At 62.1% G+C, this 57671-nt stretch carries 50 protein-coding genes, 1 pseudogene and 1 riboswitch (2 of these 52 only partly in view); of the genes and pseudogenes, 24 read left to right on the top strand and 27 right to left on the bottom strand.

The genetic code is table 11. The annotated features are described in order from the left end of the window. From EP165_RS13620 to EP165_RS13610, 3 genes are all read right to left on the bottom strand, one after another. Positions 1 to 432 carry the 5' portion of a DUF1194 domain-containing protein gene (locus EP165_RS13620; protein ID WP_127523351.1) on the bottom strand. It extends 411 nt beyond the left edge of the window, so only the first 432 of its 843 coding nucleotides appear in the window; the start codon lies at positions 430 to 432; its stop codon lies beyond the left edge, outside the window. Positions 433 to 528: 96 nt separating this feature from the next. Further along, positions 529 to 3090: a GcvT family protein gene (locus EP165_RS13615; RefSeq protein WP_127523350.1), complete on the bottom strand. Its 2562-nt coding sequence runs from the start codon at positions 3088 to 3090 to the stop codon at positions 529 to 531. A 125-nt stretch (positions 3091 to 3215) separates the two neighbouring features. Continuing rightward, positions 3216 to 5786, bottom strand: a complete 2571-nt coding sequence (locus tag EP165_RS13610) for a mechanosensitive ion channel family protein (protein ID WP_245440141.1) — start codon at positions 5784 to 5786, stop codon at positions 3216 to 3218. A 170-nt stretch (positions 5787 to 5956) separates the two neighbouring features. Between EP165_RS13610 and EP165_RS13605 the strand changes: the two genes are divergently transcribed. The 4 genes from EP165_RS13605 to EP165_RS13590 are packed head-to-tail and all read left to right on the top strand — an operon-like array spanning position 5957 to position 11143. Beyond that, on the top strand, positions 5957 to 7216 hold the full coding sequence (locus EP165_RS13605) for a sarcosine oxidase subunit beta family protein (RefSeq protein WP_127523349.1): 1260 nt from the start codon (positions 5957 to 5959) through the stop codon (positions 7214 to 7216). Between the two features lie 9 nt (positions 7217 to 7225). Further along, positions 7226 to 7561 carry a sarcosine oxidase subunit delta gene (locus tag EP165_RS13600; protein WP_127523348.1) on the top strand — a complete coding sequence of 112 codons (336 nt, stop codon included), beginning with the start codon at positions 7226 to 7228 and terminating at the stop codon, positions 7559 to 7561. Then, positions 7558 to 10563 (top strand): sarcosine oxidase subunit alpha family protein, encoded by a 3006-nt coding sequence (locus EP165_RS13595; protein ID WP_127523347.1) that lies wholly within the window; start codon positions 7558 to 7560, stop codon positions 10561 to 10563. Before EP165_RS13600 ends, EP165_RS13595 begins: the two co-directional genes overlap by 4 nt. Continuing rightward, positions 10556 to 11143, top strand: a complete 588-nt coding sequence (locus EP165_RS13590) for a sarcosine oxidase subunit gamma (protein WP_127523346.1) — start codon at positions 10556 to 10558, stop codon at positions 11141 to 11143. Before EP165_RS13595 ends, EP165_RS13590 begins: the two co-directional genes overlap by 8 nt. A 32-nt stretch (positions 11144 to 11175) precedes the next feature. Here EP165_RS13590 and EP165_RS13585 read toward each other — a convergent pair whose 3' ends face one another. Further along, entirely contained in the window at positions 11176 to 11889 is a 714-nt protein-coding gene (locus tag EP165_RS13585) for a nitroreductase (protein ID WP_127523345.1), read from the bottom strand. Positions 11890 to 12036: 147 nt separating this feature from the next. Between EP165_RS13585 and EP165_RS13580 the strand changes: the two genes are divergently transcribed. Next, a complete protein-coding gene (locus EP165_RS13580; RefSeq protein ID WP_127523344.1) occupies positions 12037 to 12645 on the top strand; it encodes a helix-turn-helix domain-containing protein in 609 nt (202 codons plus the stop codon). A 21-nt stretch (positions 12646 to 12666) separates the two neighbouring features. On the opposite strand, the gene EP165_RS13575 is transcribed toward EP165_RS13580, so the two are convergent. Further along, a complete protein-coding gene (locus tag EP165_RS13575) occupies positions 12667 to 12972 on the bottom strand; it encodes a hypothetical protein (protein WP_127523343.1) in 306 nt (101 codons plus the stop codon). A gap of 319 nt (positions 12973 to 13291) precedes the next feature. On the opposite strand from EP165_RS13575, the gene EP165_RS13570 reads away from it, so the two are divergent. Continuing rightward, positions 13292 to 14719: a protein adenylyltransferase SelO gene (locus EP165_RS13570; RefSeq protein WP_127523342.1), complete on the top strand. Its 1428-nt coding sequence runs from the start codon at positions 13292 to 13294 to the stop codon at positions 14717 to 14719. On the opposite strand, the gene dnaE is transcribed toward EP165_RS13570, so the two are convergent. From dnaE to EP165_RS13555, 3 genes are all read right to left on the bottom strand, one after another. Beyond that, positions 14716 to 18249 (bottom strand): DNA polymerase III subunit alpha, encoded by a 3534-nt coding sequence (dnaE, locus tag EP165_RS13565; protein ID WP_127523341.1) that lies wholly within the window; start codon positions 18247 to 18249, stop codon positions 14716 to 14718. The genes EP165_RS13570 and dnaE overlap by 4 nt on opposite strands. Before the next feature lie 84 nt (positions 18250 to 18333). Then, complete coding sequence (locus EP165_RS13560; RefSeq protein ID WP_127523340.1) at positions 18334 to 19002, bottom strand: HAD-IA family hydrolase; 669 nt, start codon at positions 19000 to 19002, stop codon at positions 18334 to 18336. 1 nt (position 19003) lies between these two features. After that, a complete protein-coding gene (locus EP165_RS13555; RefSeq protein WP_127523339.1) occupies positions 19004 to 21016 on the bottom strand; it encodes an acetyl-CoA carboxylase biotin carboxylase subunit in 2013 nt (670 codons plus the stop codon). A 184-nt stretch (positions 21017 to 21200) separates the two neighbouring features. Between EP165_RS13555 and EP165_RS13550 the strand changes: the two genes are divergently transcribed. From EP165_RS13550 to gcvP, 10 genes are all read left to right on the top strand, one after another. Beyond that, entirely contained in the window at positions 21201 to 22328 is a 1128-nt protein-coding gene (locus tag EP165_RS13550; RefSeq protein WP_127523338.1) for an S-(hydroxymethyl)glutathione dehydrogenase/class III alcohol dehydrogenase, read from the top strand. 11 nt (positions 22329 to 22339) lie between these two features. Beyond that, entirely contained in the window at positions 22340 to 23362 is a 1023-nt protein-coding gene (locus tag EP165_RS13545; protein WP_127523337.1) for a methionine synthase, read from the top strand. A 100-nt stretch (positions 23363 to 23462) separates the two neighbouring features. Next, positions 23463 to 24017, top strand: a complete 555-nt coding sequence (locus EP165_RS13540; protein WP_127523336.1) for an AAA family ATPase — start codon at positions 23463 to 23465, stop codon at positions 24015 to 24017. After that, positions 24007 to 24477: a YaiI/YqxD family protein gene (locus EP165_RS13535; RefSeq protein ID WP_127523335.1), complete on the top strand. Its 471-nt coding sequence runs from the start codon at positions 24007 to 24009 to the stop codon at positions 24475 to 24477. Before EP165_RS13540 ends, EP165_RS13535 begins: the two co-directional genes overlap by 11 nt. A gap of 113 nt (positions 24478 to 24590) precedes the next feature. Further along, complete coding sequence (locus tag EP165_RS13530) at positions 24591 to 25442, top strand: cytochrome b/b6 domain-containing protein (protein WP_127523334.1); 852 nt, start codon at positions 24591 to 24593, stop codon at positions 25440 to 25442. A 1-nt stretch (position 25443) separates the two neighbouring features. Further along, the gene (locus EP165_RS13525) at positions 25444 to 26238 is read left to right on the top strand and encodes a molybdopterin-binding protein (RefSeq protein ID WP_127523333.1); all 795 of its coding nucleotides are present in this window, start codon (positions 25444 to 25446) and stop codon (positions 26236 to 26238) included. A 191-nt stretch (positions 26239 to 26429) separates the two neighbouring features. After that, positions 26430 to 26813 carry a helix-turn-helix domain-containing protein gene (locus EP165_RS13520; RefSeq protein ID WP_164743034.1) on the top strand — a complete coding sequence of 128 codons (384 nt, stop codon included), beginning with the start codon at positions 26430 to 26432 and terminating at the stop codon, positions 26811 to 26813. 100 nt (positions 26814 to 26913) lie between these two features. Beyond that, a riboswitch (glycine riboswitch) is annotated at positions 26914 to 27000 on the top strand. 149 nt (positions 27001 to 27149) lie between these two features. Further along, positions 27150 to 28253, top strand: a complete 1104-nt coding sequence (gene gcvT, locus EP165_RS13515) for a glycine cleavage system aminomethyltransferase GcvT (protein WP_127523332.1) — start codon at positions 27150 to 27152, stop codon at positions 28251 to 28253. Between the two features lie 5 nt (positions 28254 to 28258). After that, positions 28259 to 28627, top strand: coding sequence for a glycine cleavage system protein GcvH (gene gcvH, locus EP165_RS13510; protein ID WP_127523331.1), 369 nt, complete (start codon positions 28259 to 28261; stop codon positions 28625 to 28627). Positions 28628 to 28637: 10 nt separating this feature from the next. Beyond that, positions 28638 to 31442, top strand: a complete 2805-nt coding sequence (gene gcvP / locus EP165_RS13505) for an aminomethyl-transferring glycine dehydrogenase (RefSeq protein WP_127523330.1) — start codon at positions 28638 to 28640, stop codon at positions 31440 to 31442. Between the two features lie 31 nt (positions 31443 to 31473). Here gcvP and EP165_RS13500 read toward each other — a convergent pair whose 3' ends face one another. The 8 genes from EP165_RS13500 to cpaB form a co-directional block, all read right to left on the bottom strand. Further along, positions 31474 to 31935 (bottom strand): tetratricopeptide repeat protein, encoded by a 462-nt coding sequence (locus EP165_RS13500; RefSeq protein ID WP_127523329.1) that lies wholly within the window; start codon positions 31933 to 31935, stop codon positions 31474 to 31476. Positions 31936 to 32084: 149 nt separating this feature from the next. After that, positions 32085 to 33044 carry a type II secretion system F family protein gene (locus EP165_RS13495; RefSeq protein ID WP_245440140.1) on the bottom strand — a complete coding sequence of 320 codons (960 nt, stop codon included), beginning with the start codon at positions 33042 to 33044 and terminating at the stop codon, positions 32085 to 32087. Between the two features lies 1 nt (position 33045). Continuing rightward, positions 33046 to 34011: a type II secretion system F family protein gene (locus EP165_RS13490; RefSeq protein ID WP_127523328.1), complete on the bottom strand. Its 966-nt coding sequence runs from the start codon at positions 34009 to 34011 to the stop codon at positions 33046 to 33048. A gap of 5 nt (positions 34012 to 34016) precedes the next feature. Further along, positions 34017 to 35444 (bottom strand): TadA family conjugal transfer-associated ATPase, encoded by a 1428-nt coding sequence (locus tag EP165_RS13485; RefSeq protein ID WP_127523327.1) that lies wholly within the window; start codon positions 35442 to 35444, stop codon positions 34017 to 34019. Further along, positions 35441 to 36643 (bottom strand): CpaE/TadZ family protein, encoded by a 1203-nt coding sequence (locus tag EP165_RS13480; RefSeq protein WP_127523326.1) that lies wholly within the window; start codon positions 36641 to 36643, stop codon positions 35441 to 35443. Before EP165_RS13480 ends, EP165_RS13485 begins: the two co-directional genes overlap by 4 nt. A gap of 9 nt (positions 36644 to 36652) precedes the next feature. Further along, the gene (locus tag EP165_RS13475; RefSeq protein ID WP_127523325.1) at positions 36653 to 36916 is read right to left on the bottom strand and encodes a hypothetical protein; all 264 of its coding nucleotides are present in this window, start codon (positions 36914 to 36916) and stop codon (positions 36653 to 36655) included. A gap of 10 nt (positions 36917 to 36926) precedes the next feature. Continuing rightward, positions 36927 to 38354, bottom strand: a complete 1428-nt coding sequence (locus EP165_RS13470; protein ID WP_501981682.1) for a type II and III secretion system protein family protein — start codon at positions 38352 to 38354, stop codon at positions 36927 to 36929. After that, complete coding sequence (gene cpaB / locus EP165_RS13465; RefSeq protein ID WP_245440139.1) at positions 38354 to 39268, bottom strand: Flp pilus assembly protein CpaB; 915 nt, start codon at positions 39266 to 39268, stop codon at positions 38354 to 38356. Before cpaB ends, EP165_RS13470 begins: the two co-directional genes overlap by 1 nt. A gap of 273 nt (positions 39269 to 39541) precedes the next feature. Between cpaB and parE the strand changes: the two genes are divergently transcribed. Both parE and EP165_RS13455 read left to right on the top strand, forming a co-directional pair. Then, positions 39542 to 41590, top strand: a complete 2049-nt coding sequence (parE, locus tag EP165_RS13460; protein WP_127523324.1) for a DNA topoisomerase IV subunit B — start codon at positions 39542 to 39544, stop codon at positions 41588 to 41590. A gap of 21 nt (positions 41591 to 41611) precedes the next feature. After that, positions 41612 to 42412, top strand: a complete 801-nt coding sequence (locus EP165_RS13455) for an alpha/beta hydrolase (protein ID WP_245440138.1) — start codon at positions 41612 to 41614, stop codon at positions 42410 to 42412. A 3-nt stretch (positions 42413 to 42415) separates the two neighbouring features. Here EP165_RS13455 and EP165_RS13450 read toward each other — a convergent pair whose 3' ends face one another. Next, positions 42416 to 43558, bottom strand: coding sequence for a DUF2336 domain-containing protein (locus tag EP165_RS13450; protein ID WP_127523323.1), 1143 nt, complete (start codon positions 43556 to 43558; stop codon positions 42416 to 42418). A gap of 140 nt (positions 43559 to 43698) precedes the next feature. On the opposite strand from EP165_RS13450, the gene EP165_RS13445 reads away from it, so the two are divergent. Both EP165_RS13445 and EP165_RS13440 read left to right on the top strand, forming a co-directional pair. Beyond that, a complete protein-coding gene (locus EP165_RS13445; RefSeq protein ID WP_127523322.1) occupies positions 43699 to 44151 on the top strand; it encodes a MaoC family dehydratase in 453 nt (150 codons plus the stop codon). A 3-nt stretch (positions 44152 to 44154) separates the two neighbouring features. Then, positions 44155 to 45033, top strand: a complete 879-nt coding sequence (locus EP165_RS13440) for an HpcH/HpaI aldolase/citrate lyase family protein (protein ID WP_127523321.1) — start codon at positions 44155 to 44157, stop codon at positions 45031 to 45033. On the opposite strand, the pseudogene EP165_RS13435 reads toward EP165_RS13440, so the two are convergent. Together EP165_RS13435 and EP165_RS13430 are read right to left on the bottom strand one after the other, a co-directional pair. Then, positions 45030 to 45637, bottom strand: a pseudogene (locus EP165_RS13435) (flavin reductase family protein). The gene EP165_RS13440 and the pseudogene EP165_RS13435 overlap by 4 nt on opposite strands. A gap of 1 nt (position 45638) precedes the next feature. Next, entirely contained in the window at positions 45639 to 46223 is a 585-nt protein-coding gene (locus tag EP165_RS13430; RefSeq protein ID WP_127523320.1) for a nitroreductase family protein, read from the bottom strand. Between the two features lie 128 nt (positions 46224 to 46351). Between EP165_RS13430 and EP165_RS13425 the strand changes: the two genes are divergently transcribed. Beyond that, positions 46352 to 47338 carry an RgsD C-terminal domain-containing protein gene (locus EP165_RS13425; protein ID WP_127523319.1) on the top strand — a complete coding sequence of 329 codons (987 nt, stop codon included), beginning with the start codon at positions 46352 to 46354 and terminating at the stop codon, positions 47336 to 47338. 66 nt (positions 47339 to 47404) lie between these two features. Here EP165_RS13425 and thrS read toward each other — a convergent pair whose 3' ends face one another. The 5 genes from thrS to EP165_RS13400 all read right to left on the bottom strand — a co-directional run bounded on the left by thrS (position 47405) and on the right by EP165_RS13400 (position 51080). Beyond that, positions 47405 to 49384 carry a threonine--tRNA ligase gene (gene thrS, locus EP165_RS13420; RefSeq protein WP_127523318.1) on the bottom strand — a complete coding sequence of 660 codons (1980 nt, stop codon included), beginning with the start codon at positions 49382 to 49384 and terminating at the stop codon, positions 47405 to 47407. A 174-nt stretch (positions 49385 to 49558) separates the two neighbouring features. Continuing rightward, positions 49559 to 49735 (bottom strand): YegP family protein, encoded by a 177-nt coding sequence (locus EP165_RS13415; protein ID WP_127523317.1) that lies wholly within the window; start codon positions 49733 to 49735, stop codon positions 49559 to 49561. A 111-nt stretch (positions 49736 to 49846) separates the two neighbouring features. Next, the gene (locus tag EP165_RS13410; RefSeq protein ID WP_127523316.1) at positions 49847 to 50272 is read right to left on the bottom strand and encodes a DUF2267 domain-containing protein; all 426 of its coding nucleotides are present in this window, start codon (positions 50270 to 50272) and stop codon (positions 49847 to 49849) included. Further along, positions 50269 to 50628: a membrane protein insertion efficiency factor YidD gene (yidD, locus tag EP165_RS13405; RefSeq protein WP_127523315.1), complete on the bottom strand. Its 360-nt coding sequence runs from the start codon at positions 50626 to 50628 to the stop codon at positions 50269 to 50271. The genes EP165_RS13410 and yidD overlap by 4 nt, the downstream gene beginning before the upstream one ends. Positions 50629 to 50633: 5 nt before the next feature. Next, a complete protein-coding gene (locus EP165_RS13400; RefSeq protein WP_127523314.1) occupies positions 50634 to 51080 on the bottom strand; it encodes an iron-sulfur cluster assembly scaffold protein in 447 nt (148 codons plus the stop codon). A gap of 226 nt (positions 51081 to 51306) precedes the next feature. Between EP165_RS13400 and folE the strand changes: the two genes are divergently transcribed. The 3 genes from folE (at position 51307) to EP165_RS13385 (ending at position 53478) form a co-directional block, all read left to right on the top strand. After that, a complete protein-coding gene (gene folE / locus EP165_RS13395; RefSeq protein WP_127523313.1) occupies positions 51307 to 51945 on the top strand; it encodes a GTP cyclohydrolase I FolE in 639 nt (212 codons plus the stop codon). 33 nt (positions 51946 to 51978) lie between these two features. Next, positions 51979 to 52398 carry a phosphoribosyl-AMP cyclohydrolase gene (gene hisI, locus EP165_RS13390; protein ID WP_501981679.1) on the top strand — a complete coding sequence of 140 codons (420 nt, stop codon included), beginning with the start codon at positions 51979 to 51981 and terminating at the stop codon, positions 52396 to 52398. A 96-nt stretch (positions 52399 to 52494) separates the two neighbouring features. Beyond that, positions 52495 to 53478, top strand: coding sequence for a patatin-like phospholipase family protein (locus tag EP165_RS13385; RefSeq protein WP_127523312.1), 984 nt, complete (start codon positions 52495 to 52497; stop codon positions 53476 to 53478). A 6-nt stretch (positions 53479 to 53484) separates the two neighbouring features. Here EP165_RS13385 and recJ read toward each other — a convergent pair whose 3' ends face one another. The 3 genes from recJ to EP165_RS13370 all read right to left on the bottom strand — a co-directional run. Then, a complete protein-coding gene (gene recJ, locus EP165_RS13380; protein WP_127523311.1) occupies positions 53485 to 55266 on the bottom strand; it encodes a single-stranded-DNA-specific exonuclease RecJ in 1782 nt (593 codons plus the stop codon). A 64-nt stretch (positions 55267 to 55330) separates the two neighbouring features. After that, complete coding sequence (glpX, locus tag EP165_RS13375) at positions 55331 to 56308, bottom strand: class II fructose-bisphosphatase (protein ID WP_127523310.1); 978 nt, start codon at positions 56306 to 56308, stop codon at positions 55331 to 55333. A gap of 135 nt (positions 56309 to 56443) precedes the next feature. Next, positions 56444 to 57671, bottom strand: partial view of a homoserine dehydrogenase gene (locus EP165_RS13370; protein WP_127523309.1) — the 3' portion only. Its footprint extends 86 nt past the window's final position; the window shows 1228 of its 1314 coding nt (coding positions 87-1314); the start codon falls outside the window, past its right edge — the gene reads right to left on this strand; the stop codon is at positions 56444 to 56446.

The following is a 57671-nucleotide window of genomic DNA, read 5'->3' as shown; positions in this document are numbered from 1 at the left end:
GAAGGAGCTTTCCGCGAAAAGGTCCGAGGCAAAGCGCAATCCCCCGGAAATTGAGGTGCGGCGCGCCCTGTTGTGCTCGCCGGTGCGAATCATCTCCGCAACCCTCTCGGCATCCTCATGGCTGGCAATAACGGTCCAGGGAACGATGACATATTGCGACTGGTCGCCGGCCCACTCCATGTAGGACAGCGCAATCTTGCCATGAATGCCATCGCGGATTGCGTCGATGACCGGCGCGCTGGTTATAGCCGCAATGTAGCCATCGCGCTGTATTTCCAGCTCTTTCTGGGACATTGAAAGCGAGATATCGACCGCGAGAACGAGCTCCACATCCACCACCTCCTGGGCGGACGCAGGCGCAGCCAGAACGCCCGTCAGGGCAATTACGGCACCGGTGCCAAAGGATCTGAGCAACCCGTTCAGCGCAACCATGCGAAAAGGATATGCGCAAAGCGTGCCCGCGCGCAGCAGAAATTGCGTAGTACGGTCCGTGCTCCATACACAATTGCGCGAGCGCCCGGGCTGGACTCAGGTCCTTGGCTTGAGGTTTTCCGGGTCGTAGAGCGGCTTGTAGCCGATCGCGGTGACCTCCACCGGGTAGGTCTCGCCGAAATACTCGACCGTCAGCTTCCGGCCTTCCTGGCAGTAGTCCCGGGGCAGATAGGCAAGCGCGATATTCTTGCCGATGGTCGGACCGTAAGCGACCGATGTGGTGAACGAGCGGCGGCCAAGCTCATCGACCAGCGTTTCGCCGGTGTCGGGATCCATCACCGGCATGATGCCCACGGGATAGCGGGCGACACCCTTGGAGTCGGTATTGTCGGTCATCACCAATGTGCACAGCATCGCCGGCTGATGCTCCCGCGCCCGGTATTCCAGATGTTTGGCCTTGCCGCGGAAATCTGCTTCCTTGACCTTGGGCCGCGCCAGATCGGCTTCGTAGAGGTTGTATTCGGTCAGAAGATCGGCGTTCTGCAGCCGCAGGCTTTTCTCCATGCGGCGCGAATTGGCATAGGTCTCGACACCGAACGGCATCACGCCGGTCTCGCGCAGCGCATCCCACACAGCGAGCCCGTCCTCATAGGCCATGTGCAGCTCCCAGCCCTGTTCCCCGACATAGGAGATGCGGAAAGCGGTGACCGGTTTCCCGGCTATGGTCAGCGGCTTGATCGCTGCAAACGGAAACGCCTCCGGCGACAGCGCATCCGGGTCCGACACGACCTTCTGCAGGGTCGTGCGTGCATTCGGCCCCCATATGCCGATCGTGACGTACTTTTCAGTCACGTCCGTCACCGTGACAGCGAAGCCTTTGTCCGCGGCGACGCGCTTCATGTAGTTGAAGTCGCGCGGGCCGGCATCGGCGCCGTCGATCACTCGGCAGCGGTCCGCCATGCGGATGACCGTCAGGTCCGCGCGCACCATACCTTCTTCGTCGAGGAAGTGCGTGTAGATGCCTTTGCCGACCATATTGTCGCCACCGATCTTGGCCGCACACAGCCATTCCATCAGCGCAACATGATCCGGACCTTCGACGTCGTAGATCGCGAAATGCGACAGGTTGACGATGCCGCAATCCTCGCTCATCGCCAGATGCTCGGCATTGGAAACGCGCCAGAAATGGCGGTTGTCCCACTCGTTTTCGCGCACCGGGACACGGTTGCCGTATTTCTCGAGCAGGTGGTCGTTGGCGGCGTAGCCGTGAGCGCGCTCCCAGCCGCCAAGCTCCATGAAATGGCCGCCGAGCTCCTTTTCGCGCTCAAAGAACGGCGAGCGGCGAACATTGCGCCCCGTCGCATAAGGTTCGCGTGGGTGAACGGCGGGATTGTAGATTTTCTGCGCCGCCTCGCCGCAGCGGCCGGTGACGAAGGCGTCATCTGTCTGGTGCGGGTAAAAGCGCGCATAGTCGATCGCGTGATGGTCGATCTCCGTGCGGCCGTCGGTCATCCAGTCGGCGACCAGTTTCGCCATGCCGGGCGCGTCTTTCACCCAAATGGCGACCGCATACCAGAGCCCCCGCACCTTCTGGCTTTCGCCAATGGACGGCCCACCATCGGCGGTAACTTGCAGAAGCCCGTTGAAGGAGCGCCGCTCGTCATAGCCGAGCTCGGCCAGGATCGGCGTGAGTTCGATGGCGCGCTCCAGCGGTTCCATGATCTGTTCAAGGTCGAGGTCGCGCTGCGAGGGCGAAAGCCGCGCCTGCTCCTTTTCAAGCAGATCGCGGGGATGAACGAGCCGCGGCTCCTTCTCCTCGTAATAGCCCCACTCGATCATGCCGCCTTCCGACGTCGTGGGGTCGCCCGTGTCGCGCATATAGGCCGAATTGCCCTGGTCGCGCAGCAGCGGGTAGCCGATTTCCTTGCCAGTCCCGGCAAACTCCGCAAAGGGCCCGAAGAAAGTGAGCGGGTGGTCGACTGGCATGACCGGCAGATCCTCGCCCGCCATTTCCGCGATCAGCCTGCCCCAAAGCCCTGCGCAGACGATCACATGCTCGGCGCGGATCGCCCCGCGCTCCGTGACCACGCCGGCGATGCGGCCATCCTCGATAACCAGCGACGTCGCGGACGTGTTCGCGAACGTGCGCAGCTTGCCGGATGCCGTGCCTTCGTCGATCAATTCGCCGGCCACAGTCTGCGAGCGCGGAATGACAAGGCCGGCATCGGGATCCCATAAGCCGCCCTGCACCACCTCTTCTTCGATCAGCGGGAATTTTCCCTTGATCTCGGCCGCTGAAACCAGATGCGCGCGCGTACCGAACGCTTTGCCGGACGTAACCTTGCGCCTGATCTCGTCCATCCGCGCATCATCGCCGGCACGCGCCACTTCGAGCCCGCCGACGCGCGCATAATGGCCGCGCTTTTCGTAGAAATCGATCGAATAGAGCGTCGTCCAGCACGACAGAAAATCGTGGCTGGTCGCGTAGCAGAAATCGGAGGCATGCGCCGTGGAACCGATGTCGGTCGGGATACCCGACTTGTCGATCCCCACGATGTCATCCCAGCCGCGCTCGATCAGATGATGCGCAACAGAAGCGCCGACAATCCCACCGACACCGATGATGACGACCTTCGCCGATTCAGGAAATTTGGCCATGCCGCGGCTCCGCTTTATTCACTGCGGCGCGACTATAGAACCCGCGCTCCACCCCGTTGAAGCCTGATTGCGACATCGGCAGGAGGCCGGGCGACGCCGCGCTTCGTGCAAGCTGCGTGCACGCGCTATTCGTCGCCGAGATGGCCTCTCGGTTTGCGCCGGCGCCGCGGCTTTTGCGCCTCCGCATCTGGAAACAGTTCCTGCGGGTCGATGTCGGCTTTCTTCTGCGCCCTCGGTCTCGCCTTCTTCTGCGGCTTCGGCTCGCCGAGATCGCCACTGGTGCGGATATGCAGATCGCGCTGCGGAAACGGGATTTCGATCCCCTCTTCCTTGAGCCGGTCGTAGATCGCAAACCGAATGTCGTTCTGGATCGCCAGTTGCGACATCACGTCGGCGAGGAAAAAACGCACCTCGAAATCAAGCGAGGAATCGCCGAAGCCGGCGAAATAAACCATCGGTTCCGGATTCTTGAGGATCGTGGGGTGCGCTTTCGCGATCTCCATCAGGATTTCGTACACGCGGCGCGGATTGGCGCTGTAGCTGACACCGACCGGGATATCGACGCGGCCCAGCCTGTTCTTGTGGGTCCAGTTCCCGACTGCCGAATTGATCAGCTCCGAGTTCGGCAAAATGACCGACTGGCGCTGGAACGTCTCGATTTCGGTCGCACGCACGCTGATCTTCTTCACCGTGCCGCTGACACTGCCGGCTACGATCCAGTCGCCGCTCTTGAATGGGCGCTCGACCAGGAGGATCAGCCCCGAGACGAAGTTCGAGACGATATTCTGCAGACCGAAGCCGACGCCCAGCGACAGGCCGCCGGCAACGAGCGCCAGGCTTGAGAGGTTGATGCCGGCCGCAGACACGCCGATCAGTATGGCGATCGCTATGCCTGTGTAGCCCACCACAGTCTTGATCGAATTGCGGACACCGGCATCGACCCGCCCGCGCGTCATAACGGAGCCGTCCAGCCAGCGCTGAAACCAACGGGTGACGAAGAAACCGATGATGAAGACAAGTATGCCGGTCAGCACATCGAGGATCGAAAACGAGACCGACCCCACCTGTATCTGCCGCAGCGAACGCAGCACCCAGGTGGTGATGTCGCCCCACTGGAAACCCCATTGCAGCAGGATCAGCGGAATGCCGATTGCCACGACCAGCACGTTGATCGACACGGAAAACAGCAGACCGAGCTGATCCTCCAGCGTCTGGTTGCTTTCGAAATTCCGGTCGAGCCAACGCCCGAACAAAGTGTTGCGAATGGCGCCCAGGTCGGAAAGCGCCCTTGCGGTAAGGTGCCCGATATACATGGTGGCGAGGATCGCGCCGGTGACGACGATCTGCTGCGAGATGAAGCGCGCCAGCCCGATATAACCGAGAATACCGGCGGTAATGGTGCTCAGCCCCAGTGCCAGAAGCGGATAGAGCAGCCAGCGCGGCCATGGCCGCGGCGAGCCATCCTCGTTTTTAAACGGCTTCACGAAGGCTATCAGGATGACCAGAACGCCGACCACGAAAGTGGCGAGCAGGCTCTTGGCGACGGTGAGCGACAGCGGCGAACCCAGAACGTCGTTGACGCGTGAGAAGATGAAATCGAAACCCGTCGCAATCGAGGTGATCCAGACCAGCCAATAGAGCTTGCCGGCCGCTTCGGGCGCCACTGGAATAAGGCTCCAGTTGGGGAGCGATGGCGAAAACAGGGCGTGTGCGAGCCGGTTGACCAGGAACACGGTCGCAATCACATTGAAAGTCGTGCTCAGGAGCCGCGCGATATCGGGCCACAGAATGTCGAAATAGGCCATCATGGCGTAGCTGGTGCCGAGGAAGACGGCCAAGGCCAGCGAAGGCAGCAGGGTCGACCAGAAGGCGACGGAGAGCCGGCTGAAATATGACGGGTTTTCGATATGCGGGTCGGCAAAGATCAGCGACCCGAACAGCCTGCGTCCGCCGTAGAAAAGCACCGTCGCGGCCGCAAACGAGATGAACCCCGCCAGAAGAGTTGCGTTGAGCTTGAACCGGAGAATGAACTGCAGCCAGGACGAAACCGTCTGTTGCAGGTGTTCCAGCTCGGCGAAGAAATCGCCGACCATGTCCGAACTCAGCGCATCGCTGACATTGTAGTGTTTTGTAAGCTGGGTCGCGAAGAGCTCGCGGCGTATCTGCTGAATTTCGTTGATCAGCCTGTCGATCCGCAGCGCCAGGTTCTCAATCTCGCCGAGTACGGCGTTGATATCCGCTTTTTCCAGCGCCAACAGCGACCGTTCTTCCTTCAACGCCTCCGGCTCAGTTCCTTCATCGCCGGGGGGGCCGATCTGGTCCAGCCGGTTGTTGATTTCCTGGAGACGGGGCGCGAAGGCGGCTCGGCTCGCGTCCAGCCTTATGCCGAGGGCTTCCAGCTCGTTCCGAACATCGACCAGCTCTGTGTCGCCGCTGCCGTCGTTGCGCATTTTGGCTTCAAGCGCGTCGACTTCCGCGGCCAGGCCGCGCACGATTGCCATTTGTTTCTTGGCAAGTTCGGCCGTTGCCGCAGCATTTGCGGCGGCCGAGGTATCGCTGCTTTCCGCCGTAGGCGCGTCAGCCTGCTGTGCAGATGTGGAAACCGGTACGGCAACGACTATGAGCAGCGCCGCGATGATGGTGAAAAGTCGAAGAAACGCGGCGGCCGGCATGGTTCTCGCTGATAAAGCTGACATTTGGCCGCCATTGATAGGGTGAGCCGCCACTAGGAGCAAGGCGCGGCGCGGCCTATGGATAACGTCCCTCGGTGGTCGGCAATGTTAAAGCCGACGGCGCATATGTTGTGTACATCGGAATGCAAAGCGTTAGGGTCGGCGCATCGGCCGTGTGCCGGACGGATGGGAACATGGCGGAATATTCGGCATTCTCGCTTCTGAGGAATGCATTCAACTCAAATCGGGATTGGAAACAGGCCTGGCGCAAGCCGGAGCCCAAGCCATCCTACGATGTGATCGTCATCGGCGGTGGCGGGCATGGCCTTGCAACTGCCTATTACCTTGCCGCCGAGCACGGCATTTCGAATGTCGCGGTGCTGGAGCGCGGCTGGTTGGGCTCCGGCAATATCGGCCGCAACACCACCATTGTCCGCTCCAACTATCTGCTGCCGGCCTCGACCCGCTTCTACGAGTTTTCCATGAAGCTGTGGGAGAACCTGTCGCACGAGCTGAACTACAATGTGATGTTCTCGCAGCGCGGCATTCTCAACCTGGCTCATTCGCCGGCGCAGGCGGACGACTATATCCGCAGAGGCAACGCAATGCGCCTTTCCGGCGGCGATGCCGAATGGCTGAGCGCGGATGAGATCGGCCGTAAGGTTCCAGGTGTCGACGTATCCGGCTCGGCACGGTTTCCCGTTGTCGGCGGTCTTCTTCAGCCGCGTGCCGGCACGGCGCGCCATGATGCAGTGGCCTGGGGTTATGCGCGCGGTGCGGACCGGCGCGGCGTCGACATCATCGAAAATTGCGAAGTGACCGGGTTCCTGCGCGAGGGCGACAGCATCACCGGCGTAACGACGACACGCGGCGAAATCCGCGCCGCCAAAACCGCCGTCGCTGTGGCCGGAAGCACCGGTCGCGTGATGAAGCTCGCCGGGATCGACAAGCTGCCGATCGAAAGCCATGTGCTGCAGGCATTCGTTTCGGAATCGCTGAAGCCGTTTGTCGATATGGTCGTCACCTGGGGTGCCGGCCATCTTTACATGTCCCAGTCCGACAAGGGCGGGCTTGTCTTCGGCGGCAATATCGACGGCTACAACTCCTACGCACAGCGCGGCAATCTTCCGATCGTCGAAGAAGTGATGAGCGAGATGGTGGCGATGTTCCCGTCCGTGGCCCGCGTTCGCCTGCTGCGTTCCTGGGGCGGCGTTATGGACATGTCGATGGATGGCTCGCCCATTATCACAACAGGGCCCCTCCCCGGCATGTATCTGAATTGCGGCTGGTGTTACGGCGGCTTCAAGGCGACGCCGGCCTCCGGCTTCTCGTTCGCATGGACCATTGCGCGCGACGAACCGCACCAGATCAACGCGCCTTACACGCTCGACCGTTTCCACCGCGGCGCGATCATCGACGAAAAGGGCCAGGGCGCCACGCCCCGGCTGCATTAGGGGCAAACGATGCGCATTACCTGTCCCTATTGCGGCACTCGCGACGTTGTCGAATTCACATACCAGGGCGATGCGACCGTCACGCGCCCGGACCCTGCATCAACCGATCAGGCCGCATGGAACGCTTATGTCTATGACCGCGCCAACCCGGCCGGAAAGCACAGCGAGCTGTGGCAGCATTCCGGCGGCTGCCGCGCGCATCTTGTCGTCGAGCGCGACACTGTGAGCCACGTCATCACCTCGGTTGCATTTGCCGGCATAAAGCCGAACCCGGCCCGCACAACTACGCCAAAACGCAAGTCACCGGCGCGCAAGGCCGCGACACGCGGAAAGGCAGCGTCATGAGCGGGCGCAGAATTTCCGACCGCGGCCGCATCGACAGAAGCCGCAGCATTTCATTCCGATTCGACGGCAAATCGTACTCGGGTTACGTAGGCGACACTCTTGCGTCGGCACTGCTTGCCAACGGAGTCGCGCTATTTGGCCGGTCGTTCAAATATCACCGCCCGCGCGGCGTGCTGACCGCCGGCATCGATGAGCCGAACGCGCTGGTCACCGTCATCCGCAACGGCAAGCGCGAGGCCAACGTCCCGGCGACGCAGCTTGAGATCCATGACGGGCTCGTCACCGAGAGCCAGAACCGGTTTCCTTCGCTCGCATTCGACGTGGGTGCCGTCAATCAGCTGGCCGGATCGATCTTCTCCGCCGGCTTCTACTACAAGACCTTCATGGGACCGGTGGTGGGGCCTTTGCGTGGCACCCGCTTCTGGATGTTCTGCGAATGGTTCATTCGCCGTGCAGCGGGTCTTGGACGCGCCGACCATGCGGCCGACACGTCGCGCTATCAGCGCATGAATGCCTATTGCGATGTGCTCGTCGTCGGATCGGGTCCGGCTGGCCTTGCCGCGGCACGCGCTGCGGCTGATGCCGGCAAAAACGTGATACTGGCAGAACTCGATCCCGTTCCCGGCGGTTCAGCCAAATGGTCGGGCGAAACGATCGACGGCAAACCGGCGGCGGAATGGGCCTCGGGCGAGGCAGAGGCTCTGTCCGACCATGACAATGTCCGGCTTCTCACTCGCACCCATGTCTGGGGCTACTATGACGGCAACACGCTGGCTGCTCTTGAGCGCGTCGGCGATCACGTCGCCAGCGCAGCAGCCGGTGCGCCGCGTCACCGCCACTGGGTGATACGGGCCGGCACGGTGGTGCTGGCAACCGGCGCCTTCGAGCGGCCGATTGTCTTTCCCGGCAATGACCGGCCGGGCGTGATGCTGGCAAGCGCGGCACAGCGCTATGCGGCCGAATTCGGAGTTCTGCCCGGCAAGCGCATCGCCCTGTTCACCAACAACGACAGCGCTTATGTGGCAGCCGCCGAGCTTTCGGCCGCTGGAGCGGAGATCGCCGCAATCGTCGACACCCGGCAGGTGATTTCAGCTGGCGCGCGAGACCTTGCGGCAAAGGCCGGCGGCGAGCTGCTGCTCGGCCAGGCGATCAGTGCCACAAACGGCGGCAAGGCACTCGCCGGCATTACGGTCCAGCGGCTCGACCCGGTGACGGGAACGGCGTCTGGCGCCAAGCAGACAATTCCTGTCGACTGCCTCGCCATGTCGGGCGGCTGGTCACCGGCAATCCATCTGGCAAGCCAGGCGGGCGCAGCGCCGAAATGGAACGAGGACCTGCAGGCCTTCCTGCCGCCGGAACCGGCACAGCCCTGGCTTGGCGCGGGCGCGTTTGCGGGCGACACAACCACAGCCGACACATTGCGCAGCGGCCGCAATGCCGGCATGAAGGCAGCCGGTGGACGCGCCTCGCGTGCTCAGGCAGCGAAGCTGGACGCTCCACAGCTCGACCCCTTCCCCGCACCGGTGTTCGAAATCCGCTCGGCAGAAGGCAAGAGCGGCAAGGCGCTCGTCGATCACCAGCTCGACGTAACGGCGGAGGATGTGCGTCTAGCCCATCGCGAGGGCTTCCTCTCGGTCGAGCACCTGAAGCGCTACACCACGCTTGGCATGGCGACCGACCAGGGCAAGACATCGAACGTGCCCGGCCTCGCAATCATGGCGAATGCGCGCGGCATCTCGATCCCTGAAGCCGGAACCACCCGCTTCCGCCCACCCTTCGCGCCGGTCTCGCTTGGTTCGCTTGCGGCCGAGCGTTTCGGCGATGTCAGTCCTGACCGCTTGACCCCGATGCATGACTGGCACGTCGAGCGCGGCGCCGAAATGATGCCGGCCGGGCTTTGGCACCGGCCCCGCATTTACAGTCTGCCCGGCGAGACGCTGGAACAGGCCTATGTGCGCGAGGCAAAGACGGTGCGCGAAGGCGTCGGCATGGTCGATGTCTCCACACTCGGCAAGATCGCCGTAAAAGGGCCAGACGCGGCGGAGTTTCTCGATCGCGTCTACACCAACAAATTCTCCACCCTGGCGGTCGGCAAGGCGCGTTATGGCTTGATGCTGCGAGAGGACGGGCTCGTTCTCGACGACGGCACCACCTGGCGGCTCGGCGAAAACGACTTTCTGATGACGACAACAACCGCCGCCGCGGGCAAGGTGATGCAGCATCTTGAGTGCCTGCTCGATGTCCATTGGCCGGACCTCAAGGTCGCGCTTACCTCGGTCAGCGATCAATGGGCAGGTGCGGCGGTTTCAGGCCCGGATGCACGCAAGGTGCTGGAGCGCGCAGTGAAAGGCACCGCCGTCGACAACGAGACACTGCCCTTCATGGGCATCGTTTACGGCGAAGTCGACGGCGCGCAGGTGATGATCTGCCGCCTCTCTTTCTCAGGCGAACTGGCCTACGAGGTCTATTGTGGCGCCGGCCACGGCACACATGTCTGGGAAGCCCTTCTGGCAGCGGGCGAGCCATTCGGCATCCTGTCCTACGGCATGGAAGCGCTGGGCACGCTGCGCATTGAAAAGGGCCATGTAACAGGCGCTGAAATCGACGGCCGGGTCACCGCGCGTGATCTTTATCTCGACTGGATGCTGTCGAAGAAAAAACCCTTTGTCGGTTCCGCGATGATGGATCGCGAGGGGCTCGTCGACGAAGACCGCATCCGCCTGGTCGGCGTTATCTCGCTGGATGGGCTGCCGCTCGGCGGCGGGGCGCATATTGTCGAAGGTGACAGCCGAGCCGAGCCCAACGAAAGCATCGGCCATATGACCGCATTCTGCTATTCGCCGGTGCTGGCGAAATATATCGGCCTGGCGCTGGTGAAAGGCGGCAAGGCTCGCCATGGCCAGCGCGCTTTCATTGCTGACCCGCTGCGCAAGCGCTACGGGCCGGTTGAAATCGTCAGCCATCATTTCTTCGACCCGGAAGGGAGCCGCATACATGGTTGAGCGCGAATCCCCACTGGGTCAGGCCTACAAGCCCGGTCGCCACGGCAATGTGGCGGAGGCCGCGGGTGTAACATTGTCGGAAACGCGGCCCGGCTCGATTGTCGAGGTGATTGCCTGGCCGGGCAACGAGAAGACGGCTCTGGCGGCAATCAAATCGGCAACCGGACTGGCATTGCCAGATAGACCCGGCGCGGGCGTTTCCAGGGAAGGCAGGGCCGGATATGGCTTTGCGCCGCGGCGCTGGCTGGTCATCGACGATCGGGAAGGTGCTGCCCGGGAACTGCATAAGGCAGTCGCCGAAACGACCGGCGTGATCAACGACCTCTCGCATGGCCGCGCCGTGATCCGCATTGCCGGTCCGCGTGCGGAGTGGGTGCTCTCGAAGCTGTTTGCGGTCGATTTCTCCACCGGGGCATTTCCTGTCTCAAACGGCTGTTCGACCAGCCACCACGAGATTTTCGCGCAGATCCAGCGCACCGGGAAAAACCAGTTCGACGTGGTCGTATTCCGCTCCTTTGCACGTGCGTTCTGGACAACGCTTTGCCATTCTGCGGAAGAAGTGGGTTACGAAGTCAGCTGAAGGCAGTGGTTCGGTGGCCGTCCCGCGCAACCCTAGTCGCCGAGGAATGTCACCCAGTCTTCAAGCGGCGCGCGTTCGGTACGGAAACCGTTTTCAGGCTTCGAGGTATCCTCGTAGCCAATCGCCATGCCGCAGGTGACTATTTCCTCATCCGATATATTAAGTATTGGCCGTATTTGCTTGTGATATGGCGCAAAAGCAGCCTGAGGACAGGTGTGCAGGCCGCGTCCCCGAGCCGCGATCATCAACGTTTGCAGAAACATGCCGTGGTCGATCCACGATCCCTTGTTGAGCCGCCTGTCGATAGTGAAGATGACACCGACCGGCGCATCGAAGAAAACAAAATTGCGGTCGTGCTGTGAGCGCATGCGCTCGACTTCTCGGCGCTGGATGCCGAGCGCGTCGTAAAGCGCGAAACCGACTGTCCGCCGGCGCCCAAGATAAGGTTCGAAGAACTTGTCGGGATAGTATTTGTACTCGTCCCACTCGATTTTCTCGGCCCGCACGCCTGAATTCAGGATCGCGTCGGATATCCGGTCCTTCACGGCACCACGCGTCACATAAGCCTTCCACGGCTGCATGTTCGTGCCTGATGGTGCACGCGCGGCAAGCCGCAGGAGGTCCTTCATTGTCTCGTTGTCAACGGGATCGGGCAGGAACGCACGCACCGAGCGGCGCGTGCTGATCGCCTCATCTACGGCATCCGCGCTATCGGCGATCTCATTCTTGTCGTCACGCGCGAGCATGAACTGTCCTTCCAACCGTAACGGTCACTGGTTGCGCGGCGGATGTCGATTCTTGCCGCCAGCTTGCCTGCCGCTCGACAGTACATTGAAAATGATGTCTAATTTTTCACCAGATCATCGTCAAATGAAAACCACGGGACTATTTTCATGGCCAACTCGGCGAGCCAGGTCAAGGAAAGCAAGCTCACGCTGGCGCTTGAGCGCATCGATGCGCGCATAGCGCGCGACTTGCGGGCGCTGCGGCAGGCACGAAGCCTGACGCTTACCCAGATATCGGAGAGCATCGGCCGTTCCGTAGGCTGGTTGAGCCAGGTGGAGCGCGGTATTTCCATGCCGACATTCGCCGATCTCAGCCGCCTGGCAGACACATTCGGCGTCCCGATGAGCCTGTTTGTCAGTCGCGAAGCGCAATCCGAACCGGAAATGGAAGTTGTGGTGCGTGCCGGAGCGCGGCGTACGCTGGGACCGACCGAGGCCGGTCTTGAAGAGAAGCTTCTCTCTCCCGCACTGGGTGGCAGCTTCGAGATGCGGCACCGCACATTTGCACCGGGCGCTTCATCATCGCAGAAATCGGTGCGCGACGCCGAGGAAGCAGGTTATGTGCTTTCAGGCACCATCGACATTGAGGTCGATGGCACCTGGCATATGCTTCATGCGGGCGACAGCTTCCGCTTCAAGGGAAAGTCGATACGCTGGCGCAATGACGGCGACGCGGAGGCCGTCGTCATCTGGGTGCTTTCTCCGCCGGTCTATTAGCCTTCGCCGGGCGGACCGCACTCAATCGTCGAACAGCTTGATCGGCCGCTCGCAATGGAAAACCGGGCACTGGTTCGTGTCCTTGGTGCTGACATATGTCGGTGTCCGCACCTCCGGATGAAAACAATACCGGTTGCTCGAAACAAATCGTGTGTAGGTGTGTGCGCCGGTGGTGATAACGGCGGCTCCCTGTGCGTTGATCAGCGCTTGCGTCTGGTTGCAGGTCATCTTGCGCGCATCCGGGCGCGCTGCCGAAGCAGTTGCCGCGGACAGCACCGTCAACGTGCAAATGCCGGCAACAGATATGTTTCGCAAAAGGGATTTCATGGCATAGCCTTCCTGTCGCGCCCCTTCGGTTCGAAGATAGAAAGGCCTGCATCAAGGTCAATCGGCAAAATGCGACAGCGCCAGCAATGGTGTGCAAGCAGCGTTAAGGGCCCTGCCCGGCGCCTCGTACACCGGGCAGGGGTGGAAGTTGCGAGCCGCGCTGGGGATGCGACTCGCCTAACCGCGGTCGGGAACTTCTTCCACTTGGCAAGTTTCGCCCGATTCCAAGTGTGAGATAATTGCGCGATCACGGAACATGACTTGGGCGGCTCGATTTGCTGGAGCGCCAAGCCATTGCAAAGGCAAAGGAATTAGCACCGTGCCATTTTCGGAAACGCCCGGATTCAAACCCTCGAAACAGCATGAACAGCTGGGCTCAGCGTATTACGACGCGGTCGCGCCGGCTGATTTTCCGAGCCTGCGTCTACGTTACCGCAACCAGCGCTGGGCCGAACGAATCGGGCTCGGCAAGCTGTCGGATAGCGACTGGAACGATCATTTCGGCCGCTTCACACCGTTCAAAGGCAGTTTCGCCGAGCCGCTGGCGCTCAGATATCATGGCCACCAGTTCCAGGTTTACAACCCGCAGCTCGGCGACGGACGCGGCTTCCTGTTCGCCCAGTGCTACGACCTCAAAGACGGAAGGTTGCTCGATTTCGGTACCAAGGGCAGCGGCCAGACGCCCTACTCCCGCGACGGCGATGGCCGGCTGACGCTGAAGGGCGGTGTACGCGAGATACTCGCTACCGAGATGCTGGAGGCACTCGGCGTTAACACGTCAAAATCGTTCAGCCTCATCGAAACCGGCGAAGAGCTGTGGCGCGGCGACGAGCCCTCGCCCACGCGCTCATCGGTGCTCGTGCGCCTAAGCCACTCGCACATACGTATCGGCAGCTTCCAGCGCCTGCTCTATCTCGACGAGCACGAGAACATCCTGAAGCTCATGGACTACGCGATCGCAAATTATCTGCCGGAGGCCCAGCGCGAACCCGTTGAAGAGCGTGCCGTTGCGTTTCTGGAGGCGGTCGGCAAGCGCGTCGCCGCGACGGGAGCACGCTGGATGCTGGCCGGCTTCGTCCATGGCGTGCTGAATACGGACAACATCAACATCACGGGCGAAAGCTTCGACTACGGCCCCTGGCGTTTCGCGCCAACGCTCGATCCATCCTTCACCGCTGCCTATTTTGACCAGACGCGGCTTTATGCATTCGGCAGACAACCGGACGTGCTTTTGTGGAACATGACACGCTTGGCGGAATGCCTGCTGCCTTTCGCGCCCAAGGACAAGCTCGAAAACGTTCTGCAAGGCTTCGGCCCGGCATTCCGCGACGCGTTCAACGTCGCGATTCTCGACCGGCTCGGCCTCAGATCGGGAGGAGCCGAAACCGATCAGCGGCTCGCAGGCGCGATCTGGCAGTTCCTGGCCGAAAGCCGGATGCCATTCGAGCGCTTTTTCTTCGACTGGCGCGGGGCTGAAGCAAAGCGTGCAGCCGAAAGTCCGGAAGCCGTTGTCTATGAAAGCACTGCCTTCGGCCCGGTTGGAAAGCTGTTGGCCAAATACGAGCCGCGGGCAGCCGACATCGCCAACCATCCCTACTTCCAGCACACCGAACCCTGCACGATGTTGATCGACGAGGTGGAATCGATCTGGAAACCGATTGCGGACAAGGATGACTGGAATGCGTTCGAGACAAAACTGGCCGCGATCGGCGAAATGCGCGAGGCCTACGCGGGCGCGAACGCCTAGGCGTCGACCAACTCGACGTCAACCACGCCTTTTATCGCCTTGAACGCTGAGGCAATCCTGTTGTCGATCTTGTAGCGGTCAGGCAGAGCCACTTCGACTTCGCCGCCATTTTCAGGCCGAATGACGACCAGGCTGACCTGCCCGTCGCCTTTCTGGCCGAGCTGACGGGTCAATGCTTCAACAGGGCCGGGATCGCGCAGGTAGATGCGCATGGCGCGCTGCATCTGGCTTGCTTCGTCTTCCAGCGAATGCATGGTCTGCACGCGCAGATTCACGCCCTCCGGCCGGTCCTCCGCTGCGACCGTAATCACCACGGATTTGCCCGCTTCGATCAGGTCGCGGTGCTGCGCCAGCGTTTCGGAAAACAGCACCGCCTCGTACTGGCCGCTGGCATCGGAAAGCTGCATCACGCACATCTTGTTGCCGGTGCGTGTACGCCGCTCCTGTTTGGACGAGATGGTTCCTGCCAGGCGCCCTGCGGCGGCGCCTTTCTTCACCGCAAGCTGGAACTCGCCCCAGTTCTGTACCCGCATTTTTTCCAGCAATTGCCGATACTCGTCCAGCGGGTGCGCGGAGAGGTAGAAACCGACGGTCTGGAATTCCTTGTGCAAACGCTCCGCCGGCAGCCACGGCTCAGCCACCGGCAGCCGCAGCGCATCCTTCATACCGCCGCCGGCCTGGCCGAAAATGTCGCCCTGCCCCATCTCGGCGTCGTCGCGCGCCCGGCTTGCAAGCCCCATCATGCGCTCGATGCCGGCCCACATAGCAGCCCGGTCATGGCCGAAACAATCGAGCGCTCCGGCCGCTATCAGGCTCTCCAGCACACGTTTGCCGACGATGCGCGGGTCGACCCGGCCGCAGAAATCCTCCAGGTTTTCGAACGCCTTTTCCTTCCGCACGGCCACAATGTGGTCGACCGCGGCGTCACCTACGCCCTTGATAGCCGCCAGCGAGTAGAAGATGCGGTTTTCGCCGACCTCAAAATCGCGAAAACTGGTTTCCACCGACGGTGCCACCACCTCGATGCCCAGGCGCCGTGCATCCTGCCGGAACTCCGACAGCTTGTCGGTGTTGGCCATGTCGTAATTCATCGACGCGGCCAGGAACTCCACCGGGTAGTGCGCCTTCAGATAGGCAGTCTGATAGGAGACGATTGCGTATGCGGCTGCGTGCGATTTGTTGAAGCCGTAATCGGCGAATTTCGCCAGAAGATCGAAGATGAAATCCGCCTGCTGCTTGGCCAGCCCGCGCTCTACCGCACCATCGACAAAGCGCGTGCGCTGTTTGTCCATCTCGGCGCGGATTTTCTTGCCCATGGCGCGCCGAAGCAGGTCAGCTTCGCCGAGCGAGTAGCCCGACAGCTCCTGCGCGATCTGCATGACCTGTTCCTGGTAAACGATGACGCCCTGCGTCTCCGCTACAAGATGATCGATCTTGGGGTGGATCGAAGCGGTTTCTTCCTCGCCGTTCTTGCGCGCATTGTAGGTCGGGATGTTCTCCATCGGGCCCGGCCGATAGAGCGCCACCAGTGCGATGATGTCCTCGATGCGGTCGGGTTTCATGCCGATCAGCGCTTTGCGCATACCCGCACTTTCAACCTGGAACACGCCGACCACTTCGCCGCGAGACAGCATTTCGTAGGTCTGCGGATCGTCATAGGGAATCTGCGTCAGGTCGATCTCGATGCCGCGCTGCGCAACCAGCTTTACCGCCCGCTCCAGTACGGTCAGCGTCTTCAGGCCGAGAAAGTCGAATTTGACGAGGCCTGCATCCTCGACCTTCTTCATGTTGAACTGCGTCACCGGCATGTCGGATCGCGGATCGCGATACATCGGCACGAGTTCCGATAGCGGCCGGTCGCCGATAACAATGCCCGCGGCATGCGTTGATGCGTGGCGGTAAAGCCCTTCCAGTTTCTGCGCGATATCAAGCAGCGACTGCACGGCAGGCTCGCGCTCTACTTCCTCCGCGAAGCGCGGTTCGTTGGCGATAGCGTCTTTCAGCTTGACCGGGTTCGCCGGGTTGGCCGGCACCATCTTGGTCAGCCGGTCGACCTGGCTGTAGGGCATCTGGAGCACGCGGCCGACATCGCGCAGCACGGCGCGCGCCTGCAGGGTTCCGAAGGTGATGATCTGCGCCACCTGATCGCGCCCGTATTTTTCCTGCACATAGCGGATGACTTCTTCGCGCCGCTCCTGGCAGAAGTCGATGTCGAAGTCGGGCATCGATACACGGTCGGGGTTGAGGAAGCGCTCGAACAGCAATGAGAAGCGCAGCGGGTCGACGTCGGTAATCGTCAGCGCATAGGCGACCAGCGAACCCGCACCCGAGCCGCGCCCCGGCCCGACTGGAATCTCGCGCGACTTGGCCCATTTGATGAAGTCCGCGACGATCAGGAAGTAGCCCGGATATTTCATCCGCTCGATGACACCGAGCTCGAATTCCAAGCGCTCCGTATAGTCGCTCTCGCTGAAGCCGGCAGCCATGCCCTGCGCAGCAAAACGCCGCTGAAGGCCCTCGCGCGCCTGCCGCTTCAATTCGTTGGATTCGGCCAGCAATGCCGTCTCCGCATCGCCGCCCTCATCTGCCGTGAAGCGCGGCAGAATGGGATCGCGGTTCTGTGGATAATAGGAACAGCGTTTCGCAATCTCGATCGTGTTGTCGATTGCCTCCGGCAGATCGGCGAACAGCACCGCCATCTCGCGCTGCGTCTTCAGGTGATTGTCGGGCGTCACCCGCCGGCGGTTGTCCTCCGCTATGACGGAGCCATGCGCGATCGCCATCAACGCATCATGCGCTTCGTAGTCATCGGCGGCGGGGAAGAAGGATTCGTTTGTCGCGACCAGCGGCAATTCGTGCCGGTAGGCGAGTTCGATCGTCGCCGCCTCCACACGCCGGTCAAAGCCCTGCACGCGCTCCAGTTCGACGTAGAGCCGGCTGCCGAACAACTGCCTGAGGCCAAGCAGCCGCTCTTCCGCCTGCTCCTGATGGCCCGAAGCGATCGCCGAACCGATCGGTCCGCGTGGACCGCCGGTCAGACAGATCAGTCCGTCCGCATGGTCGCCGAGCCAGTCGACACGCACAAACACGCCCGCGTCCGGTGGATTGTCGAGATAGGCCCGGCTGACCAGACGGACGAGGTTCGCGTAGCCCGCCTCGGTCGCTGCCAAGAGGACAAGCGGTGCGGAGTTGCGGTCTGCTTTACGCCGGCCGCCCGGCTCATTGTCCGCTGGCTCTCCAAACCGCACATCAAGCTGGCAACCGACGATAGGCTGCACACCGGACCCCGCGGCCTTCTGCGCGAATTCCAGCGCGCCGAAGAGGTTGTTTGTGTCGGTGACGGCAATCGCCGGCGACTGCGTTTCGGCCGCATGTTTGACGATCTTGGCAATTGGCAGCGCGCCTTCCAGGAGCGAATAGGCCGAATGCACCCGCAAATGCACAAACGCGCGGTGCGGTGCGCTTGCCGGTTTTCCGCTATTTGAGGCAGCCTTTGCCGCTTCCCTGATCGGATCTGGTTTGTTTGCCAAAACACTCTGCCCTCGGCCCACCGCAGGGCCGGAATCGGAGTTATTCTTCGGCACCCCGCGCTCCGGGTAAACCCGATAGTTCGGTCATGGACAGGTTTTAGCAACCGCGGCTGCCAGAGCGCCAGGCTCCGGCACCAGCTGATCGGCACCGGCCTCGCTCAATTCGGCCTCGTCGCCATAGCCCCACAACACGCCGATAGCACCGACACCGTTGTTCCGGGCGCCGATTATGTCGTGTTTTCTGTCACCGATCATGCAGGTGCGGCCTGCTTCGATATGCCTGATCTTGAGAATGAACCCGATCAGGTCGGACTTGTCTGAAAGCCGCCCGTCGGCTTCCGACCCATAGACGGTGTCGAAATAGTCCGAGAGACCGAAATGAACGACGATCTCCTCGGCATAGGACTGCAGCTTGGAAGTCGCGACCGCCATGCGGTAACCTTGCGCCGCGAGCAACGCCAACGCCTCGGGAATGCCCTTGATCAGAACGTTCTCGAATTTGCCGACATCGGAATAGCGTTCGCGATAGAACGAGACCGCCTCCGCAACACGCTTTTCATCCTCCGTGGCAAGCAACTCGCGAAACGCGACCTGCAGCGGCGGACCGATGCACCAGCCCAGCGCCTCGGCCGCCGGTGCAATCCGCCCCAACTTCTCGATCGCATACTGGATCGACCTGGTGATGCCCTCGAACGGATCCGTCAGCGTGCCATCAAGGTCGAACAGCAGCGTGCGGGCGGCGGCGTCATTCATGCTAGGCAAATTCCATGATTACTGCGTCCACCGCCAGGCTGTCGCCCGGTTCGGCGTTGATCTTGGAAACGACGAGATCGCGCTCGGCTCGCAGCACGTTTTCCATCTTCATGGCCTCGACAACGGCCAGCGTTTCGCCTGTCTTGACCTCCTGACCCTCCGATACCGCGATCGAAACGACAAGACCGGGCATCGGGCAAAGCAACATTTTTGACGTATCCGGCGGCAGCTTCACCGGCATCAGCTTTTCGAGCTCGGCCATGTTGGGCAGCATCACCCGCGTATCGACGGAAAGGCCGCGCCAGGAAATCCGCATGCCGTTGAGGATCGGCCGCATCTGTGCGGTGACATCCGTATTGCCAACGCTGCCCCGCCAGATGAGCTCACCCGGACGCCAGTCGGAGCATACCTGCTGTGTCTGCCCGCCATCGACGGAGATGATGCAATCGATGGACCCGTTCGTCATCCCGTCGGCGACCGAAACCGCCAGGTAGTCGCCTCCGATCCGCGCCACCCAGTCCTTCTTTAGCCGGCCGCTATGCGGGGCAAGCCGTCCGCCAAGCCGGTCAAGCCGGTCGCGGCGCAGAAGCTCCGCCGTAGCCGCCACCGCGGCCAGAACGGCCTTCTCCTTGTTGTCCGGCAAGGCGGGGTGAAACCCGTCCGGATATTCCTCTGCGATAAATCCTGTCGACAAATCGCCCTTGCGCCAGCGCGGATGCTGCATCAGGGCCGATAGGAACGGCAGGTTATGGCCGATTCCTTCGACGACGAAGCCATCCAGTGCCTCCGCCATGGCGTCGATCGCTTCCATTCGCGTCGGCGCATGAGTGCACAGCTTGGCGATCATCGGGTCGTAGAACATGGATATCTCCGACCCTTCGAAGACACCGGTGTCGTTGCGCACGGTCACTCCGTCGCTGACGCCCTCTTGCGGCGGCCGGTAATGCGTCAACCTGCCGATCGACGGCAGGAAGTTGCGGTACGGATCTTCGGCGTAAAGCCGGCTCTCGACCGCCCAGCCGCTCAGCTTCACATCGCCTTGCTTGATCTTGAGCTTTTCGCCCGCAGCGACACGGATCATCTGTTCGACCAGATCGACGCCGGTGATCAGCTCCGTCACCGGATGCTCGACCTGCAGTCGCGTATTCATTTCAAGGAAATAGAAATTGCGGTCCTTGTCGACGATGAACTCGACCGTTCCGGCGCTCTGGTAATCCACCGCTTTGGCAAGTGCCACGGATTGCTCACCCATGGCCTTACGGGTTTTTTCATCAAGGAAAGGCGAAGGCGCCTCTTCAACCACCTTCTGGTTGCGTCGCTGGATCGAACATTCGCGCTCGCCGAGATAAATGGCGTTGCCATGCGCGTCGGCCAGCACCTGAATTTCGATATGCCGCGGCTCAACCACAAACTTCTCTATGAAGACACGGTCGTCGCCGAACGAGCTTTTGGCCTCCGAGCGCGCGCGATCGAAGCCGTCGCGCACTTCCTTCTCATCCCAGGCAATACGCATGCCTTTGCCGCCGCCGCCTGCTGAGGCTTTGATCATAACCGGGTAGCCGATCTCGCCGGCTATCTTGCGTGCCTCGTCGGCATCCGCAATGACGCCGATATGGCCCGGCACCGTGTTCACCTTGGCCTCGTTGGCGAATTTCTTCGACTCGATCTTGTCGCCCATGGCCTCGATCGCCCTGGGCTTGGGCCCGATGAAGACGATGCCTTCCTTTTCGAGAGCGGTGCAGAAGGAGGCGCGTTCCGACAGGAAGCCGTATCCGGGATGAACGGCCTCGGCGCCGGTTTCCTTACAGGCTGCTACGATGCGCTCGCTTAAGAGGTAGCTCTCGCTCGCGGGCGGCGGTCCGATATGCACAGCCTCGTCGGCCATCTCGACATGCAGGGCGTTGGCATCCGCGTCGGAATAGACGGCAACGGTGGCGATCCCCATGCGCTTCGCGGTCTTGATGACCCTGCAGGCGATTTCACCGCGATTGGCAATAAGTATCTTCTTGAACATGCAGCCACCGGCCTCCTGACGCCTATCCGTTTTATGGACCGGGTTTGAGGCGTCAAGGCGCATCTTTGCAGAGCGGCTGCGCATGGCACGCTCGCCAGCACCGGTCAGCGCAGCTGAGGGCCTTGATCGCACCGGCGAAAGCTGAAACCGTGCGCAAATATCATTTGCGAAGGAAATCTGGATAATGAAAACACGTGCCGCCGTCGCCGTTGCAGCAGGCAAGCCACTGGAAATCATGGAAGTTGATCTCGAAGGCCCGCGCGAAGGCGAGGTTCTGGTCGAGATCAAGGCGACGGGCATTTGTCATACGGATGAGTTTACGCTGTCGGGCGCAGATCCCGAGGGCATCTTTCCCGCTATCCTCGGTCATGAAGGCGCGGGCGTGGTGGTCGATGTCGGCCCCGGCGTAACCAGCGTGAAGAAGGGCGATCACGTTATTCCGCTATATACGCCCGAATGCCGCTCTTGCCCGTCCTGCCTGTCGCGCAAGACGAATCTCTGCACCGCGATCCGCGCCACGCAGGGCCAGGGCCTGATGCCCGACGGCACCAGCCGCTTCTCGATCGGCAAGGACAAGCTGTTCCATTACATGGGCTGCTCGACCTTTGCCAATCACACGGTTCTGCCGGAAATCGCGGTTGCCAAGGTCAATCCCGACGCCCCCTTCGACAAGATTTGCTATATCGGCTGCGGTGTAACGACCGGCGTCGGCGCGGTGCTCAACACCGCCAAGGTGACGCCAGGCGCTACGGCAATCGTTTTCGGCCTCGGCGGCATCGGCCTCAACGTCATTCAGGGCCTCCGGCTGGCCGGCGCCGACATGATCATCGGCGTCGATCTCAACAACTCGAAGAAGGAATGGGGCGAACGCTTTGGAATGACTCACTTTGTCAATCCGAAGGAGGTCGGCGGAGATCTCGTACCTCACCTCGTCAACATGACCAAGCGCGGCGCCGACCAGATCGGCGGTGCCGACTACACATTCGACTGCACGGGCAACGTGAAGGTGATGCGGGACGCGCTGGAAAGCGCGCATCGGGGTTGGGGTGAATCGATTATCATCGGCGTTGCCGGTGCTGGTCAGGAGATTTCCACCCGTCCTTTCCAGCTCGTCACCGGTCGCGTCTGGAAAGGCACAGCCTTCGGCGGCGCGCGCGGACGCACCGACGTGCCGAAAATCGTCGACTGGTACATGGAAGGCAAGATCGACATCGATCCGATGATCACGCACACGCTTTCGCTTGACGAGATCAACAAGGGTTTCGACCTCATGCATGCGGGTGAGAGTATCCGCAGCGTCGTGGTCTACTGAGGGTCCACTCCATGCTTTTTCCGCCCACCATCGCCGGCAGCCTGCCCAAGCCGGGATGGCTGGCGGAAACAGAAAAGCTCTGGCCGAAATGGAAGCTTGAAGGCGGCGCGCTCGAACAGGCCAAGCGCGACGCCGCGCTCATCTGGATCAAGCTGCAGGAAGAGGCCGGCATCGCCACCGTGTCGGACGGCGAGCAGTTCCGCACCCATTTCGTGCACGGCTTCCTGGAAACGATCGAGGGCATCGACTGGGACCTCAAGACCAAAATGGGCATCCGAAACAATCGTTATGTCGTGGATGTGCCGACGGTTACCGCGCCGCCGAAGCGCAGCCGCCCGGTGCACCGCGACGAGGCGGCTTTCTGCCGCGAACATGCGACCGGCCACCTGAAATTCACTCTGCCCGGCCCGATGACGATCTGCGACACGCTGGCCGACGGCCATTATGGCCGCCGTGCCGACATGGCGATGGCCTTTGCCGAAATACTCAATGAGGAAGCGCTCGAGCTCGAAGCAGCCGGCTGCGACGTCATCCAGTTCGACGAACCGGCCTTCAATGCGTTCATGGACGACGCCTGCGAATGGGGCATCGCGACGCTTGAGCGCGCAGCGCGTGGCCTCAAATGCCGGACAGCGGTGCACATTTGTTATGGCTACGGCATCGAGGCCAACATCGAGTGGAAGAAAACGCTGGGCGACGAGTGGCGGCAATATGAGCAGATATTCCCGGCCATCAACGCCTCGAAGATCGATCAGGTGTCGCTCGAATGCGCCAACTCGCACGTGCCGATTTCGCTGATCGAGCTGTTGCCCGACAAGGAGCTGCTCGTCGGCTCGATCGACGTTGCCAGCAACAAGATAGAAACACCTGAAGAAGTTGCCTCCGTCATTGAAACCGCACTCGGCCACGCCGATGCGGAACGAATTCAGCCCTGCACCAATTGCGGGCTGGCGCCGCTGTCACGCGAGGTGGCGGAAGGCAAACTGCGGGCGCTTGGCGCAGGCGCCGAGCTGGCGCGCAAGCGTTTCGGCTGATCGTCGGCAAAGGCGCTTTACCGCATCGCGCAGCGGAACTAAATTGAGGTGCAGGCACTCGCCGGCGCACGTTCCCGACAATGACTGAAGAGGCCACAGCATGATTCCTGCTGGCAATAACCTGTTTGTCGTCACGGGCGGCCCAGGCGCGGGCAAAACCACCCTGCTGGAGGCAGCTGCGACGGCGGGATATCGCACCGTGCCGGAATCCGGGCGAGCCATCATCAGGCTGCAGGAAGCAATAGGAGGCCGCGCCCTCCACTACGCCGATAGCGCCGCATATGCGGAGCTGATGCTCGACCGCGACATGCAGAATCACCAGCTATTTGCGGCGTCAGACGGGGCCTTTCTGTTCGACCGCGGCGTGCCGGACCTGGTCGGATATTGCCGGCTTGTCGGCATCGAGGATGCAGAGCATTTCTACCGTGCCGCCGAACTTTTCTGCTACAATCGCAAGGTATTTCTGGCACCGCCCTGGCGCGACATCTATGTCCAGGACAATCAGCGGCAGCAGGACTGGAGCGAGGCCGTGCACACGTTCGAATGCATCGCCAACGCCTACAGCGAGCTCGGCTACGATCTGATCGAACTGCCGCTAGCGCCGGTGGCCGAGCGTCTGGCTTTTCTGGAGGACGAGGTCGCCATTGCCCTCTGATGCTCCCGTTCTTTACGTCGACGCCGACGCCTGCCCGGTAAAGGACGAGGCAACGCGTGTCGCCGCGCGTCACGGCATCGTGGTGACGTTCGTTTCGAACGGCGGCTTGCGCCCGTCCCGCGACCCCATGGTACGGCATGTCGTGGTGGCCAAGAGCGCCGACGCTGCCGACGACTGGATCGTGGAGCAACTCCAGCCGGGCGACATTGTCGTGACCTCCGATGTGCCGCTCGCCGCACGCACTGTGGAAGCTGAAGCGACCGCGATCGCACCGACAGGCCGTCTTTTCACGGAAGAGAGCATCGGCATGGCTGTCGCGATGCGCGATCTCAAACAGCACCTGCGCGAGACGGGCGAGATCAAGGGCTACAATCCGGGCTTCTCGGCGCGCGACCGGTCGGCATTTCTCTCCGCGCTGGATCAGCTTGTGCGGCGCGCCGTCCGCGCTGCCGGGGACTAGGCGATCACGCTCGATTTGAAGTTAAGGTGATCGCCATCCCGAAACTCGACGGTAGATAATGCCGTTCCTGAACCCGACGACACGAAATAACGGTTGGAGCGGGAGGAGCAGAGATGTCGGAGCCGAGCGAAACACAAGAGGCCAGGCCAAAGGCCGGCAAGCTGATCTACAAACAGACGCTGGCAACGCGCCTCACGCACTGGGTCTGGGCTCTCAGCCTGTTCTTCCTTCTTCTGAGCGGGCTGCAGATATTCAACGCACATCCCGCGCTTTACATCGGCGATCAGTCTGGCTTCGCATTCGACAACGCTGTCCTGCGCATCGGTGGCGAGCGCACACCGGATGCCGGCCGCAGGGGATTTGTCGAACTGCTGGGCACCAAGTTCGACACGTCGGGCTGGCTCGGCCTCTATCGAGATGACAACGGCATAATCCAGAATCGAGCTTTTCCCGGCTGGATGACGATCCCCTCCTATTACGACCTCGCGACCGGCCGCGTGGTGCATTTCTTCTTCGCCTGGATATTCGCGATCACCCTGATCACATGGCTCGTTGCCGCGCTGGTGAGCGGCCACTTCCGCCGCGATATCCTGCCGCGATGGCGCGACATCCGCGCATTGCCACGCGATCTCGCCGACCATCTGCGGCTGCGCTTCCACCATCGCCGCGAATACAACGTGCTGCAGAAGCTGAGCTATGCGGGCGTGCTACTGGTTCTCATGCCGCTGATGATCGCGACGGGGCTGGCAATGTCGCCTGGCTTCAACGCCGCCGCCCCGTGGCTGGCGGATATTCTGGGTGGCCGGCAGACGGCGCGCACGATCCACTTCGTCACGATGCTTCTGCTGGTCGGCTTCTTCGTCATCCACATCGTGATGGTGCTGGCGGCCGGTCCAATCAACGAGCTGCGCTCGATAATCACCGGCTGGTACAGGGCCGACGCAACCGAAAATGAGGAGCGCTGAGATGAGCAGGATCATGATGAACCGCCGCAAACTGCTGACGATTGGCTCGGTCGCCGGCACCTCCGCGCTCGTTTCGGGCTGTGACGCCTTCGATGGCGTGCTGGCGGGCAGAAGCCCGGTCCGCAACTTCATGGAGAGCACGGCCAACGGGCTCTCCTACCGGGTGCAGCGTTTTCTGATCGGCGGCCACTCGCTGGCCCAGGAGTTCGCCGAAGCCGATATCCGCCAGCCCATGCGGCCAAACGGCATCACGGCGCCGGCCGACGACACCTATAAGGCGCTTTCCGCAAACGCTTTCGCCGACTACCGGCTGGAGGTCGGCGGCATGGTGCAAAAGCCGCTCTCGCTGTCATTGGTCGAACTGATGACCATGCCGGCGCGCACCCAGATCACGCGACACGACTGCGTCGAAGGATGGAGCTGCATCGCCAAGTGGACCGGCGTGCCGCTGTCGCAGGTTCTCGATCTCGCAGTGGTGAAATCGGAAGCGCGTTACATCGTCTTCCACTGCCTTGATACGATCGAACGCGGCCTCTCCGGCGAGGTGAAATACTACGAATCCATCGACCTCGTGGATGCGCGCCACCCGCAGACGATCCTCGCTTACGGGATGAACGACGAACGGCTTCCGGTCTCAAATGGCGCGCCGCTGCGCCTGCGCGTCGAACGCCAGCTCGGCTACAAGATGGCCAAGTATATCCGCGCCATCGAGGTCGTTTCCGATCTGGCTGCATTCGGTTTCGGCAAGGGCGGCTATTGGGAAGACCGCGGCTACGAGTGGTACGCCGGCATCTGACACGCCGACACCCTGGAGATCGGCCGCAACCAGACGGCCGATTCTCTCCTTTCCTTGCGAAAAATAACGCAAAAGCGCGTCAAATCGCGCAATTCCGGGCCGTGACCTTGCGTCTGGCGGCTCGATGGCTATGTTCCAGCCCACAGCGCCATGCGCGCAACAAAAATCACCCCAACAAGGAGCGTTTAACGGTGTCCGACACCGCCACGATCTATTCCGACGTCCCCGACAACGACACGATGGGCGGCCGTATGCTGCGCGCCCGCGATGCCGCAGGTCTCTCGCTTGCTGAGCTGGCGCGCCGTCTCGGCGTTCAGTCCAACACCGTTCAAGCATGGGAAAACGACCGCTCGCAGCCGCGCGCCAACCGTCTTTCGATGCTCGCAGGCGTTCTCGATGTGAGCCTGTCATGGCTCCTGCACGGCGTCGGCGCTGGCCCGAACGACGAAAGCCGCGCCGAGCTCTATAAGTCCGTATCGCTGCAGCTGGAGCGCTTGCGCCGGCTGCAGAGCGAATCGGCGAAAGTCGCTGCCAAGATCGAGCGCGACATGCAGCGCCTCACCTCAGGCGCCTGAAAACCCGTGCATTTGCACGGCCTTGGCATGAAGTGACGTGACAGGTGACAAAGGCGGCGCGTTAGGCTAGCGTCGCCGGCGTCGAGGATCCAAAAGATCCTGCCGGCCCGCGGGAGAGAGCAGCTCAGGCTGCCGCCGAAGGGGAAATCGCCCGAAATCTCTCAGGCAAACGTACCGCGGATCGGTAACGACACTCTGGAAAGTCGGGGCATATGCCCCGCGCCGAAGGTGTAAGCGTGGTCGACAGAGTTCCGGCTGCGCGAGTCTCTCAGGCTTCCGACAGAGGGGCACGAAACGCTGCGAAAGCAGAATTGCGTGCGCTTGTCTGGAGGGCCTATGGGAGACGCGGGCGAACTGAAAGAACTACCTCTCAAACATCTGCATGAGAGTGCCGGCGCGCGCTTTGGCGGCTTTGTCGGCTGGTCAATGCCTATCACTTACCCGGCCGGCGTGATGAAGGAACACCTTCATACGCGCGAGCATGCCGGTCTCTTCGACATTTCGCATATGCGGCTGTTCGATCTCGAAGGGCCTGACGCCGAGAAGCTCTTGGCGCGCGCATGCCCACTGGATCCAGCGCAGCTTGGCACGGGACAGTCGAAGCTGACGCTTCTGCTCAACGATACCGCCGGCATTCTGGACGATCTCATCGTCACCCGCCTCGGCCCCGCCCGCTTCAAGGTCGTTGCCAATGCGGGCAACGCGGAGAGCGACGAAGCGCATTTGCGAGAGCTGGCGAAGGGCCATGATTGCGCCATCGAGCCGCTCGACCGCGTCTTCCTCGCTCTTCAGGGGCCGGCCGCCGAAGCGGTTCTGAAGGACTGCGGCCTCGATCTCTCGCACCTTTATTTCATGCAGGGCTTCGAGCCACGCGAGGGCTGGTTCGCCAGCCGCTCGGGCTATACCGGCGAAGACGGCTTCGAGCTTGCCATGCCAGTCGCCGATGCAACCGAAATGGCTGAAAAGCTGCTTGCCGATGAACGCGTCATGTGGATCGGCCTCGCCGCCCGAGACAGTCTTCGGCTGGAGGCCGGGCTGTGCCTCCATGGCCAGGATATTACGGCCGATATCACGCCGGTCGAAGCCGCGCTTCTCTGGACAATTCCCAAGGAGCTGCGCGACGGCGGCACCTATGTAGGATCGCAGGCGCTGGTTGCCGCGCGCGCCACAGGTGCTTCGCGAAAGCGCGTCGGCCTGATGCCGGAAGGCCGGCAGCCGGTTCGCGCAGGAACGCCGCTCGTCGACAGCAGCGGCGGACCGGCCGGGCAGATCACCTCCGGCGGCTTCGGCCCCTCGGCCGGCGCACCGGTGGCGATGGGCTATGTCCAGACCGATCTCATCAAGGCCGAGGCGGAGCTTTTCGCCGAGGTCCGCGGCAACCGCATCCCGGTCCGCATCCACCCCCTTCCCTTCACTCCTCATCACTACCGCAAAGGATAAGCCTGATGGCCACTGTCTATTACACCGACGATCACGAATGGATCAGCGTCGACAACGGCGTCGCCACGGTCGGCATTACCGACTACGCGCAGGAACAGCTCGGCGATCTGGTTTTCGTAGAGCTGCCGGAAGTAGGCAAATCGCTCTCGAAGGGCGACGCCGCGGTGGTGGTGGAATCGGTGAAAGCCGCTTCCGACGTTTATGCCCCGGTCGATGGCGACGTGACCGCCGTCAACGAAAAGCTGAATGACGACCCGGCGCTCGTGAACTCCGCGGCGGCCGGCGATGGCTGGCTCTGGAAGATGAAGCTCGCCGACGAAACGCAGCTTGAAGGCCTCATGGACGAGGCCGGCTACCAGGCAATGATTGGCTGAGGCACCTCCTATGACCGCACCGTCACTTCCCTTCGCCGGCCGTCATATCGGACCCGGCCCGCAGGACACGCGCGCAATGCTCAACGCGCTCGGCATGACCTCGCTCGATGCCCTGATCGGCCAGACCGTGCCGAAATCGATCCGGCTCGACCGTCCGCTCGATCTGCCGGCGGCGGCATCCGAGGCCGAGGCACTTGCCGAGCTTTCGGCAATCATGGCGGACAACAGACTGTCGAAGAGTTTCATCGGTGCCGGCTATCACGGTGTGCATGTGCCGCCGGTCATGCTGCGCAACATGTTCGAGAACCCGGCCTGGTACACGGCCTATACGCCCTACCAGTCCGAGATCAGCCAGGGCCGGCTGGAGATGCTGTTCCATTTTCAGACGCTGGTTGCGGAGCTGACGGGCCTGCCTGTCGCTTCCGCATCGCTGCTCGATGAGGCGACCGCCGCCGCCGAGGCGATGGGTATTGCGTGGCGCCACCACCGCGGCAAACGCAACCGCATAGTGCTCGCCGGCGAATTGCATCCGCAGACTGTCGATGTGTTGAAAACGCGCGCTGAGCCGCTGGAGATCGCCATCGACACAGACGGCGTCGACGACACCGCCGCCGCTCTCTTCGTTCCATGGCCGGACACCAATGGCGTCTATTCCGATCATGCAGACCTGATCGGCCAGGCTAAGGCAGCCGATGTCGTCGTTGTTTTCGTCGCCGACCCGCTTGCACTGACGCTAATGGAACCGCCCGCAGACCATGGTGCGGAGATTGCTGTCGGCTCCATGCAGCGCTTCGGCGTGCCTATGGGCTATGGCGGCCCGCACGCCGCTTACTGCGCGGTTTCCGACCGCCTGACCCGTCTGATGCCCGGCCGTCTCGTCGGACAGTCCGTCGACGCGCATGGCCGCCCGGGATACAGGCTCGCGCTGCAAACGCGCGAGCAGCACATCCGCCGCGACAAGGCGACATCCAACATCTGCACCGCGCAGGCGCTGCTCGCTAACATGGCAGCGGCCTACGCGATCTGGCACGGGCCCGAGGGACTGCAGCGTATTGCGGGCGATATCCACGCCCTTGCCACGCGCTTCGCGTCGGCACTCGCCAAAGCGGGTGTCGAAGTTGCGGGCGGCCGGCACTTCGACACCGTGACGGCAACGGTTCCCGGCAAGGCGAAAGCGATTGCCGCAGCCGCGGAGAAATCCGGCCGCCTGTTGCGCGTGCTGGGCGACGACCGGCTCAGCATCACCTTCGACGAAACCTCGACCGAAGACGACCTTGCAGCGCTTTGTGAGCTGTTCGGCGCGAGGGCGCAGGCTGCAGAGGCAACCGCCCTGCCCGGCAAACCGCGCGATGCCGAGCATTTCATGACCCAGCCGGTGTTCCACCAGAACCGGTCGGAAACCGGCATGATGCGCTTCCTGCGGCGGCTGGCTGACAAGGATCTGGCGCTCGACCGTGCCATGATCCCGCTCGGCTCCTGCACGATGAAGCTCAACGCCGCGGCAGAGATGCAGCCGGTGAGCTGGCCGACAGTTGCCAACCTGCATCCCTTCGCGCCGGCCGAACATGCCGCCGGCTACCGCAAGATGACCGATCAACTGGAAAACTGGCTGGGCGAGATTACGGGTTTTGATGCGGTGTCTCTGCAGCCCAACGCAGGCAGCCAGGGCGAATATGCCGGCCTGCTCGCCATCCGCGCCTGGCATCGCGCGAACGGAGGCGAAAACCGCACCGTCTGCCTTATCCCCTCCTCCGCGCATGGCACCAATCCGGCCAGCGCTTCGATGGCTGGGCTCGATGTGGTCGTGGTGAAGTGCACCGAGAGCGGCGACATCGATGTCGAGGACCTGAAGGCGAAGGCCGCTGAGCATGCCGAAAGGCTGGCGGCGCTGATGATCACTTACCCGTCCACCCATGGCGTATTCGAGGAAGGCGTGCGCGACATGTGCGCCGTTATTCACGAACATGGCGGCCAGGTTTATCTGGACGGCGCCAATCTCAACGCATTGGTTGGCCTCGCGCGCCCTGGCGATCTGGGCGCCGATGTCTGCCACATGAACCTGCACAAGACCTTCTGTATCCCGCATGGCGGCGGCGGTCCGGGCATCGGCCCGATCGGCGTGAAGGCGCATCTGGCGCCCTTTCTCCCCGGCCATGTCGGCCTCGGTTCGGACGGCGCGGTCGCGGCAGCTCCCTTCGGTAGCGCGTCGATCCTGCCTATCACCTGGATGTATATCCGCATGATGGGTGCCGACGGTCTGAAACACGCAACGGAGATGGCGATCCTGTCGGCCAACTACGTGGCCGAACAGCTGAAATCCCACTATCCGGTGCTTTATCAGGGCCGCAACAACCGTGTCGCACATGAGTGCATTCTCGATACCCGCGTGCTGAAGGACAGCGCAGGCGTCACTGTCGAGGACATCGCCAAGCGGCTGATCGACTACGGCTTCCACGCGCCGACCATGTCATGGCCGGTCGCGGGAACGCTGATGGTGGAACCGACGGAGTCGGAGCCCAAGGAGGAGCTCGACCGCTTCTGCGAGGCGATGATCGCGATTGCCGACGAGGCGGCCAAGGTTGCTTCCGGCGAGTGGCCGGCAGACGACAATCCGCTGCGCAACGCACCGCATACGGCAGCCGACGCACTAGCCGATGAATGGAGCCATCCCTATTCGCGGCAGGTCGCGGCCTATCCGAATGCCGATCCGGTTGAGGCAGCCAAATACTGGCCGCCCGTTTCGCGGATCGACAATGTTGCGGGTGACAGAAACCTCGTGTGCACCTGCCCGCCTATCGAAGCGTTGGCGAGCTAGCTGAATTGGTCTGGCGGCCGCGCTGCTGTCGTCAGGCCTTCTTCAGCAGTGCCAGATTGGCATCGACGATGGATTTGTCTTCCAGCCCGTCGCGCGCTTCGAGAAGCAGCTTTTTCGCCTTTTTGCGGTCGCCACGCAGATAGTGCGAATAGCCCATATTGTTGACGACTTGTGGCCGGCGGCCAACCAGGCTCAGAACCTGCTCGTAGGCCCTGTCGGCAAAATCGAACCGACCAAGCTGATCGTAGGCAGCGGCAAGTCCCATCCAGGCCTCCGCGCTCGTTGCGCGCAGCTCCACCGCCTTGCGGAAATGCTGTTCGGCGAGGCCGAAATTGCCGTCCTCGAACTGCTTCTTGCCCGTCGCAAGGTCGGCAGCGGCAGGGTCGCGCGACTGCCCGAGCGCGGTCGTCTGCATGGTGTCTATCGACGACGACTGACAGCCTGCGAGTGCCAGCGACACGGCAATGGTGGCGAGCGCCAATATGCGCTTCATGATGATCCCCTCTCGCCCAAGCCGCATCTGTGGCGGCTACCCAACCTGTCTAGCAGACCCGATTTAAGGACAGGTGGGCGACTTCGCTCAAATTTGATCGAGTTTCAGGAAGTTTTATCGTTCAATATCAATAAATTGGACGAACAGGCTCATTCGGCGCCGGTCATCTTCACGATAACCGGGATGATGGCGACCATCATCACGACCGGCAGGATGCACACCGTCACCGGCACCGACATTTTCGCCGGCAGCGCGTGAGCCTTTTCTTCCGCCATCGACATGCGTTTGTGACGCATCTCGTCGGAGAACACCCGCAGCGCACCTGAGAGACTGGTGCCGAGTTCGCGCGACTGCTGCAGCAGCGTCGCGAAAGAGCGCACTTCTTCCAGGCTCAGCCGGTCGGCGAGCGACTTGAGTGAATCGTCGAGGCTGCGCCCTGCCCTGAGCTCGATAGACACGAGCTGCAGGTTCTGCGCCAGCGCAGGGTAAGTGAGCTGAAGTTCGCGTGACACGCGTTCGATCGACGCTTCCATGCTCATGCCCGCATCGGAGCACACGATCATCAGGTCCATGAAGTCGGGAAAACCGTTGCGGTATTCCCGCATGCGCCCCGAAACCAGCCGCGACAACGCAAGGCCGGGCAGAAAATATCCGGCCGAACCGAGCAATCCGACAAACATCCAGCGGCTCATGGCAGATGAATCGCCACCGAATATGATGACTACGATGAAAGCCGCAGCCGCGCAGGCGCCAAGCGAAACGAAGCGGATGAGAAAGAACATGCCGACAGCGCCGGGATCGAGATAGCCGGCACGGATCAGCTTCATTCTGAGCCGTGCGACATTCTCGGGATCGGACTTGGCATAGAAATCCTGCGCCGTGCGCGCAGCGCGAGCCCGCACTGCATCCGGGTTGCGGCGCGCTGCGGCCGCCGGCGTGTTGGCCGGCCCGCTTTCCACCTTGAGACGCCGCTTCATGTCGGCGCGCGCCTCGCCGCCAGTCAGCGCCGGCCAGGCGAGTGCCGCTCCGCCCAGCACGAGCAAAAGCAGAGCCGCCGGCATCAGATATGACGTGCCGCCTGAGGCGAAAAGGGTGACGAAATCGGCCATGTCAGAACCTGAAATTCGCCATCTTGAACATCATCGCGTTGCCCAGAAGCAGCCAGCCGACTGACCCGCCGAGCATGTACCAGGTCATCGATTTGTCCCAAACGCCGCCATAGAACTGCGGCATCAGCACCATCAGTCCGACCATCAGAAGCACCGGCACGGCGCTCAGAATATAGGCCGAGATGCGGCCTTCGGTTGAAATCGCGCGCACCTTGCGCCGCAGCTTGCCGCGCTCGCGGATGACGCGCGAAAGACCATCGAGAATTTCGCGCAGATTGCCGCCAGTCGTGCTCTGGATGGAGACGGCGGTAACGAAAAGCGGCAGGTCTTCGTGCCCGACGCGCTCGAACATCGTTCCAAGCGCCGAAACGAGGTCGGAGCCGTAAGTCACTTCGTCGGCGACGAGGCCGAACTCGGTGCCGATCGGGTCCGGCATCTCGCGCGCCACCATCGAAATGGCAACCGGAACCGGGTGACCCGCCTTCAGGCTGCGGGTAATGAGTTCCAGCGCTTCCGGCAACTGGATGCCGAACTTCTTGTGTCGCCGCTTGCGCATTGACCGCATCGCCATCACTGGCAGCAACGGGCAAAGCGCGACCACCAGCCCCGCCGCGATGAGCGGCGAAAGGCCAATCAGAATGCCCGCAAAACCGCCGGCAAACGCCAATCCAGTGGTGATCATCAAAAAGCGAGGCAGCGGCATCGTCAGGCCGGACTGAGTACGCAGAGCACGCAGTCCCTGCACCGAGAAAGCGCTATGGCCTTTTTCCACGCCGCGCTCTTTGCGAAGCTGGATAAGCACCTGCTCCTGCGAAAGCTTCTTTTCCTTGAGCTTCATGCGGCGGTTGATCGCCTGCCGCTTTTCGCGCGTCCCCGAATAGAGCAGATAGATCGCTTCAGCGATCATGATGCCCGTCAGCGCGGCTGCGCCATAGACAATCCAGATCATGCCGAAGGCGTCAAACATTCGGTCTATTCCAGCGGCCGGTCGGGTTCGAAATAGCGGCCTGGAAACTCGATTCCCATCGCCTTCATGTCGTCCAGGAAGCGCGGGCGCATGCCGGTCGCCTCGAAATGGCCGAGCACCGTGCCGTCGGAGTCCGTCCCGGTGCGTGCGAAGCGGAATATCTCCTGCATCTGGATCACATCGCCTTCCATGCCAGTCACTTCCGCAACGCTGGTCACCTTGCGGCGGCCATCGGAAAGGCGTGTCAGCTGCACGATGAGGTCCAGCGCGCTTGAAATCTGACTGCGGATCGAGGCCACGGTCATCGGCATTCCGGTCATGCCGAGCATCTGCTCCAGACGGCCGATGGCATCGCGCGGCGTGTTGGCATGGATCGTCGCCATCGAGCCCTCATGGCCGGTGTTCATCGCCTGCAGCATGTCGAACGCTTCTTCGCCGCGGCACTCACCCAGGATCACGCGGTCGGGACGCATGCGCAGCGCATTCTTGACGAGGTCGCGCTGGCGTATCTCGCCATGGCCTTCAATGTTGGCGGGCCTGGTTTCCATGCGCGCCACATGCGGTTGCTGAAGTTGCAGTTCTGCCGCGTCCTCGATGGTGATCAGCCGCTCGTCTTTGGGGATGAAGGCCGAGAGCGCGTTGAGCATGGTCGTCTTGCCGGTGCCCGTGCCGCCCGAAATGATCGTCGTCTTGCGGGCATGCACGGCCGCAGCCAGCACCTCCGCCATCTCCTTGGTCAAGGCACCGAATTCGACCAGCTTGTGCAATGCAAGCTTGTTGGTGGAGAATTTGCGGATTGAAACCAGCGGGCCGTCCACACCCACCGGGCGGATGGCGGCGTTGAAGCGCGAGCCATCCAGCATGCGCGCATCGACCATCGGCTGGGACTCGTCCACGCGCCGCCCGACCGCCGCGACGATCTTTGCGATGATCCGCAGCAGATGTGCCTCGTCCTTGAACGGCACATGCACCTGCTGCAGCTTGCCCTTGCGTTCCACGAAACAGTTTTCGTGGCCGTTGATCAGGATGTCGTTGATGGAGGGATCCTTGAGCAGCGGTTCGAGCGGGCCAAGGCCGACCATCTCGTCCACGATGTCGTCCACCAGCGCGTCGAGCTCGGCAACGTTGATCGCAAGGCGCTCTGCCCGGGTCTTTTCAGACACGAACTCATGGACCTGACGTCGCATCTCGTCCCGCGGCAGCTTTTCAAGTGCGATCAGGTTGATCTCTTCGATCAGCATGCGGTGAAGCCGCACGCGGGCATCGACGACACGATCGTTGGCTTTGTCCTTCTGGACCGGCGCCTGCGCTTGCGTGTGACGCGTCAACGGGATGGTCACGGCGCCCGCATCGTTGGACGGCCGCTCCGCCATCGCAACGGCTGAGGGCGGCGGCGTAGGACGTTCGCGCAGTGTCGAGAACCGGTTGCTCATGCCGATTTCCTCAGCGGAACGAGACCGAACAGGGAGCGCTTGCCGGTCTGCGCCGTCTCTTCGTCCGGCAGGATGATGCGCTTCAGGTCGCGGATCACATTCGCGTCGGAATCGACCTCGTGCAGCGGCACGCCGCGATCCACTGCCTCGCGCACCAGCTTGTAGTTGTTGGCGATGCCGCCGGCGAAATGCTCGCCGAGAATGTCCTCGACATCGGCCTGCTTGATACCGCTGTCGAAGCGCCGCTGCTCGAAGCGGTTGACGATGACGGCCGGTTTCACCTGCTTCTGCGTCATATCCGCGATGGCGTTCACCAGACGTTGCGTCTGCCGCAGGCAAGGCACGGTCATTTCCGAAACGATGTAAAGCTTGTTGCTGCCCAGAAGCAGCGTTTCCGTCCACGGAAACCAGGTGCGCGGCATGTCGATAACGACGTTGTCGAAATAGGCCGACACCAGGTCGAGCATGCGGATCACCAGATCGGTGTCGAAGGTCCGCATCTCGGTGGGCTTCACGGGTGCAGCCAAAACGCACAGCCCGCTTTCATGCTTGGACAACATCACATCCAGCAATTGCCGGTCCAGCCGCTCCGGCCGGTTTTCGATTTCGTTGATATCGAACCGCGGTTCAAGATCGAGATATTCCGCGCAGGCGCCCTGCTGGAGATTGAGATCGACCACGCAGGTGGAGGCGCCGCGCGTGATCGAGCGGTGCAACTGAAACGCGGTCTCCACCGCGAGCGTGGTGTTGCCCACCCCGCCTGCAGCCGGCATGAACGTATAGATCTGCGCTTCCTGGCCGGTCTCGCGCCCCGGTCCCTGCAACACCCGGATGCATGAGCGCACCAGATCGGCGGTGCCAATCGGCTTCACCAGAAAGTCCGCAACTTGAAGCTGGACGAGGATGCGCACTGCCGCGGCGTCGAATTCGCGTGTCACGACGATGACCGGGGCACGCCCTTCCATGCGGCGCATCACCCGCTGCAGCGCCTCGATCTCGTCGAGCTTGGCCGCATCCATGTCGATGATAACGGCTGCGCTGTCGGTGCCTTGCAGTTCGCCGCGCAGCTCGGTTACCGGTGAAGCGATCACCTCAAGGCTGATCCGGTCCGAAACCGCAAACGCGGTCTGGGTCTCGCGGGCAAATGCCGTATCGGGCGATACGAGCACGATGCGGCTGGGCTTCTTTTCGTCGTTCATCAGAAAATCTCAGGGTTTGGTATCGCCGGAGGTGTCGCCGCCACCCGTATCGGCGCTTGCGGCTTTGCGCCACGGCCGCTCGGCCGGCGTTTCGAGGTCTGTGTCCTGAACGCCGTATTGCCAGGGGTCGACCATCTGCAGGACGGTGTTGGCCCTCATCGCGTCGCCTGCATAGCTGGTGACACCCTCGTGGTGCATGGTTTCACTCGTCGAGCAGCCTGCAAGTGCCGGTGCGAGCGCGCATGCGAAGAGACCTGCTGCCAAGAAACGCATGGCACCCCCCCTAGTTGAGTTCGAGATAGTGGCCGTAGCCGCGTGCCGGCTTGGCCGGAGCGCTGCTGCCGTTCAGTTGCGAGACGCGCAGTTCGTCGCGCTCACCCAGAAAGTAATCGAGCGGCTTCGGCGCCTTGGTGTCGTCCATCGGCGTGCGCACCTTTTTCGACGGGTCGATGGGCTGCACCAGATAGGGCGTGATTATGATCACTAGATCGGTTTCGCGGCGCTGATAGGCCTTGGACGAGAACAGATTGCCGAGCACAGGCAGCTTGCCGAGACCCGGCAGCCTTTGTGTGCCGGTGTCGTTCTGGCTCTGCAGCAGACCGGCAATCATGAAGCTCTGGCCGCTCTTCAGGTCGACCATCGTGCGCGCTCGCCGCACCACGAAACCAGGAATGGCCAGGTTACCGACCTGATAGGATGCCGAGGTGTCGACCGACGAGACTTCGGGCGCGATGTCGAGACTGATCAGCCCGTCGGCCAGCACGGTTGGCGTGAACTCGAGGCTGACACCATATTGCTTGTACTCGACCGTGATCGTGTTTTCCTTGCTGGCAACCGGAATGGGAAACTCGCCGCCGGCCAGAAAGCTCGCCGTCTCGCCCGAGCGTGCGATCAGATTCGGTTCGGCCAGCCGCCGCGCCACGCCACGGTCCTCCAGCGCCCTGAGTGCCATGTCGACCGTCAACCCGCCTGTTGTAAGTCGCGAAATAATCGCGCCGGCCGGTGCGTTCGAAGACGATTGCGGGTTTGTGTTGAACCCGACGCTCGACCCGCCGAACGAGTACTGCGCGCTGATTTGCGTTCCGAGCTCCTGACCGACCTGGCGATTGATCTCGACGAAGCGCACATTGAGCTGCACCTGCTGCGAGGAAGTGATGTTCACCGAATTGATGATCTCTTCCTCGCCGGAAAACCGCTTGGCGATGTCCTTGGCCTTTTCGGCTGCCTGGGAATCGTTGGCTTCGCCTGACAGCACAAGCCGCCCATTCGCAGAGCCGACCTTGATGTTATTGCCCGGCACCGCTTCCTTGATCGTGTTGGCCAGGCGGTCGGTGTCGAGCGTGACCTCGATGTCGAGTGTTCCGACGAGTTGCTTGTTCTCGTCGAACAGAGCGATGCCAGTGGTACCGAGCTCGTTACCAAGCACATAAAACGAACGGTCGGTGAGCGGATTAACGTTGGCGACTTCGGGGTCGCCTATGACGATTTCATAGAACGGCACGCTGGTGCGCACGGTGCGCGGTTTGCCCTTTGCAACCTTCACCGTGACATTCCGCCCGCTGGAGACGTCGATCACCTGCGCATGTGCCTGCGGCGGCACCGTTGCAGCCAGCCCGGCCATGACCAGTGTGAAGACAATCAAGCGCGCGAAGGTCAGCATGACATGGAAGCCGAGCGTGTCGGCGGTTTCGGTTTTTGCTGGGGTTCGCATCATTCGTCACCCTTGGGAGACACAACCTGATAACTTTCCGGCTCAAGGCCGCGGGTTACGATCACGGTGGTGTAGCGGCGTTCCGGCTCGATCTGGAAAAGCGACTGCGGCTCTCCTTCGCCCGCGGCTGTGCCGCCGAAGGAGGAGAGCGTTGTCACGCCGTTAGCGCCCGGACCACCCTCGCCCGCCGAGCGCAGCGAGAGCGAGAGCGCACCGATATTGCGGGCAAGAGCGATGCGGTTGGCGTCGGCCGGCGTCACCTCAAGTGTCACGGAATTTGCGACTTGCGGAGCGGTCTGGCGTTCGTCCATGCCCTGCCCGACGGTCAAAACCTTGGCGTTCTGAACCACGATCTCGGCGGCGATGGTCGAGCCGCTTGCACCCTGTGCCGCGCCCTGCACTTCCTGGATCGCCCCGGCGTCTCGCGTCAGCACGACGTCGACACGGTCGCCCGGTGCCACAAAGCCACCGACACCTGCAATCTCGTCTATGCGGATGGTAACCGCGCGCATACCTGGCGAAAGCAGGTTGGAGAGCGTTGCGCGGCCGTTAGGGCCGGACAGCTTGGCGAGCAGCAAGGGTTCCTTGGCTTCGATCGGTGAGAGCACCAATCGGCCGGGAACGGCTGTCGCCGCACTGATCTTGGCGAACGCGCCCTCGGGAAGTTGGTCCTGCGGCCAGGGGATTTCCTCAAGCCGGTCAGCTGAGATCGGCTCGCCAAAGCGCAGCCGCTCTTTGGCCACAACGATCGTGTTGAACTCGACCGCCGGCTCGGGCAGCGGCACAATGGAGGATACCTTGACGGTCTCCACCCGTGTTTCTGCCGCACTTCGCAGCCACATATCCGCAGCGAAGATTGACAGCGCGCCAAACACGCCGGCAATGCCGACCATGGTTACAAGTTTTCGCTTCAAAAGCTGCCCCCAGCCTCCCGCGCCCAACGCCGACAACAAAAATGCCGGCTCGCGTCGGGGTAACCTTGGCGCCGATTCCTAACGAAATCCGAAATCCGGGCCCGGTCTCGAGGTTTGATCTTCAGGCGTAGTTATCCAGCCCGCTACGCATGATCTTGCATTTGCTGAAAACTTGACCGAATTGACGGCAACCGGCACCCCGCGATCACTCGCGTTGCAGCCCGGCGCATGGCACTATCGGCGCTGATTCGAGGCGCACATAACTAGGACCTTATGGACGACAGCAACGACCTCTTCGCATCGATCGAAAAGCCGGCCACGCCCGCAGGCCGCGCTGACGACCCGATTGTAAGTGCCGCGCGCGCCGCAAAGCCGCTGCCAAAGAAGGACGGCAGCGAAAACTACAGCGCCGCCGACATCGAAGTGCTTGAGGGGCTGGAGCCGGTGCGCCGGCGGCCGGGCATGTATATCGGCGGCACCGATGCCAAGGCGTTGCACCATTTATTTGCGGAAGTCATCGACAACTCCATGGACGAAGCCGTCGCCGGGCATGCGACATTCATCGACGTAGAACTCGACGCCGAAGGCTATCTGACCGTCACCGACAACGGCCGCGGCATTCCTGTCGACCCGCATCCGAAGTTCAAGGACAAATCCGCGCTCGAAGTCATCATGACTACGCTGCACGCAGGCGGAAAGTTCGATTCCAAGGTCTATGAGACCTCGGGCGGATTGCATGGCGTCGGTGTATCGGTGGTTAATGCGCTGTCGGTGCATCTCGAAGTGGAAGTGGCGCGCGGGCGGCGCCTTTGGCGGCAAAGTTTTGCGCGCGGTGTGGCGGACGGCCCGATCCAGGACCTCGGAGAGGTTCACAACCGCCGCGGCACAAGGACCCGCTTCCTGCCCGACGAACAGATTTTTGGCAAAGGTGCACGGTTCGAGCCGGCGCGCCTGCTCCGAATGGCGCGTTCCAAGGCGTACCTGTTCGGCGGCGTTGAAATCCGCTGGAATTGCGCACCTGAGCTGATCGGGGAAAAGGACGACACCCCGGAAAAGGCCGTTTTCCATTTTCCAGGCGGCTTGAAGGACTATCTTGCCGAGCAGCTCAACGGCGACTTCCAGGTCACCCGCGAAGCCTTTGCCGGCAAGAGCGAGAAGCAAGGCGGCCATGGCTCGCTCGAATGGGCGGTGACATGGTTCGGCGGCGACGGTTTCATCAACTCCTACTGCAACACCATCCCGACGCCCGAAGGCGGCACGCACGAGGCGGGTTTCCGCAACGCGCTGGCCCGCGGATTGCGCGCCCACGCCGATCTTGTCGGCAACAAACGGGCATCCATCGTTACAACCGAAGATGTGATGATTTCGGCTGCCGGCATGCTTTCGGTTTTCATTCGCGAACCCGAATTCGTTGGCCAGACGAAAGACAGGCTGGCAACCACGGAAGCCCAGCGCATCGTGGAAAACACGGTCCGCGATCCCTTCGACCACTGGCTTGCCGACAATCCGCAGGAAGCGACCAAGCTTCTCGACTGGGTGATCGCGCGTGCCGAGGAGCGCCTGAAGCGCCGGCAGGAAAAGGAAGTCAGCCGCAAGAGCGCGGTGCGCAAGCTGCGCCTGCCCGGCAAGCTGGCCGACTGCAGCCAGAACGCAGCGGCGGGTGCCGAAATATTCATCGTTGAGGGCGACTCCGCCGGCGGCTCGGCCAAGCAGGCGCGCAACCGTGCCAGCCAGGCGGTGCTGCCGCTGCGCGGCAAGATCCTGAATGTCGCCAGCGCCGGCTCCGACAAGCTCGCCGCCAATCAGCAGATTGCAGACATCATCCAGGCGCTCGGCTGCGGCACGCGTTCAAGATACCGCGAAGACGACCTGCGCTATGACCGCGTGATCATCATGACCGACGCCGATGTGGACGGCGCCCACATCGCCTCGCTGCTGATCACCTTCTTCTACCAGGAGATGCCGGAGCTCATCACCAACGACCACCTCTATCTGGCAGTCCCGCCGCTTTACCGCATCAGCCAGGGTGGCAAGGTGATGTACGCCCGCGACGACGCCCATAAGGACCAGCTGCTGCGGGACGAATTCACCGGTCGCGGCAAGGTCGAGATCGGCCGCTTCAAGGGCTTGGGCGAAATGATGTCGGCGCAGCTCAAGGAAACCACAATGGACCCCTCGAAGCGCACGCTGCTGAAGGTAAAGGTTGTGGAAGAGGCGGAAGCGACGAAGTCGACAATCGACGCTCTGATGGGCACCAAACCCGAGCTGCGCTTCCGCTTTATCCAGGAAAATGCGGAGTTCGCCGACCAACTGGATATCTAGAAGGCGGAACCAATCAGGAAATTGCTGACACTCGTTCTGTCCGCCGCATTTGCCTACGCGTTCTTTGTCGCCTTCATGTTTTTTGCTCAGCGCTCGATGCTGTTTCCGGGGGCCACGATGGATGCGGGCCCGGTGCCGGAACGGCCTCCATGGGGAGCGCATGTCAGCCTCGCGACCGGCGACGGCGAAACGCTCGACGCGCTATACGCCGCTGCCGACAAGGGCCGCCCTACAGCAATCTACTTTCACGGCAATGCCGACTCTATTCTGAACCTCGGTTTTCTGGCGAACGCCTTCGCTCAGCGTGACATAGGCTTGCTCGCCATTTCCTATCGCGGTTATGGCGGCTCCAGCGGCTCGCCCAGCGAGCCAGGTCTGGTCGCCGATGGTCTGGCCGCATGGGATTGGCTCGCTCAAGGTCACAATGGCCCGGTTATTCTCATAGGCCAGTCGCTTGGGTCGGCGGTCGCGGTCGCGGTGGCAGCTGATCGGGAGTCAGCTGGCGTCGTTCTTATTTCCGCGCCGGATTCCGTTCTCGCCCTGGCGCAGACCCACTACCCCTATCTGCCCATCAGCCCGCTGATCCGCGACCCGTTTCGCTCAGACAGACGGATAGTCGATGTGGACGAGCCCAAGCTCTTTCTGCACGGCGACAGAGACACCGTCGTACCGCTTCGCCATGGCAGGGCTTTGTACGAGCTGGCACCGGAACCGAAGCAAATCAAAGTGCTGCCCGGTACGGGGCACAACGATCTGTGGAACCTGAAAACGCTCGAAACCGTTGCAGATTTTATCGAAGCGGCGGCGGCAAATGCCGGCTGAACGCTAGGCAGCCGCGATGGCCAGCGCGTGGCCGCGTGCGTTGGCACGCAGTTCGTCGAGATGGATCGACCTCAGCAATGAAGCCAGTTCGCGGCATTCGCGCGCCGGACCGGACTGGCCGGGCGCGGCGTTGATCGCCTTCAGCATCAGCCACGAAACCTCCTGGGCGCCTGCGACGCGTTTGCCGTTGGCAACGTCCCGCCACACCGTCAACGCAGTCAGGATCGCCTTGTCGGCATAAGCCGGCAGACCTGCGGCCCGGAACAGAGCGGAAAGGGCAGCGCCCCTGCCCCCGGAGAGCAGCGCACGCACGCGCTGCGTCGTCTGGCCGGAAATCGCAACCAGCGCAGCGCCGAAGAAGTCGATCTTGCCAACCGCCACCGTGCGCAGCACGAAGCTGGTCGTAAGCTCGCCGCGAATTCGCAGATGTTCGACCAACGCGCCATATTCACCTGTGTCCGTGCCGTCGATAAGTGTAACCGACGCTTTCACGCAGGCGTCGCGGGTCAACTTGGCAGCCCGGTCAGCACCTATCAGTGCAATTACAAACGGGGAATCTTTCAGAACCTCGCCCACCTTGACCAACAGGTGGTGGCGGCTCTCCGGCGGCAGCCTGCGGTCGGCAAGCAGAACCTCGCGAACCTCGGCGCGGTCGCCAAAGCGCTCGGCGAGACGGCGGAACGACAATGCGGCGATCGTCGCGCCGGCGTTCCGAACCAGTTCGATCGCCGCCTCAGCCGTGCCAACTTCGGCGATTGCGGCCGCTACCTGCATCGAGATAACCGGACGCGATGCAATGTGGCGCTGCTCGTTGGCCCCGCCCGCTGCAACATGGTCGATGAGGTCTGCGTCGGTCAGCACCGGCGACAGCGCCAGCACGGTTGCCGCGATCTCCGGCTGGTCATGCGCCAGCGCATTGATGATTTGCTGCGGCGCGCGATAGCTCAGCGCCAGAACCTCGGCCATCGCCAAACGAACTTTCGGCGACGGATCGTCGAGAAGCATCGTCAGCGCGGCTTCGGCCGCACACCGGTCCTCGAAGGAAACATCGTCCCGCAAGTAAGCCTGGGCAAGCGCATGCGCTGCATCCGCACGGTCCGAAACCCGTGCCGTGTCTATCCAGTTCAGGAATTGTGCGACTATCATTTACAAGAAACCGTGCCCAGCGGACTGTTAGCAGGCACGTTAGGCACGAATGGTTTACGAAGGGTTCACCATATTTTTTAACGCCTTGCCCGCCGGCAAGGCCGCGTCTATCAGGCTCGAGCGGCAACAGGAGGAGCGTGATGCCAGGGCTATTTCTGGAGGGATTTGAGGTCGGTCAGGTGATCAGCCACCCGATAACCCGCACAGTGACCGAATCCGACAACGTGCTGTTTTCCGTCATGACCATGAACACTCAGCAGCTCCATATCGACTTCGACTATGCGTCGAAGACCGAATGGGGCAAGCCACTCGTGAATTCGATATTCACGCTTGGGCTTATGATCGGCATCTCGGTCAACGACACCACGCACGGGACAACCGTCGGCAATCTCGGCATGACGGAAACCGTGTTCCCACACCCTGTCTTTCACGGTGACACGTTGCACGTGGAAACCGAGGTGATCGCCGTGCGCGACTCCAAATCAAAGCCTGACCGCGGCATCGTCGAGTTCGAGCACCGCGCCTTTAATCAGAACGACGTACTGGTTGCCCGCTGCAGGCGCAGTGCAATGATCCTGAAAAAGCCGGCGTAAGCGATGCGCTCGCTGCTTTTTGTCCCGGGCGATTCCGAACGCAAGCTCGAAAAGGGCCTGGGTTCCGGCGCCGATGTACTGATCATCGACCTGGAGGATTCCGTCGCAGCCGCCGCAAAACAGGCCGCAAGGGATGTCGCCGCGGCTTTCCTTCGCTCGGACGCGGCCAAGGCCGCCGCGATGCTCTTTGTGCGTGTGAACGACTTCTCGACCGGCCTGACCGACGAGGATCTTGCGGCTGTGATGCCCTCAAAGCCTGCCGGCGTCATGCTGCCCAAATGCTCGGGCGGCGACGATGTGATGCTGCTCTCCACCAAGCTCAGGGTCCACGAGGCGCAAAACGGCATCGAGGACGGATCAACCCGCATACTGCCGATCATTACCGAAACCGCGGCCGGCGTCCTTGCGGGCGCCACCTACAGGAACACGACACCGCGCCTCGCCGGCCTGACCTGGGGGGCGGAGGACCTTTCAGCCGCCGTTGGCGCGCGTGCAACGCGGGGCGAGAACGGCCGCTACACGGAGCTCTTTCGGTATGCCCGCACAGTAACTCTGCTCGCGGCATCGTCAGCCGGCGTACCGGCGGTGGACACGGTCTACCCTGACTTCCGTAATGAAGCCGGATTCCGCGCCGACTGCGTGGAAGCCGAACGCGATGGCTTCACCGCCAAGATGGCAATTCACCCCGCACAGGTGCCTGTGATCAACGAGGTATTCACCCCGTCTGCCGAGGCGGTCGCCGAGGCGCAAAAGGTCGTCGCCGCGTTCCGGGAAGCGGGCGATCCAGGCGTTCTGGCCATCGGCGGCAAGATGTACGACCGACCTCACCTGCGACTGGCCGAACGGGTTCTGGCGCGGGCCGCTAGCGCGAAAGCCGGCTAATCCTCGCCCCAGCGCGGTCGGCGCATGACGAAAACGCTGTCTACCGAAGCATAGTCCATGTAACCAGTCGGCCGACATTGCCGGCCGCGGTGATGTCGAACATGCCATCCTTGAGCATAGCGTCGTTGATATAAACGCCGACGATTTCCCCTGTTACGACGATGGAGTCGCTTGGCCTGCCGTCCAGCCCGCGCGGGCTCATGATCTCGGTGACCTTGCATTCCAGCGCCGCCGGCGCATCGGCGATACGCGGCGGTTTCACGATCACGGACGGCGCGGCTGCCAGACCGGCGTAACCGAACTCACTCACGCCGCGCGGAGCATCCACAGCGCTTTTGTTCATTTTTTCCGCCAGTTCCCGACCGACCAGATTGACGACGAACTCGCCAGTCGCCTCGGCATGCGTGGCGCTGTCTTTCGGGCCTTCGGATGAGAACCACACGAGAGGCGGGCGCGACGACAACATGTTGAAAAACGAGTAAGGCCCGATATTCGGCGTCCCGTGCTCGTCGATCGTGGATATCCAGCCGATCGGCCGCGGCGCGATAATCGCCTTGGTGGGATCGTGCGGAAGCCCATGGCCGTTTTTCGGTTCGTAGAACATGTCAGCCCTGCCAGGGTCCGGTGTATTCGCTGATCAGTGCAGCCGGCTCCGGCCGCGGCCGCTCTGCGATGTCGCCGCTGAACGTACCGATATGAACGAAACCGACAACCCGCTCGTCCGGCGCGAGGCCGAGTATGCGGCGGCCTTCATCGTCGTCGGAATACCAGTTGGTTATCCAGTTGGTACCGTACCCGAGAGCGTTGGCGGCATGCACCAGGTTCATGGCAGCGGCACCGCCTGAGAGCAGCATCTCCCATTGCGGTATCTTCGGATTGTCGCGCGGACAATGGATCACGCCGATGACCAGCGGCGCCCGCGCAAAACGCGCTTTTTCCTGCTCGATGCGCGCTTCAGCCAGCGGGCCTTCGCGTTCGGCCGCACGTTTGGCCAGCAACTCGCCGATCTCAAAGCGCCCATCCCCCCGGTAAACGATGAAGCGCCACGGCGTCAGGCGGCCATGGTCGGGCACGCGGCTCGCCGCCCGGACAATGGTCGCGATTTCATCGTCGCTAGGTGCAGGCGCGCGCAGCTCGGCAATAGGCGCGGACTTGCGCGAAAGCAGGAAATCAAGAACGTTCGCGTTCAAAATATGCTCCAAGGAAGGGGAATTGTCGTGGTGAAGGAGGCGCGGCTGGCGGGAGCTGCTGGCGAGGTTGTAAACCGCGCGCCGTTTCAGCCTTGAAATTGCCATCGCCCTGGGCTTCAAGGCAAGTCATGTTTGCGTGGATCGTTCCCCCACTCCGGTCTCTTCTTTTTGGCGCCGCACTTGCAGCCGTCGCCGCCATTGGCTCGGCCGGTGCGCAGCAGGCCTCATCCGGGGCGAGCGCCGACACATTCGGGAAGCCGGCCGATCTCAACTTGCCCGCCATCTCGGGTTACGCACCCGCGACCACGCAGGAGCCCCTGGCAATCCAGCCGGGTGAAATCAGGCTTTCCGCCCAGCTATTCGCGGACGGTCCCGAAATCACCCGTGGCGTGACGTGGCGCATCTTCGGCCCACAGGCAGACGAAAACGGAAAACTGCCGCTCATTGCCTCCGCGCAGGGCGGCACCAGCCTGTTCGAACTCGCCCCCGGCAGTTATTTCGTCCACGCGGCGTTCGGGCGCGCCGGTGCCACAAAACGCATCAGCGTCGGGCGCGAGCCGCAGGCTGAAAGCCTGGTACTCGACGCAGGGGGCGTGAAACTGGACGCCATTCTGTCGGGCGGTGTGCGTATCCCGCCTTCCAAGCTTCGCTTCTCGATTTATGAGACCGAGACAAACACGCATGGCGACCGCGCGCTGATCATTCCAAACGTCGCACCCAATACGGTGGTCAGGCTCAACGCTGGCACCTACCACGTCGTTTCGACCTACGGGGCCGTGAATGCGGTCATTCGCGCCGACATTCGTGTCGAGGCCGGAAAGCTGACCGAAGCGACCGTTGAACACCGCGCAGCGCAGATTACGCTCAAACTGGTGCGCGACGAAGGCGGAGAAGCGATCGCCGACACGTCATGGGCGGTGCTCACCGACACCGGCGATGCTGTGCGCGAAGTCGTTGGTGCGTTCGCTCCGATGGTGCTCGCCGAGGGCAGCTATACGGCGATCGCGAAGAACCGCGACCGCATCTACCAGAAAGACTTCACCATCGTGCCCGGCCGCAACCAGGACGTTGAAGTGCTTGCCAACGAGGCCTCGCTCGTCGAATCGCACGACTGAATTCACGCAGGATTTTCAGTGAAATTGTCGGAAAGCATCCGGGCGCGCGTGGCGCCCGGGCGCATGTCATTTGGTGCCGGCGTGCTTACGGACCACGTCAGGCGGCAGCGCTTCTTCAAGAAGGGCCGCCAGTGCTTCGTCGACTGTCATCGACTGCTGATCGCGCGAACCCAGCCGCCGGATGTTGACGCTGCCTTCTTCGGCCTCGCGTTTGCCGCATACAAGGATGACCGGAACCTTGGTTAGCGAGTGCTCGCGGACCTTGTAGTTGATCTTCTCATTGCGAAGATCGGCCTCGACGGTCAGTCCCGCCGCCCGCAGCTTCTCCACCACCTGCACGGCATAGTCATCCGCGTCGGACGTGATCGTCGCGACCACCACCTGCAGCGGCGCGAACCAGAGCGGCATATGGCCGGCATGGCTCTCGATCAGAATGCCGAGGAAGCGTTCCAGCGACCCGACGATGGCACGGTGCACCATCACCGGCTGCTTCTTCTCCGAATCCTTGTCGATATAGAAAGCGCCGAACCGCTCCGGCAGGTTGAAGTCCACCTGCGTGGTGCCGCACTGCCATTCGCGCCCGATCGCGTCGCGCAGCGTGTACTCGAACTTCGGACCGTAGAATGTGCCCTCGCCTTCGTTGATGCCGGCCTTGATGCGGCCGTTGGATTCGGCTTCCATTTTTGTCAGGGCACGGCGCAGAATGTCCTCGGCATGATCCCACGCCGCGTCAGTGCCGACGCGCTTCTCCGGGCGGGTCGCGAGCTTGACCACAACCTCGGTGAAGCCGAAATCCTCATAGACCGACATCATAAGGTCGTTGATCTTCAGAATTTCCGCCTCGAGCTGCTGCTCCGTGCAGAAAATGTGCGCATCGTCCTGCGTGAAGCCGCGTACGCGCATCAGCCCGTGCAACGCACCGGACGGTTCGTAGCGGTGAACCGCGCCGAATTCGGCCAGCCGCACCGGCAGATCGCGGTAGGACTTCAGCCCGTGTTTGAATATCTGCACATGGCCGGGGCAGTTCATCGGCTTCAGCGCGAAGACACGTTTGTCTTCGGCTTCATCATCGGCGCACTGAACGGCGAACATGTTCTCGCGGTACCAGCCCCAGTGGCCGGATGTCTCCCACAATGAGTGGTCGAGCACCTGCGGCGCGTTCACCTCGTCGTAGGTGCCTTCGAGGCGGCGCCGCATATAGGCCAGCAGGTTCTGGAACATCTTCCAGCCCTTGGCGTGCCAGAACACGACGCCCGGCCCTTCCTCCTGGAAATGGAACAGATCCATTTCCCGCCCGAGGCGTCGGTGGTCGCGCTTTTCGGCCTCCGCAAGCATGTGCAGATAATTGTCGAGCTCGCTTTGGTCGCGCCAAGCGGTGCCGTAGATGCGCGTCAGCATCGGATTGTTGGCATCGCCGCGCCAATAGGCGCCGGCCACCTTCATCAGCTTGAACGCGTTGCCGATCTGCCCGGTCGAGGCCATATGCGGCCCGCGGCAAAGATCGAACCAGTCGCCCTGTGCATAGATTTTCAGGTCCTGATCTTCGGGAATGGCGTCGATCAGCTCGACCTTGTAGCTCTCGCCCTTGTCGCTGAAGACCTTGCGCGCACGGTCACGGTCCCAGACCTCCTTGGTAAAGGGCCGGTTGCGCTGAATGATCTCGCGCATCTTCTTTTCGATCGCCGGGAAATCGTCGGGCGTGAAGGGCTCGTTACGCGCGAAATCGTAATAAAAGCCGTTTTCGATCACCGGGCCGATGGTCACCTGGGTGCCGGGCCAAAGTTCCTGCACCGCCTCTGCAAGCACATGCGCGGCGTCGTGCCGGATGAGTTCCAGAGCGCGAGGGTCGTCGCGCGTCAGTATCTCGACCGTGCCGTTACGGCCTATCGGGTCGGCGAGGTCGCGCACTTCGCCATCGAGGGCATAGGCAACGGCCTTTTTAGCGAGTGACTTGGAAATCGATTCGGCAAGCTCGGCGCCGCTGATCGCGGCATCGTACTCGCGTTTGGAACCGTCGGGAAAAGCAAGTGAAATGGCTGACGCCATGGTCGCATCCTTTCTATCCAGTCCCGCCTACGAACGCGGGTGGTTGTTGTATTCGCGGAGCTTGGACGCTCCGGCAGGCGCTACATATGCATCGCGCCGGCGCACGTAAAGAGCGTGCAGTGCCGGCGCGACGTAAAACTGCCGATCTGCCGGCCTTTGCGCCGGCACGGTTGTCTAGCTGTTGTCTTCGATCGGAGCGCCCGGACCGTTCTTCTTGATCGAAGCGATGGCGTTCTCCGCACTCGACTTCGTGGTGTAACCCTCGGTCGAGAACATGATCTCGGAATTGTATTTGAAGCGGACGCGGAACTCGCCCTTCTTGTCTTTGTAGATTTCGAATTTGTGAGCCATGCCGGCCTCCCTCTCCTTCTGGGTGTGCGCGATTCCTAACCTGCCAGCACCCGCGCGCTTGAACAAGCACAACTTATCCTGACGCTTTGTCAGATCACAGATCAGGGTATTTCAGTCGTCACTCGCCCAGAATTCGCCGGCGCCCTCGGGCATTCCAGCCAACACCCGGTCGAGATCGCGTTCGTCCACATGGCGGCGCAGTGCGCGGGCAACGTCCCGTATTGCGCTGTCGGGCGCGACATTGTGATCTCGCCGGACTTGCGTGACCTCAAATTGCAACGCCTTGCGGTCAGGGAACGGCCCGTTCGTTTGTTCGGGATTCCATGATTCGACAAATATCGCTCTTGCTACCGGAGGAAGAATGTCCGCAAATCGCAGGGCGTCGGCTACCGAGAGATGGCCGCGGAATACGTGCAGCACCGCACGCAGCGTATGGTATGCCTGAGGATGCGTCTGCAGCATCGCCGTGTCCCGAACGTCCAGGAGAAACCGGTCGAACTCCTTCGAGGCCATGACGATACTCATCGGCACGGTCATCGGTCGGCATCCGGCTTCTTCCCGATCCGCCAGAAGCGCCAAGGCGTGTACCACCGCAGATCGGGATCGAGCGTTTCCGGCACGGGGTCGATGCCGTGCGTGCCTCCCGGCCCGCAACGCATCAAGCGAGACAATCCCATCCAGCTGCCCGTCCACAGGCCATGCCGTGCGATCGCCTCATGGGCGTATTCGGAACAGGTTGGGAAATGCCGGCATGAGTTGCCGACGAAGCTGGACAGGGTGAGCTGGTAGAAGCGCACCAGCACGGTGCCGAGAAGCCGCCCCGGCGTTTTCGGCCATGGCCCTGACCAGTTGCGGCTGCGTATCACACGTAAGGGATGGTTGTGCTCGGCCATTTGCCTCAGGCGGCCTCGCCGTCTCGCTGCTTTTCTATCTGGTCGATCGCGTCCACCACGGCGTCGAAGGTGAGCATGGTCGATGCATGCCGGGCCTTGTAGTCGCGCACCGGCTCAAGGTATTTCAGGTCTCCGAACCGGCCTTCGGGCGGCGGGCCGTTTTCCTTCAGCATTTTACGCATCGTCTCGCGCACTTCACGCAGTTCGTCCGCGCTCGAACCCACGACGTTGCGTGCCATGATAGAAGATGACGCCTGGCCCAACGCGCAGGCTTTCACCTCATGCGCGAAGTCGGTGACGGTGGAACCGTCCATGACGAGGTCGATCGTAACGGTCGAACCACAGAGCTTGGAATGCGCAGTCGCGCTGGCTTGCGGCTTTTCCAGCCGTCCGATCCGGCCGATATTTCCGGCGTACTCTATGATCTTCGCGTTGTAGACGTCATCTATCATGTGCACGCTCGTGAATGTCGCGTAACGGACTGCTTCCGCCGACTGCATCTTTCAATCAGACCGCCTCATCCTATATAGTGACGTGTGCACAAAGCGGGCAAGGTCACATCAGGCCGCACGCTGCATGCAAGCAGGAATTCACGCCGCCCGGGGACATTGCCCCGAGAAAGGCTGTGGTCCGTTCAACTCGTTCCTTCTTCGAAAGGAACTACGGGAGACGCCTTTCATGGACGCCTACGCGAAAAAACCCGCCGATTCCACATTCACCACCGCCAAGACCGACCTCGACCGGCCGTCGCAGTCTCAGGTAGAGAACGCCGTGCGCACCCTGCTGCGCTGGATCGGCGAAGACGAAGAGCGCGAGGGGCTGAAGGATACGCCGGCGCGCGTTGCGAAAGCCTATCGGGAGATGTTCGCAGGTTATGCCAAGGATCCTGCGGAAGAGCTTGGCCGCACCTTCGAGGAGGTTGCCGGTTACGACGACATGGTGCTGGTGAAGGACATCGCCTTCCACTCGCATTGCGAACACCACATGGTGCCCATCATCGGCAAGGCGCATGTTGCCTACCTGCCGGACGGCAAGGTTGTCGGCCTGTCGAAAATTGCCCGCGTCGTCGATATTTTTGCCCAGCGCCTTCAGACGCAGGAAGCGCTGACAGCGCAGATTGCCGGCGTGATTCAGGACGTGCTCAACCCGCGCGGCGTCGCCGTGATGATCGAGGCGGAGCACATGTGCATGGCCATGCGCGGCATCCGCAAGCAGGGCTCCACCACGCTGACCTCCACCTTCACCGGCGCATTTCGTGACCATCCCGAAGAACAGGTTCGCTTCATTTCCATGATCAGGGCCGGCTCCGCCGAATGAGGCGCCGCCGGCCGCCAACACCGAAGGCCGGGCATGCCTGATATCGAATTCGCACCTGCTCCAGCCGACAAACAATCGCTGGAAGCAGGTTCCGCTCTCACGCCGCGCTTCGACGCGAACGGCCTGGTGACGGCGGTAGCAACGGATGCCGACACCGGCGACGTTCTGATGGTCGCCCATATGAATGCCGAAGCTCTGGCGCTGAGCATCGAAACCGGCATAGCCCACTACTGGTCACGCTCCAGGAAGGAGCTCTGGAAAAAAGGCGAAACCTCCGGCAACTTCCAGGAGATTGCCGAGTTGCGCGTCGATTGCGACCAGGACGCCGTGTGGATCAAGGTGCGCCCCCAGGGCGACCGCGCTGCTTGCCACACCGGGCGCCGCACATGTTTTTACCGCATTGTCCGCCACACTGGGGGCAATGTGGAACTTGAAGCCACTTCAGACACTTAGTCTCATTCAGGCACCATTCAGCAGCCGCCTCGTATCGGGATTCATGATTTTGATACGAGAGCTGTCATATGGTGTGCCGGGGATGAGGGTACGCAGATGTTGGAGTGGTCGTCATTGTACGGCAGGCATGACATGCGGATAACCGACGATATTCCGCCGGCCGCAGGGTCGGATCTGACCGAAATGCCGCAGCGCCGCCAGGGCGTAGCGCTGGCGTTGGGCGGTGGTGCAGCGAGAGGCTGGGCTCACATAGGCGTTCTGCGGGCACTCGAAGAAGCTGGCGTTGAGATCAGCATGATAGCCGGCACTTCGATCGGTGCTCTGGTCGGCGGCTGTTATCTTGCGGGCAAATTGGACGAACTCGAGGAATTTGCGCGCTCTCTCACAAAGCGGCGCATATTCGGGCTTCTCGACCTCAATCTGGGCGGCGGCGGCCTGTTTGGCGGCATGAAGCTCAACGCGCGCATGCAGCAGCATTTGTCGGGTGTCACCTTCGACGACCTGCCCAAGGCGTTTGTGTGCGTGGCATCGGAAATCCGGACCGGCCATGAGATATGGCTCTCCAGCGGCTCGCTGATTACGGCGATGCGCGCCTCTTACGCCCTGCCCGGCGTATTCGAACCGATCGCCTGTAACGGGCGGGTGCTGGTAGATGGAGCCCTGGTCAATCCGGTGCCGGTATCGGTGTGCCGAGCGCACGAACAACAGCTCGTTGTCGCCGTGAACCTGCACTATGACCTTTTCGGCCGTGCCGCGGTCATCAAACACACCGCCGACGCGCCTATGCCGAATGAAAACGACAACCGGGCCTCCAACACGCTCGTTGTCGATCGCGGAACATCGGAGCGCGAGGCACGGCTTGGCATCATGGGCGTAATGGTTGAGGCCTTCAACATCATCCAGGACCGCATCTCGCGGGCGCGTCTTGCGGGCGACCCGCCCGACATGTCGATCCTGCCCAAGCTCGGCCATATCGGACTAAGCGAATTCCATCGCGCAGACGAGGCAATCGGCATTGGTTACGAAGCAACCCGCGCTCAGCTTGGTGATATCGAGCGCATGCAGAAAGTGATGGTCTGAGGCCAGTCAGGCCGCTGCAGCGTCCACGATCCGCAGCTGCACCGTACGGTTTCCGTTCCAGTGATTGATGCCGAGCGTACCGGCCACATGGACGGTTTGCCCGCGCCTGCCAAGCAAGAACCGGCCGAGATCGGCATCTGCCGCGCGAAATGCGATTGCGGAAATTCTCTGCCCCGTTTCGGATCGAAACTCGGCACGGACGTGGTTGGTTCCAACCTGGCGGGCGTCCGTCAGAATATGCCGCGGCAACACCAGCATCGGCGGTGCATGCCCCGCGCCGAAAGGCCCCGCACGCTCCAGCGTCTCGACAAGGTCGATGGTTGCACCGCCGGCCGAAAGCGCGGCATCGACAAGGACGCTCTCCTGATCGCGCAGAGCGAAGACCCGGCCTGCCGCCATTTCATCGAAGAAGCCGCGCAGCGCAGCGAGCTTGCTCTTTTCGACGGTGATTCCCGCCGCCATCGCGTGACCCCCACCCTTGATCAGCAGGCCCTTTTCAACTGCCGCGTTGACCAAGCGCCCCAGATCGAACCCTGCGATGGATCGCCCTGACCCGGTGCCGATGCCATTTGCATTGAACGCGATCGCAAATGCGGGCCGACGTGCGTGGTCCTTCAACCTCGACGCGATGAGACCGACAATGCCCGGGTGCCAGTCCGGCGAACCGGATACGAGGATTTCGGGACCGCCCCCGGCCGCCATTTCGGCATCGGCTTCGGCCTTGGCCTGATCGACCATCTGTTGTTCCAGCGCCTGCCGCTCAGCGTTGAGCCGCTCCAGCGTCTCCGCAATTTCCTGCGCCTCGCCAGCATCGTCCGTGGCCAGAAGCCGGGCGCCCAGCGCTGCGTCGCCTATCCGCCCACCCGCATTGATGCGCGGTCCGAGTACAAAACCGAGATGAAACGTTGCCACGGGTTCGCCAATGCGCGCCGCGTGCACCAGCGCTGCGATCCCGGCATTGGCCATCGACCGCATTGCAATCAGCCCCTTGACCACAAAGGCACGGTTTACGCCGGTCAGAGGCACGACGTCGGCGACGGTGGCAAGCGCCAGAAGGTCAAGATATTTCAGGAGGTCGGGCGGTGCCGGCAGGTCGCTCGCTCCGCGCAGCCGGCGCACCGTCTCGACCAGCGCCAGGAACACCACACCAGCCGCGCAGAGATGCCCCTGCCCCGAAAGGTCATCCTCCCGGTTCGGATTGACGACGATCGTATCGGCCGGCAAAGCCCCACCGACCTGATGATGGTCGAGCACCAGCACATCGGCCCCGGCGTTCCGCCCGGCCGCAATTGCCTCAGCGCTGTTGGTACCGCAATCTACCGTGACGATCAGGCTCGCCGCGCCAGCGAGTTCCCGCATAGCATCGGGATTCGGGCCGTACCCCTCGAATATGCGGTCTGGAATGTAGATGCGCGCTGCGATGCCGTAATGGCGCAGAAACCGCGCCAGCATCGCCGACGAAACCGCGCCATCTACATCGTAGTCGCCGAATATCGCCACCCGCTCACGGCTGCAGATCGCCTTCGCCAGCCGATCCGCCGCAGCCCTCATGTCCGTCAGTGTCGACGGGTCGGGCAACAAATCGCGGATAGTCGGATCGAGAAAACGTTCAGCTTCGTCGGCCAGAATGCCGCGGCCCGCCAGAACGCGCGACACAATATCGGGCAAACCGTGTTGCTGTGCGATCGCGGTCGCCAGCTGTTCCTGACGCACATCCAGCCGGTGCCGCCACGCGCGGCCGGTGGCCGAACTCCCGACATCGAGGAATAGTCGTTTCTCGCCGCTCATCGTTGCATCATGCGCGTTGGCGCTGCCCGGCGGAAGGCCGCGGCTGCCGAAATCCAGCGCGAAGTCAGAACTTGTCCATGTCCTGGTGCCGCGCCTTGATGCTGCGCACGGTTTGCGACGAGGAGCGCATCACGATTGTTTCCGTTTCAATCGAATCGCGGCCGAATTTCACGCCCGAAAGCAGGTTGCCGTCGGTTACACCCGTCGCGGCGAACAGCACGTCGCCGCGCGCCATTTCCTCCATCGTGTAGATCTTCAACGGATCGGAAATACCCATCTTGGCGGCACGCGCAATCTTGTCGTCCGTGTTGAGCTGCAGCCTTCCCTGCATCTGGCCGCCGATGCAGCGCAGCGCAGCTGCCGCAAGCACACCCTCCGGCGCACCGCCCGAGCCCATATAGATGTCGATGCCGGTTTCATCGGGATCCGTGGTGTGGATCACACCGGCAACGTCGCCGTCTCCGATAAGCCGGATTGCCGCGCCCGTGTCGCGCACGGCTTCGATCAGCCGGGCATGCCGCGGCCGATCGAGAATGCAGGCGGTGATATCGTTCACCGCCACGCCTTTGGCCTTGGCTATATTGGCAATGTTTTCAGCCGGCGACGCATCGAGATCGACAACTCCTGCAGGATAGCCGGGTCCGACTGCGATCTTGTCCATATAGACATCCGGGGCATAAAGCAGGCTGCCGCGCTCCGCGATTGCAATCACGGCCAGCGAGTTTGGCAAGTTCTTGGCGCAGATCGTGGTGCCTTCCAGGGGGTCGAGCGCAATGTCGACCTCTGGCCCGTCACCGGCACCGACCTCCTCGCCGATATAGAGCATCGGCGCTTCGTCGCGTTCGCCCTCGCCGATGACAACCGTGCCCCTGATCGGCAGCCGGTTGAGCTCCGCCCGCATCGCGTCCACGGCGACCTGATCGGCCGCCTTCTCGTCGCCGCGCCCGCGCAGCCGCGCCGCCGCCACCGCTGCGCGTTCGGTCACACGCACCAGTTCGAGCGTCAGGATGCGGTCGAGGCCGGATTGGACGGGCTTGGCCATGTAGTGTCTCCGGAAAAGCATGCGTTGGATATGTCGGCAATCCTTCTGTCAAAGGACATTGCCGCCATCAAGTGACAGCATCGCGACCCAACAAACTGAATCGATTGAACTTTTGCAAAACCGCCGAAACGCGCTTCAGGTAGCGCGTTCGATACGGATCACCTGGGCCTTATCCACAAGGTGGCCGTCCCGCGTTACACCGTCCACCGCTTTGCGAACCGCAGCCTCGGTTGTTTCGTGTGTCACCAGGATGACCGTCTTGTGCGTATCGGGCTGGCCAACACTTGCGTGTTGGACAATCGATTCGAGGGAAATCTTGTTGTCCGCCATCCGCTTGGCAAGAGCCGCGAATACGCCGGCGCGGTCGTGCACGGTGAAACGGATAAAGTAGCCGCCGGCGTGAGCGCGCATCTGCGCCCGCTTGTATGGCGCGAGCTGTTTGGCAGGGCGCCCGAAAACAGGGGCGTGCTGGAAACCCGGGCGGCTCTTGGCGATATCGGCAATGTCGCCCACAACGGCGGAAGCCGTGGCGCTGCCGCCGGCCCCCGGCCCCGACAACAGAAGTTCACCCAGAATGTCGGTTTCGATGGCCACGGCGTTGGTGACGCCATGCACCTGCGCAATCACAGAGGCAGTCGGCACCATGGTCGGGTGCACGCGCTGCTCCACACCTGTGTCGGTACGCTGGGCGACACCCAGAAGCTTGATGCGATAACCGAGCTCCGCGGCGGCCCGAATGTCAGCCTGGGTGATATTGGAGATGCCTTCGAGATAGATATCCTCCGCGGCGATCTTGTGGCCGAAGGCCAGGCTCGAAAGAATGGCGAGTTTGTGAGCGGTGTCCTGCCCCTCGATATCGAAGGTCGGATCGGCTTCGGCATATCCCAGTCGCTGTGCATCGGCGAGGCAGTCGGCAAACGATATACCCTCAGCCTCCATGCGGGTGAGGATGTAATTGCTGGTTCCGTTGAGGATGCCGAAAACGCGGCTGATCGTGTTGCCGGCCATCGATTCGCGCATTGTCTTGATGACCGGGATACCGCCAGCGACTGCAGCCTCGTAATTGAGAACGACACCGCTTTTTTCAGCCCGCTCGGCGAGAGCGATTCCATGTTTTGCGAGAAGAGCCTTATTGGCGGTTACCACGTGCCGGCCTGCTTCCAGTGCCGCCTTGACGCTTGCCAGAGCAGCACCTTCCTCGCCACCGATCAATTCGACAAAAACGTCGATATCGGCGGAACGCGCAAGGTCGACCGGATCGTCGAACCATGTCACGCCGGAAAGGTCGATGCCGCGGTCGCGTTTCCGGTCGCGGGCCGACACTGCCGTCACCGTCAGGTTCCGCCCGCATTGCCGCGTCATC

The sequence above is a fragment of the Mesorhizobium sp. Z1-4 genome, assembly GCF_004000235.1.
In the GTDB taxonomy this organism is placed as follows: domain Bacteria; phylum Pseudomonadota; class Alphaproteobacteria; order Rhizobiales; family Rhizobiaceae; genus RCIO01.
The sequence above is the reverse complement of the archived record's forward strand: the minus strand, read 5'-3'. Positions and strand labels throughout refer to the sequence as shown.

Coding starts and splice junctions, on each gene's coding strand:
- EP165_RS13440 (WP_127523321.1), top strand. CDS start 44,155: ATGCGCTCGCTGCTTTTTGTCCCGGGCGATTCCGAACGCAAGCTCGAA.
- EP165_RS13560 (WP_127523340.1), bottom strand. CDS start 19,002: ATGAATGACGCCGCCGCCCGCACGCTGCTGTTCGACCTTGATGGCACG.
- EP165_RS13575 (WP_127523343.1), bottom strand. CDS start 12,972: ATGAAATCCCTTTTGCGAAACATATCTGTTGCCGGCATTTGCACGTTG.
- recJ (WP_127523311.1), bottom strand. CDS start 55,266: ATGAGCGGCGAGAAACGACTATTCCTCGATGTCGGGAGTTCGGCCACC.
- EP165_RS13555 (WP_127523339.1), bottom strand. CDS start 21,016: ATGTTCAAGAAGATACTTATTGCCAATCGCGGTGAAATCGCCTGCAGG.
- EP165_RS13540 (WP_127523336.1), top strand. CDS start 23,463: ATGATTCCTGCTGGCAATAACCTGTTTGTCGTCACGGGCGGCCCAGGC.
- EP165_RS13475 (WP_127523325.1), bottom strand. CDS start 36,916: ATGCGTTTCTTGGCAGCAGGTCTCTTCGCATGCGCGCTCGCACCGGCA.
- glpX (WP_127523310.1), bottom strand. CDS start 56,308: ATGGCCAAGCCCGTCCAATCCGGCCTCGACCGCATCCTGACGCTCGAA.
- EP165_RS13550 (WP_127523338.1), top strand. CDS start 21,201: ATGAAAACACGTGCCGCCGTCGCCGTTGCAGCAGGCAAGCCACTGGAA.
- EP165_RS13580 (WP_127523344.1), top strand. CDS start 12,037: ATGGCCAACTCGGCGAGCCAGGTCAAGGAAAGCAAGCTCACGCTGGCG.
- EP165_RS13415 (WP_127523317.1), bottom strand. CDS start 49,735: ATGGCTCACAAATTCGAAATCTACAAAGACAAGAAGGGCGAGTTCCGC.
- gcvH (WP_127523331.1), top strand. CDS start 28,259: ATGGCCACTGTCTATTACACCGACGATCACGAATGGATCAGCGTCGAC.
- thrS (WP_127523318.1), bottom strand. CDS start 49,384: ATGGCGTCAGCCATTTCACTTGCTTTTCCCGACGGTTCCAAACGCGAG.
- EP165_RS13385 (WP_127523312.1), top strand. CDS start 52,495: ATGTTGGAGTGGTCGTCATTGTACGGCAGGCATGACATGCGGATAACC.
- folE (WP_127523313.1), top strand. CDS start 51,307: ATGGACGCCTACGCGAAAAAACCCGCCGATTCCACATTCACCACCGCC.
- EP165_RS13615 (WP_127523350.1), bottom strand. CDS start 3,090: ATGGCCAAATTTCCTGAATCGGCGAAGGTCGTCATCATCGGTGTCGGT.
- EP165_RS13525 (WP_127523333.1), top strand. CDS start 25,444: ATGAGCAGGATCATGATGAACCGCCGCAAACTGCTGACGATTGGCTCG.
- EP165_RS13585 (WP_127523345.1), bottom strand. CDS start 11,889: ATGCTCGCGCGTGACGACAAGAATGAGATCGCCGATAGCGCGGATGCC.
- EP165_RS13605 (WP_127523349.1), top strand. CDS start 5,957: ATGGCGGAATATTCGGCATTCTCGCTTCTGAGGAATGCATTCAACTCA.
- EP165_RS13470 (WP_501981682.1), bottom strand. CDS start 38,354: ATGCGAACCCCAGCAAAAACCGAAACCGCCGACACGCTCGGCTTCCAT.
- EP165_RS13545 (WP_127523337.1), top strand. CDS start 22,340: ATGCTTTTTCCGCCCACCATCGCCGGCAGCCTGCCCAAGCCGGGATGG.
- hisI (WP_501981679.1), top strand. CDS start 51,979: ATGCCTGATATCGAATTCGCACCTGCTCCAGCCGACAAACAATCGCTG.
- parE (WP_127523324.1), top strand. CDS start 39,542: ATGGACGACAGCAACGACCTCTTCGCATCGATCGAAAAGCCGGCCACG.
- EP165_RS13400 (WP_127523314.1), bottom strand. CDS start 51,080: ATGATAGATGACGTCTACAACGCGAAGATCATAGAGTACGCCGGAAAT.
- EP165_RS13480 (WP_127523326.1), bottom strand. CDS start 36,643: ATGAACGACGAAAAGAAGCCCAGCCGCATCGTGCTCGTATCGCCCGAT.
- EP165_RS13485 (WP_127523327.1), bottom strand. CDS start 35,444: ATGAGCAACCGGTTCTCGACACTGCGCGAACGTCCTACGCCGCCGCCC.
- EP165_RS13490 (WP_127523328.1), bottom strand. CDS start 34,011: ATGTTTGACGCCTTCGGCATGATCTGGATTGTCTATGGCGCAGCCGCG.
- EP165_RS13495 (WP_245440140.1), bottom strand. CDS start 33,044: ATGGCCGATTTCGTCACCCTTTTCGCCTCAGGCGGCACGTCATATCTG.
- EP165_RS13600 (WP_127523348.1), top strand. CDS start 7,226: ATGCGCATTACCTGTCCCTATTGCGGCACTCGCGACGTTGTCGAATTC.
- EP165_RS13530 (WP_127523334.1), top strand. CDS start 24,591: ATGTCGGAGCCGAGCGAAACACAAGAGGCCAGGCCAAAGGCCGGCAAG.
- EP165_RS13500 (WP_127523329.1), bottom strand. CDS start 31,935: ATGAAGCGCATATTGGCGCTCGCCACCATTGCCGTGTCGCTGGCACTC.
- gcvP (WP_127523330.1), top strand. CDS start 28,638: ATGACCGCACCGTCACTTCCCTTCGCCGGCCGTCATATCGGACCCGGC.
- EP165_RS13590 (WP_127523346.1), top strand. CDS start 10,556: ATGGTTGAGCGCGAATCCCCACTGGGTCAGGCCTACAAGCCCGGTCGC.
- EP165_RS13410 (WP_127523316.1), bottom strand. CDS start 50,272: ATGACCGTGCCGATGAGTATCGTCATGGCCTCGAAGGAGTTCGACCGG.
- EP165_RS13445 (WP_127523322.1), top strand. CDS start 43,699: ATGCCAGGGCTATTTCTGGAGGGATTTGAGGTCGGTCAGGTGATCAGC.
- gcvT (WP_127523332.1), top strand. CDS start 27,150: ATGGGAGACGCGGGCGAACTGAAAGAACTACCTCTCAAACATCTGCAT.
- yidD (WP_127523315.1), bottom strand. CDS start 50,628: ATGGCCGAGCACAACCATCCCTTACGTGTGATACGCAGCCGCAACTGG.
- EP165_RS13425 (WP_127523319.1), top strand. CDS start 46,352: ATGTTTGCGTGGATCGTTCCCCCACTCCGGTCTCTTCTTTTTGGCGCC.
- EP165_RS13610 (WP_245440141.1), bottom strand. CDS start 5,786: ATGTCAGCTTTATCAGCGAGAACCATGCCGGCCGCCGCGTTTCTTCGA.
- EP165_RS13595 (WP_127523347.1), top strand. CDS start 7,558: ATGAGCGGGCGCAGAATTTCCGACCGCGGCCGCATCGACAGAAGCCGC.
- EP165_RS13450 (WP_127523323.1), bottom strand. CDS start 43,558: ATGATAGTCGCACAATTCCTGAACTGGATAGACACGGCACGGGTTTCG.